The sequence below is a fragment of the Kribbella sp. NPDC020701 genome, from assembly GCF_055562215.1.
In genome coordinates, this window is the sequence record NZ_JBVHFT010000004.1 from 458,207 (window position 1) to 512,546 (window position 54,340).

The following is a 54,340-nucleotide window of genomic DNA, read 5'->3' on the forward strand; positions in this document are numbered from 1 at the left end:
CTCGATCACGTGCGGAATCACCCAGCGGAACACTTTCATCGCACCGATCCATCCAGGCACGTGCACGGTGCGAGAGCGCTTGCTGATGCCCGTGACGAACTTGTCCACGGCGAAGTCGAGTGGGTACACCTTGCTCGCGAACGGGATGCCGGTGCGGACCTTGCCGAACACCGGGTGGCTGTCCACTCCGCGCACCATGTCGGTGTCGACGAAGGTCATGTGCGCGACTCCGACCCGGACGCCGAGGTGCTTCAGTTCCGGCCGCAGCGTGTCGCCCATCGCCTCGACACCGGCCTTGGCCACGTTGTACGACGCGAGTCCGGGGATGTGCACGATGGCCGCGAGCGACGAGACCAGGAGCAGGTAGCCCTTGCTCTCGAGCAGGTGCGGCAGGGTGAGGTGGACAGTACGCCAGACGCCGTACAGGTCAACGTCGAGGACGCGCTCCCAGACCGCCGGGTCCATGCTCCGGCTGAACCCTGGCGCCGCGATCCCGGCGTTCGCCATCACCACGTCGATCCGGCCGTACCGCTCGGCCACCGCCTCGACCGCCGTACGCAGCGACTCGGTGTCGGTGACGTCGGCCTCCCACCAGCCGGCGTCCGGGCCACAGTCCTCCGCGACCTTCTTCAGCTCGGCCGGCTCCAGGCCGATCAGCGCGAGCTTGGCGCCGTCACCTGCCAGCTTCCGGGCCACCGCGGCGCCGATCCCCCGGGACGCACCGGTGATGAGGACGACTTGACCGGCCAACGGACGCATCTGGACCTCCTGCTTGTTGAGTAGGTACTCAACAGTAAGTGCTTATTGACCGAATACTCAATAGACTAGGTCCTATGACGGTGCTCTTGGCCTCGCCTCCGGCTCGGCGGGTCATGGGGCCTGGCTCCCGGCCTTCCCTCGTCGCTCCAGTCGCTTCGCTCCCTCCACTCCTCAGTCCAGGCCGGGAGGCCCCATGACTGTGCTCTTGGCCTCGCCTCCGGCTCGGCGGGTCATGGGGCTTTACTCCCGGCCTTCCCTCGTCGCTCCAGTCGCTTCGCTCCCTCCACTCCTCAGTCCAGGCCGGGAGGCCCCATGACCCAGACCTCGTCCGCCCGGCTGCGCCCTGACGAACGGCGTGCGCAGATCCTGGGGGCGGCGCGGCGCGTGCTGCTCGCGGATCCGCACCGCGAGCTGACGGTCGAGCTGGTCGCCGCCGAGGCCGGCGTCTCCCCCGCGCTGCTCTTCCACTACTTCGGCTCGAAGAAGAAGTTCCAGTACGCCGTGATCGAGGAGGCCGCCGCCGAGGTCATCCTGCGGACGGCCCCCGACCCGGCGCTGCCCCCGGACGAGCGGCTCCGGTCCGGCATCCGCGCGTTCGTCCGGGCGGTCCTGGAGGCGCCACAGCTCTACCGGGCCACGCTGCTGATGTCAGCCGCCGGCGATCCCGCCGTACGAGCGTTGCACTCCGAGATCCGCCAGGTGTTCAGCCAGTGGGTGATCAGCGCGGTCGCCGAGCGCGGGATCGAGATCACCCCGACCGTGGAGCTCGCCTGTCACGGCTGGCAGGGGTACGTCGAACAGACGCTGATGACGTGGATCGACAATCCCTCGGTGTCCGCCGACGCGCTCGAGCATCTCTGCGAGCAGTCCCTCGACGCCATCCTCACGACGACAGCCGATCGGGTCTGAACGGTAGGGTTCTCGGGTGCTGACGGTTGCCACGGTGAATGTGAATGGGATCAGGGCCGCGTTCCGGCGCGGGATGGGGCCGTGGCTGGAGGAGACCGATCCGGACCTGTTGCTGATGCAGGAAGTTCGCGCGACGGACGACGTACTGCGCGAGCACCTCGGCGGGGACTGGAGCATCGCGCATGCCGAGCCGTGGATCGACGGGCACAAGGGACGCGCGGGTGTCGCGGTGGCCAGTCGGCGGCCGATCAAGGACGAGCGCGGCGAGATCGGGCCGGAGCGGTTCGCCGGGTGCGGGCGGTGGGTGGAGGCGGACGTCGTACTCGACGACGGTACGACGCTGACGGCGGTGAGCACGTATGTGTTCACGGGCGAGTTCGAGACCCCGCCGCGGCAGGAGGAGAAGTACGCGTTCCTGGATGCGATGACCGCCCGGCTGACCGAGCTGCGCGCGGACGGACGGCACGTGCTGCTCTGCGGCGACCTCAACATCGCCCACCGCGAGGTCGACCTGAAAGCCTGGAAGGCGAACCGCAAGAAGAGCGGCTTCCTCCCCGAGGAGCGCGCCTGGATGGATCGTTTGTTCGAGTCCGGCTGGGTCGACCTCGGCCGCCACTTCGGCGGCGCAGGCCCCGGCCCCTACTCCTGGTGGTCCTGGCGCGGCAAGGCGTTCGACAACGACGCCGGCTGGCGCATCGACTACCAAATCGCCTCCCCCGCCCTAGCCACCACAGCCACCACCTGCACCATCCACCGAGCCCCCACCTACGCCGAACGCTGGAGCGACCACGCCCCCGTCGTCGCGACGTACGACGCCTGAACCTGGAGTCCGGGAAACCGGCCGACGCTGCCGGCGACAGGCGGGTAGTCTCGCGGCATGTCCGAGTTGAAGTCTTTTGGTGAGCCCCCGGTTGCGGCCCGGAAGCCGGTTGAGCGGCGGCATCATGGTGATGTTTTCGTTGATGAGTACGAGTGGTTGCGGGACAAGACCGACGACGAGGTGCTGGGGTATCTGCGGGCCGAGAACTCCTACACCCAGGCTCGTACCGCACAGCTGGAATCGTTGCGTGAGGCAATCTTCAAGGAGATCTCGGATCGCACGCTGCAGACCGACCTGAGCGTGCCGGCCCGGCGCGGCGGGTACTGGTACTACTCGCGCACGATCGAGGGCAAGCAGTACTCGCTGCACTGCCGCGTCAAGGTGGATGGCGACCAGCCGCCGGCGACCGACGGCGACATCCCCGGCGAGGAGCTGATGCTCGACGGCAACGAGGTGGCCGGCGACTCGGAGTTCTTCTCGCTCGGCACCGTCGACGTCTCCCCCGACGGCCGCCTGCTCGCGTACTCCGTCGACCTCAAGGGCGACGAGCGGTTCACCCTGCGGATCAAGGACCTGAACACGGGCGACCTCCTGCCCGACGAGCTCCCCGAGGTGCACTACGGCTCGGCCTGGTCCGCCGACAGCTCCACGATCTTCTACACCAAGGTCGACGACGCCTGGCGCCCGTACCAGGTCTGGCGGCACGCCCTGGGTACGACGGACGACGTCCTGGTGATGGAAGAGCCGGATGAGCGGTTCTGGATCGGCGTCGACCTGACCCGCAACGAAAAGGCGATCCTGATCGCGCTCGGCAGCAAGCTCACCAGCGAGGTTTGGATGCTGGACGCCAACGACCCCGCCGGGCAGCCGGTCGTGGTGGCCCCGCGCCGTGAAGGCGTGGAGTACGACGTCGAGCACGACGGCGACCTGCTCCTGATCACCCACAACGCGGACGCGTCCAACTTCTCGCTGGCCACTGCACCACTCGACTCCCCCGGCGACTGGACGACGCTGATCCAGGGCGACACGTCGAGCCGCCTGCTCGGCACGGACGCCTTCGCCGACCACGTCATCCTGTATCGCCGCCGCGACGCACTCACCGAGCTCGCGATCATGCGCCGTACCTCCGAAGGCTTCGGCACCCCGGAGGTGCTCGAGTTCGACGAGCCGATCCACACCGTCTCCCCCGGACGCAACGACGAGTGGCACGAAACCAGGTACCGGTTCGGCTACACGTCCCTGGTCACGCCGGGTTCGACGTACGACGTGGATATCGCGACCGGAGAGCGACGGCTGCTGAAGCAGCAGCCGGTGCTGGGTGGCGTGGACCTCGGCGCGTACACGCAGTACCGGGAGTGGGCGACCGCAGCGGACGGGACCAAGGTGCCGATCTCGATGGTCGCGCGCAAGGACGTCGCGAAGGACGGCAACGCGCCGGTCGTGCTGTACGGATATGGCTCGTACGAGAGCTCGATGGATCCGTGGTTCTCGATCCCGCGGTTGTCGCTGCTCGATCGCGGCGTGGTGTTCGCGATCGCCCACATCCGCGGCGGAGGTGAGCTCGGCCGGCACTGGTACGACAACGGGAAGACGCTGACCAAGCGGAACACCTTCACCGACTTCATCGCATGCGCCGAGCACCTGGTCACCGCGGGCTGGACCCGGCCGGAACGGATCGTCGCGCAAGGTGGCAGCGCCGGTGGCCTGCTGATGGGCGCGGTGGCGAACCTGGCGCCGAAGGCGTTCGGCGGGATCGTCGCGGAGGTTCCGTTCGTCGACCCGCTGACCACGATCCTCGACCCGTCCCTGCCGCTGACCGTCATCGAGTGGGAGGAGTGGGGCAATCCGCTCGAGGACCCGGCGGTGTACGAGTACATGAAGTCCTACTCGCCGTACGAAAACGTCAGCGCGCAGGACTATCCGCGGATCCTGGCGATCACCAGCCTGAACGACACCCGGGTCTTCTTCGTCGAGCCCGCCAAGTGGGTGGCGAAACTCCGGGAGACCGCCACCGGTGACGTCGACGTCCTGCTGAAAACGGAAATGGACGCGGGTCACGGCGGCCGCAGCGGCCGGTACGACGCCTGGCGCGAGGTGGCGTTCTCACTGGCCTGGGAGCTGGACACCCTCGGCCTGGCCTGACGTCGCGGCGACGCCGCCGGCCTGCTGGTTCACGCCTCGTTTCGGGCGGGAACACGGCGGGTACCGGCGGCGTTGCTGCTGGCTGGAGGCAGAACGTATTTCGAGTCCCCGATCAGGTGTGTCGTGCAACACATTCAGGGCCCAGACGGGTGCTGATTCTGGACAGATTCTCAGGTTTCCTTCCCGGTGCGCCGCTGGACAACGGTGCCGAATTCCCTTGGTTTTGGCGTGAATTCGGTTCCGGACGGTCAAGGGCGTCCGGGCAGCGGTCGTCACGGGCGGTGGGACACCGGTTTCCGGCGCGGATCGCTGCCAGGAACTCTCAGGGAACGTTCAGGGTGTTTACACACTCGTCCTGGAATCTTGAACCGTACTCGAGCGTTGCTCTCCATGTAACGACGAAGGGAGTTTCGGTGGCTCGCATGACTCGGGTCCGCACCGCGGACGACGGTATCGACGGCAAGGACAGCGTCGGTCTCTACCTCGAAGAGATCGCGCGCACGCCCCTGCTCACCGCTGAGGAAGAAGTCGAGCTCGCTGAGACGGTCGAGGCAGGTCTCCTCGCGGAGCAACTGCTGGCCGAGGGGCGGGTTGGACGGAAGAAGGGCGGAGCGCCCAAATATGCGACGGAGGACGAGCTGGAGTGGCTGGCCGAAGAGGGCCAGCGCGCACAGCAGCGATTCGTGACCGCGAACCTCCGCTTGGTGGTGTCGATCGCCCGCCGGTACGGACGTTCCCAGATGCCGCTGCTGGACCTGGTCCAGGAGGGCAACACGGGGCTGATCCGGGCGGTGGAGAAGTTCGACTACCGGAAGGGATTCAAGTTCTCGACGTACGCGACCTGGTGGGTGCGGCAGGCCATCACCCGCGGTATCGCGCAGCAGGCCCGAGTGGTCCGGCTGCCGGTGCACGTGGTGGAGCAGCTGAACCAGATCGGGTCGGCGCGGCGGACGCTGGAGCGCAAGCTCGGGCGTGAGCCGGAGATCGACGAGATCGCGGCGGAGCTGGACCTGGACGTGGATCGGGTCACTGAACTGATCCGGATCGGCCGGGACCACATCAGCCTGGACAACCCGATCGACGACGAGGGCGAGACCTCGCTGGGCGACCTGATCGCGGCCGAGACCGCGCCGGGCCCGGACCAGCTGGTCGCCGACGCGTCGGACCGCTCGGGCCTGTTCAGCCTGGTCGACAAGCTCGACCCGCGGTCGGCGGACGTCATCCGGCGCCGCTACGGACTGCACGACGGCCGCCAGGCCAAGCTCGCCGACATCGGCGCGGTGCACGGCATCTCCGCCGAGCGAGTGCGCCAGATCGAGCGCGAGGCCCTGGGCCGGCTCCGCCTCCTGGCGGATCCGACACTGGCAGCCTGACCCACCTCCGAAACCCCCAAAGGACCCCCGAGCCTCCCGGCTCGGGGGTCCTACTTTGTCCAGAGGTGGATCCAGGACGTGGTCGCTAGCCGTAGCGAGTCGGCGACGTGACGTCAGGCGGCGGCCTCGTTCCAGGTGCTGATCAGGCCAGGAAGCTCGGCCAGGCGCTGGATCGTGGCATCCGGCGTGCCCTCGGTGTGGCCGATCTGCTCGCCCGGGATCGCGCTGTGCGGGACGTGCGCTGCGCGCATACCGACGTTCTGAGCGCCCCAGACGTCGTCGAAGAGCCGATCCCCGACGAACAGGCACTTCGACGGCTCCGACACCTCGACCGCCCGCATCGCCGCCAGGAAGGCCTCCGGGTGCGGCTTCGTGTAAGGGATCTCGCTGGTGTAGACAGCCCCGTCGATCAGCTCGAGTACGCCGTCGCGCGCGAAGATGTCCTCATGCCGCCGGCGCGGCCAGAGCGTGTTCGACAGGACGCCGACCTTCAGCCCCTGAGCCCGGATCGCGTGCAGGGTGTCGAGCGCGTCCGGCTCGAGCAGGGTGTGCGGGTCCCACTGCCGCTCGTACTCCGCGAGAGCCGCCGGGGTCATCACCGTCTCCGCCAGCAGGCACACCTCCTCGAAGGTGCTGCTCAGATGCTCGTCCCGGGAGCGGCGCCAGACCGACCTCTCCGCGGTGACCAGCCGGGTGGCCAGCTCCTCCGCCCTGGCCTCGTCGATCAGCGTGGCCACCGACCGCCAGGCGTCGTACAGGTCGATGTCGTGCCAGGTTGCCAGCGTGCCACCCCAGTCGAACAGGACGGCTTCGATCTTCGCGTTCGTCACGCGATCACCCTGCCAGAGCCCACCGACAGTCCGCGCCCGATTTTCCTCAGCTGACCCGCGCGATCTGCTGACGCCGGGCCAGCCAGACCACGGCCGCGGCGTAGAACACCAGGCACGGGATGTCCGAGACCAGCAGCGTCCACGGCGCACCGCCCTGATCGTCCCAGCCGTCCAGCCGACCAGTTGCCGCTGGCAACAAGAACGCGAAGAGGTTGTTCATCGCGTGCAGCGCGATCCCGGCCTCCAGTCCCCCGGTCCGCACGGTCAGACAACCGAGCATGACCGCGAACAGGAAGATGTCGGCCATCGCCCAGCCCGTGTACCCGTGCGCCGACACGAACGCCGCGCTCGCGATCACGATCCCGGGCCACGGCGAGCGGAACAGCGTCCGGATCCACTGCCGCGGGCCGTCCTTCTGGTCCGGTCCGTAGGCGCCGACCGCCTGGATCAGCCATCCCCGGAACAGGAACTCCTCCGCCGCCGACTGGAACGGCACCAGGAGAATGATCACCAGGGCCGGAACGGCGAACGCTCCGAAGCCGACCCAGGACCCGCCGTCGTCGGTCGGTCCCGCGTCCTGGTTCGGGAAGATCGCGTCGACCAGCACGCCCAGGCCGAGCGACAGCGCCAGGTAGCCGAGGCCGGGCAGGCAGCACATCAGCAACCATCGCCAGCGGATCCGGTTCAGGACCGAGGCGACGCTCCAGAACGGCCGGCGCTGGACCAGCCAGGCGGTGAACGCCACGAACGGTGTGAGGGCGCCGAGCATCACCAGCGTGAGCGCGAGGTTCTCGGTGGCGCTCGGGAAGATGTCGTTGCCCTGCGGCTGGGAGATCTCGCCGGTGATCAGGCCGTGCACGATCTCCCAGGCGACCGCCACGCCCGCGGTGATGAAGAGGATGCCGGCGCCGAGGAACAGGGTGCCGACGATCGGCCGCCACCACGCGTGCTTCGCGGTGCGGGCCAGGCGGTGGTACGGCGTACCCGCCGGGGCCGGGATGGTCCGGGGCTCGCGGGGGGCGAACTGCGCCGGGTACTGCGGCGCGCCCCATTGCTGGGGGTACGGCGGCGGCGCGCCCCACTGCTGCGGGTGCGGCCCCGGAGGCGGGTAGGCAGCCGGTGGTGGGTAGCTGCCTGGTGGTGGGCCTTGCGGGTGGGGCGGGGGCGGCGGGTACTGCCCCGGCTGGGAGTATGGGCCCGGTTGTGAGGGCGGCCTGGGTTCTTGCGGGTCCATGACTGGACTCTAGAAGATCGGGCCAAGCTTCAGTGGAGGGAGACCACGGTGGTAACTGATCCGACACCTGGGCCGGCCGCAGCGACGCGCGCGCTGCCGCAGTCGGTGCTGATGCCGTTGACGGGTTCGGCGATCTTTCTGGTCGTCCGGATCGAACCGGGCGGCGAGGAGACGGCCCGGGATCTGCTGGAACGGATGAGCGGTCTGACCAGGTCGGTCGGCTTCCGCGTCCCCGCCGGCAATCTGTCCTGCGTCACCAGCATCGGGTCGGACGTGTGGGACCGCTTGTTCAGCGGCCCGCGACCGGCCGAGCTGCACCCGTTCGTCGAGCTCCAGGGCGCCACCCACCGCGCGGTCTCCACGCCCGGCGACCTGCTCTTCCACATCCGCGCCGCCCACATGGATCAGTGCTTCGAGCTCGCCGGCCAGATCATGAACGTCCTCGACGGCGCCGCCACGGTCGTCGACGAGGTCCAGGGCTTCAAGTACTTCGAGATGCGCGACCTGCTCGGCTTCGTCGACGGCACCGAGAACCCGGCCGGCGTCACAGCCCAGAACGCCGTACTGATCGGCGCCGAGGATCCGGACTTCGCCGGTGGCAGCTACGTCATCGTGCAGAAGTACCTGCACGACCTGAAGGCGTGGAACGCGCTCACCGTCGAGCAGCAGGAGCAGGCGGTCGGCCGGACGAAGCTCGACGACATCGAGATGGGCGACGACGTCAAGCCGGCCAACGCCCACATCGCGCTGAACGTGGTGGAGGACGAGGACGGCAACGAGCTGAAGATCCTGCGCGACAACATGCCGTTCGGCAGCATCGCGGAGCAGGAGTTCGGCACCTACTTCATCGGGTACGCCAAGACGCCCTCGATCACCGAGCTGATGCTCCGCCGGATGTTCATCGGCGAGCCCGAGGGCAACCACGACCGCCTCCTCGACTTCTCCACCGCGGTCACCGGCACCCTCTTCTTCACCCCCACCACCGGCTTCCTCGACGACCTCCCGCCCGCCCCCTGAGGCGTTCACCGACCCGAGGCTCAGGTCGCGCGCGGCGGGAAAGTTGCTGCGCGAAAGTGTCGGTGGGATGGGTGAGACTTGGGTCATGTTGCTCAGCGAGGTGGTCCAGACGTCGGCCGCGCTGGCCGGGACCCGGTCGCGGCTGAAGAAGGCCGAGTTCATCGCGGGGTTGTTGTCGAAAGCCACCGAGCCGGCCGAGATCGAGATCGTGGTGACGTACCTGTCCGGTGAGCTGCGGCAGCGCCGGACCGGGGTCGGCTGGCGGACGTTGGTGGACGCACCGGAGCCGGCCGCGGAGCCGTCGTTGACGGTCGAGGAGGTCGATCAGGCGTTCGCGGACCTGGCCGAGATGGGTGGTGCGGGCGTGCAGGCACGCCGGCGGACGGCGGTCGACGCGTTGTTCGGGCGGGCGACCGCTGATGAGCAGCAGTTCTTGCGGCAGCTCGTCGGTGGCGAGTTGCGGCAGGGTGCGCTCGACGGGGTGATGGCCGACGCGGTCGCGCGCGCCACTGGGATCCCGCTCACCAAGATCCGGGCGGCGACGATGCTGCGTGGCGCGGCGGCTCCGGTGGCGGTCGCCGTACTGACCGAGGGCGAGGCGGGGCTGGCGCAGTTCGGGCTGGAGGTCGGGCGCGGTGTGCAGCCGATGCTCGCTCAGTCCGCGACCAGCGTGGCTGAGGCGTTGACCAAGACGGGCACGCCGGCGGCCCTCGAGTGGAAGCTGGACGGGATCCGGATCCAGGTGCACCGGAACGGCTCTGACGTGGTCGTCTACACGCGGACGTTGGACGACATCACTGCTCGGGTCCCTGAGGTGGTGAGCGCCGTACTCGCGCTGGACGCACAGCAGGTCGTGCTCGACGGCGAGCTGATCGCGCTGCGGCGCGACGGACGACCCGAGGCGTTTCAGGTGACAGGGTCGCGGACGGCGACTCGCGCGGCGACCGGACCGGAGTCCGTGCCGCTGACGCCGTACTTCTTCGACATCCTGCATCAGGACGGCCAGGACTTGCTCGGACTCGACGGCGCGGCGCGTCAGGAGTGGCTGTCGAAGCTTGTGCCGGAGGAGCGGCGGATCCCGCGGCTGGTGACCGATGCTGCGGAGGCCGGGCAGGCCTTCTTCGTGGATGCGGTGAAGCGTGGCCACGAAGGGGTGATGGTGAAGTCGTTGACCGTGCCGTATGAGGCGGGTCGGCGTGGGTCCGGATGGGTAAAGGTCAAGCAGACGCACACGCTCGACCTGCTCGTCCTGGCGGCGGAGTGGGGACACGGGCGCCGGACCGGGTGGCTTTCCAACCTGCATCTGGGGGCGCGGGACGAGGAGACCGGCGAGTTCGTGATGCTCGGGAAGACGTTCAAGGGGCTGACGGACGAGTTGCTGCGGTGGCAGACCGACCGTTTCCAGGAGTTGGCGGTACGACGGGACGACTGGGTCGTGTATCTGAAGCCGGAGGTGGTGGTGGAGATCGCGTTCGACGGGGTGCAGACCTCGCCGCGGTATCCGGCCGGGATGGCGCTGCGGTTCGCCCGGGTGCTGCGGTATCGCGACGACAAATCACCTGACGACGTTGATACGGTGCAAAGCGTGCGGGAGATTCACTCGGGACCCGGCGGCGAGCAGGAGGATGAAGCGGATGGCTGAGGACCCCGATGTCGTGTCCCGGCGGATCGCCCGCGAGTCGCTGGACCGCGACGATCCGACCGGGTGGTTCGAGCACCTCTACTCCGCAGCCTCGGAAGGTGCCGCGGTCGTGCCGTGGGATCGCGGTGCGGCGCATCCGCTGCTGAGCGAATGGGTCGACGAGGCGCAGCCCGACGGGACCGACAAGACCGCGCTGATCGTCGGGGCCGGGACTGGCTGGGACGCTGAGCTGATCGTCGACTGCGGCTATGACACGACCGCCTTCGACATCTCCCCCACCGCGATCGCGACCGCGCGCCGGAACCACCCGGACTCGAAGGCGCACTACAGGACCGCCGACCTCCTCGCGCCGCCGGCCGAGTGGCACCGCGCGTTCGATCTGGTCGTCGAGATCTACACGGTCCAGGCCCTCCCGATTCCCGTGCAGGCATCCGCGATCAACCAGGTCGGTGAGCTGGTTGCCCCCGGTGGCACCCTGCTCGTCATCGCCGCCGCCCGCCCCGACGACCAACCCGACGCCGACACCGAAGGCCCGCCCTGGCCACTCACCCGGGCCGCCATCGACTCCTTCACCACCCCGGACCTACGCCTCATCCAGCTCACCCAATCCCCCAGCCCAGTCGACCCGACCGTCCTCCGCTGGCGCGCCGAATACCTCCGCGACTAAGTGGCCGTGCGGACCCGGTCAGGGGCGGCGGGCGGCGAGGACGCAGAACTCGTTCCCCTCGGGGTCGGCCAGGGTGACCCAGCTTTCCTCGCCGGTTTGGCCGACCCCAGTCAAAGAGCGGGTCCGCCCGGCCACACCTTAACCGCCGCGTTCCACGGCGGGTTCAGGTATGTGCCGCGCTTCAATCGGTTGCGTACTGCGGGCGCCCGGCCGGCCGGTACACCTGGATCGTCACGCCCTTCGAGTCGGCTCGCGAGTCGATCAGCTCGAGCGCCAGGTCCGGGCCGGTGTCCGGGAAGAGCCGTGCGCCTTGGCCGAGGATCACGGGGATGACGAGCAGGGTGAGCTCGTCGACGAGGTCGTTGTCGAGCAGCCAGCGGATCAGGGTGGCGCTGCCGTGCACCTGCAACTCACCGCCCGGCTTGGCTTTCAGCTCGCGGATGGCCGCCGCGACGTCGCCGGTGAGGAGGGTTGTCTCCGCCCATTGCGGGTCGCTGAGTGTGGTCGATACGACGTACTTGGGCCGCGAGTTCAACGGCCCTGCGATGGGGTTGGCCGGATCTTCGATGGCTCCCCACTAGCCGGCGAAGAGCTCGTACGTGCGCCGGCCGAACAGGAACGCGTCGGCGCGCTGGTAAGTCTGGTTGATGAGCGTCCTGGTCGCGTCGTCGCCGGCGCCCCTGGCCCATCCGCCGCGCACGGCATTTCCGGCGGTCCTCGTCCGACGCGCCACCGTTGCCCTGCACCACTCCATCGATGGTGACTTGCGTGATCGTCGTCAGCTTCATGATCGCGGTTCCCCTTCCTTGGGCGCCCCTCGTGGGCAGCCGCTCACCCCTGCTACGAACACCTCGGTCCCGATCCGACATCGCCTCCTCGGCCTCGTTCGAACTCCACTGCAGAGCCAGGAACGCAGGGGAACATATGTTCGATAATGATGTAGACTGGCTCAATGGCGGGGCAGGGCGTGGTGGGGCCGACGGCGTTGCGGATGATGCTGGGCAGTCATCTGCGGCGGTTGCGCGAGCGCGCCGGAGTCAGCCGCACCGACGCCGGCTGGGCGATCCGGGGGTCGGAGTCGAAGATCAGCCGGCTGGAGCTCGGGCGGGTCGGCTTCAAGGAGCGTGACGTCGAGGACCTGCTGAGCCTGTACGGCGTGACCGACGCGCGGGAGCGGGACCGGCTGCTGGAGCTGGCTCGTGAGGCGAACGATCGCGGCTGGTGGCATCGGTACGGCGATGTCACGCCGGACTGGTTCGATGCCTATCTCGGGCTCGAGGCGGCGGCGGAGCTGATCCGGACGTATGAGATCCAGTTCGTGCCGGGGCTGTTGCAGACGGCCGACTACGCGCGGGCGGTGGCGCGGCTGACGCCGGGCAATGCGCGGGCCGACGATGAGGTCGAGCGCATCGTCGCGCTCCGGACCCGGCGGCAGCGCGTGCTCGACCGCGAGCCACCCCTCAAGCTGTGGGCAGTGATCGAGGAGTCCGTCCTGCACCGCCCGATCGGCGGTCCCGAGGTCCTTCGCAACCAGCTCGACGCTCTCCGCGAGGCGATCACGCGCCCCAACATCACCCTGCAGATCATCCCGCTGAACAGCTCAGGTCACGCCGCCACGGGTGGAGCCTTCACGCTCCTCCGCTTCCCCCAGCGCGACCTCCCCGACATCGTCTATCTCGAGCACCTCACCAGCGCCCTCTACCTCGACAAACGCGACGACGTGGAGACCTACACCGAAGCCCTGGACGTCCTCTCCACCACGAGCACCCCACCCCAAGAGACCCCAACCCTCCTAACCACCCTCCGCAACCAACTCCCCTAACCCGACCACCAAGCCAGCCTCGCTGATGCCAACCCACCCGCTCCCACGGCGGCGGTGGCGGAAGAGCTGGAGCTACTCGTCCCCCACCCCATCTGCGCCCACGGGCGAGGCGTTCCCGGTCGAGGTTGGGCTATTCGTCAGGAGTCAGGAGGTTTTGGGCTGGGGTGGTGGTGGAGAGTTCTTGGTGGTGGTAGTCGAAGGCGGGGCTGTCGGAGCGGATTCTCGGGAGTTGGTCGAAGTTGTGCCGTGGGGGTGGGCAACTGGTGGCCCACTCCAGCGACCGGCCCCAGCCCCACGGGTCGTCCACCTCTACGCGCGGGTTCCGGCGGGACTTGTACACGTTGTAGAGGAACGGGAGGGTGGAGATGCCCAGGACGAAGGCGCCGACGCTGGACACCTGGTGCAGGGTCCTGAAGCCGTCGTTGAAGCTGTAGTCGGCGTAGCGGCGGGGCATGCCCTCGACACCCAGCCAGTGCTGCACCAGGAACGTGGTGTGGAAGCCGAAGAACAGCAACCAGAAGTGCAGCTTCCCGAGCCGCTCGTCGAGCATCCGCCCGGTCATCTTCGGCCACCAGAAGTAGAACCCGGCGAACATCGCGAACACCACGGTCCCGAAGACCACGTAATGGAAGTGCGCGACCACGAAGTAGGTATCGGACAGCTGGTAGTCCAGGGCCGGCGAGGCCAGGATGATCCCGGTCAGACCGCCGAACAGGAACGTCACCAGGAAGCCGATCGACCACAGCATCGGCGTCTCGAACGACACCGATCCGCCCCAGATCGTGCCGATCCAGTTGAAGAACTTCACCCCGGTCGGGACCGCGATCAAGAACGTCATGAACGAGAAGAACGGCAGATTCACCGCGCCGGTGACGAACATGTGGTGTGCCCAGACCGCGATCGACAGCAGTCCGATACCCAGTGTCGCGCTGACCAGGCCGATGTAGCCGAAGACCGGCTTGCGGCTGAACACCGGCAGGATCTCGGTGATGATGCCGAAGAACGGCAAGGCGATGATGTACACCTCGGGATGCCCGAAGAACCAGAACAGGTGCTGCCACAAGATCGGCCCGCCGTTGCCCGCGTCGAAGACGTGAGCCCCTAGGGCTCGATCCGCCTCCAGCATCAGCAGCGCACCGGCCAGGATCGGGAACGCGATCAGCACCAGGATCGACGTCACCAGGATGTTCCAGCAGAAGATGGGCATCCGGAACATCGTCATACCGGGTGCACGCATGGTGATGATCGTGGTGACGAAGTTGACCGCACCGAGGATCGTGCCCAGACCGGCCATCCACAGACCCATGACCCACAGGTCACCGCCCACACCGGGTGAGCGCTCTCCGTTCGAGAGCGGCGAGTACGCCGTCCAGCCGAAGTCAGCCGCACCGCCAGGCGTACCGAACGCCGCCAGCGTGATCAGGCCACCGAACAGGAACAGCCAGTAACTGAACATGTTCAGCCGCGGGAACGCCACGTCGGGAGCACCGATCTGCACCGGCATGATGACGTTCGCGAACCCGACGAACAGTGGTGTCGCGAACAGCAGCAGCATGATCGTGCCGTGCATCGTGAACAGCTGGTTGTAGACCTCTTCGTTCACGATCTGCATACCGGGCTCGATGAGCTCGGCGCGGATGACCAGCGCCATCACGCCGGCGATCAGGAAGAACACGAACGATGTGACCAGGTACAGCTGACCGATCACCTTGTGGTCGGTCGTCGACAGCAACCGTCCGATCACCTGCCCGAGCGGCCGCCGTACTGGTCCGACGGCTACCGGACCGGTACGTTCAGCTATCCCGGTGCGTTCGCTGACACTGGCCATGCGCCCTCCCGTGGACCGTTCCCGCGTGCGGGGGTACCCACAATCCCTTCGATTAGACACCCGCCCGCGCCCACAGCAACAGCCTTGGCGGTCACCCGGCCGGTCCGGCCGCGATCACTGCCTGTACGTCGGCCAGCCGGAGAGTCGCCGGATCGAAGTCGGTCAGGCACCAGGCGGCCCCGGCCGACGAGTACGGCCGTACGTCGGTCGACGGCGACACGGCGACCGCGATGTCGAAGCCGCTCAGCGATCCTCGGAGAGACTCCAGCGTGGCCACCACGTCGGCCAGTTGGTCCGGTGACGTCAGGTTGACCGGGAAGAACCCGTCGTAGCGAACGGCCCGGCGGATCGGCTTCTGGTTGCCGGGAAACCCGGCTATCCAGATCGGGATCCGGCCGGACTCGGGGCGCGGCAGGAAGCGGACCGAGTCGACCGTGTAGTGCTTGCCATGATGCGAGACCGACTCACCTGTCCACCCGGCCGTCAGGATCTGCAGGGACTCGTCGAGTTGCTCGGCCCGGACGCGATCGTCGACCTCCTCCCCCGACCGGGAGAATTCACCCGCGAACCGATCGCTCCCGAGGCCGGCACCGAGCGTGAGACGCCCACCGGACAGCAGGTCGAGTGTTGTTGCCTCACGCAACAGCTTCACCGGCCGCCGGCGGGCGACCGGCGTCACCATCGGCCCGATCCGCAACTGTTCGGTCGCAGTGGCCATCGCGGCCAGCGTGATCCACGGATCGGCGACGGCCGCGATCGGCTCCCGCCACCACAGCTGATCCCAGACGAACATCCCGTCCCACCCGGCCTCCTCCGCGGCGGCCGCCAGCCGTGCCACGGTCAGCGGATCCGCGAGTTCGTCGAACAACGGCACCCACACCGCGGATCGCATCACCGGCTCCCGGTGTGATCGGCGACCGCGTCGATCAACACGTCCCACAGCTCAGCCGGAATCCCGTGCCCCGCCCCTTCGACGACGACCAGTCGGCCGTCGCGTACGGCGTCGCGGATCGCCTCGCCGTGCGGCAACGGGAAGACCGGATCCGACGAGCCGTGCACCACCAGCACCGGCATCGACAAGTCACCGAACCCACCGTTGACCGGCCCGTCGAACGTCATCGCATAGTGGTTCGTCAACGAGGCCTCGTAGTCCCGAGCCCGGGCCATGTCCCGTCGTACCAGGTCGCGGGCCGCGTCCTCGTCGAAGTGCCCGGCGGCCTCCGCCTCGATCGCCCGTACGACGTACTCCTCCACCGCGGCCGGGTCAGCGAAGTCGGGCGGCTCAATCTGCGCCACCGACGGCGCCGGCAGGTCGTCGGCGCCCGTACTCGTGGAGACGAAGGTCAGCGACGCGACGCGCGACGGGTAATCCGCGCCGAGTATGAGGGCCGTGCCGCCGGACATCGACTGCCCGACCACATGCGCGCGGTCGATGCCCAAGGCATCCAACAGACCCACCGCGTCCGCGGCCAGATCCCGCATCGAGTACGGCGGCTTCCCCACCGGGTACGACGTCGATCGGCCGGTGTCGCGCTGGTCGTAGCGGATCACATACCGCCCGCGGCCGGCGAGCCGCGTGCACAGCGGGGTCTCCCACCACAGCATCGAGGCGGAACCTCCGTGGATCAGCAGCACCGCCGGGTCGGCGGGATCACCGAACGTCTCGGCACAGATCTCGGCTCCGTTGACCGGGTAAAGCTTCTCAGTAGTCATGTCCTTGACCGTAGAAGCGGAACGCCATCACGAAAAGCGATTGTTTCTGATGATTTAGATCGCCACCGGCGATAGTCTGCGAACTATGTACGAGCTGCGTCATCTCGCGACCCTGGTTGCCGTCGCCGACGAGGGATCGTTCGGCCGCGCCGCGACCAAGCTCGGCTACACCCAGTCGAGCGTCAGCCAGCAGATCGCCGTCCTCGAGAAGGCCGCCGGCGGAGCGGTGTTCGACCGGCCGGGCGGCCCCAAGCCGGTCCGCATCACGCGATTGGGCGCCGTCCTCCTGGACCACGGACGCGAGCTGCTCCGCCGGGCCGACGCGATGTCGGACGCCGTGGAGCGCTTCCGCGCCGGCGACGGCCGGATCGACATCGGCACGTTCCAGACCGTCTCCAACGTGCTGCTGCCGACCGTGATCCGCGAGCTGCACGAGGCACATCCCGGCTGCGAGATCAGGTTGTTCGAGGAAGAGACCGACGTACCGGACCTCACCGGCCTCGACCTGATGTTCTTCGACGGGCCGGCCGACGGCCCGGGCGACGTCGACATCGACCACCTCAAACTGCTCGACGACCCGCACGTCCTGGTCGCCCGCCCGGGTGACTTTCCACCCGGGCCGGTCGCGCCGAAGCAGCTCGACCGGCTGCCGATCGTCGCGCATCCGGCGATCTGCGATCAGGCCAACGTCGAGCGCTTCCTCGCCCAGCAGGGCATCCGCCCCGAGTTCGTGTTCCGCACGGCCGGAAACGAGGCCCTGCTCGCGATGGTGCGAGCGGGTCTCGCCCCGGCCGTGATGCCGCTCCTCGCCGTCTACCCGAACGAGGCCGGCCTGGCTCTCCACGAGTTCGAACCGGCACTGCCCGCCAGAGAGATCTACCTGCTCTGGCAGGCCGGCCGCACACACTCGCCGCTGGCGGCGCACGCGATCGAGATCGCGCAGCGTGTGGCGGCCGACCTGGACCAGGTCAGCTGACCGTCAGCACCTTGGACGGCGTCTGCGTTCCAGCGTGGTCTGCGTCAGCGAACCACACCACGCGATACGTGTAGGTACCGCGTGCGGTCGGCTTGATGCTGAAGCCGTACTTGCCGTTGGTCGTGAGCTTGACCGACGTCACCGCGACCCAGCTCGTGCCCGACCGGCGCTGCAGGTAAGCCGTCGTACCGGCGTGCGGCGGGTTGAGATAGCCGTACAGCAGCACGGATTCGCCGAGCTTGATCGCCGGAGTGAGGTACCCCGACATCGCCGGCTTGACCTCGACCAGCGCGGCCGAGCTCCGCGTCCCCAGCAGACCGGCGGCGCCGTTGTAGCCCCACATGTAGTACGTCGAGACCGCCGGCTTCTGCACCGACGTGACGACGCCGTTCGCGTCCGACGTCAGCACCGCGGCCGTCGTCCACTTCGTCGCGTTCTTCGCCTTCGAAAACAGCACCACCGGTACGCCGCTCAGCCTGGTCGCATCGTTGAGCCGCGTGATAACCGACGTCAGCGTGACCGACCCGGTGTACATGATCGAGGCCGCGCTGGCCGCGATCGTCGTCTTCGTCCCGATCAGCCGGACATCGACCCCGGGCCCGATCTTGCCCTTGCTGTCCTTCACCCAGACCCGGTACGCGTAGCTCCCCGAGTTCACCAGACCGGTCAGCGCGAACGAACTCGCCGTACCGTTGTAGATCGCCGCACCGGCGGTCGGTAGCTGCGGCGCGGTCGAACCGGACGCGCCGCGGATGATGATCTGGCCGAGCGTGGTGTTGGCGGGAATGCCCCACTGCAACGTTGCGACCGTGACACCACCCGTGACCTTGAAGCTGGTGACCGGTGGCGGTGGCGCGGTGAGGTTCAGGTAGTCCCGGTCGATCGACATCGTCACGCCGCCATGTGTCTCCGACGTGTTGCCGACGAACTGGTGCACCCGCTGGTGGTTGTTCCAGTACGTCGCCGGGATGAACGGGCTGGTCCCGACCGGAATCGTCGTGTTCCAGTGCGCGAACCACAGGTTGTCCGGTCGCGTGTACGCCGTACTCGCGTAAGCGCTGGACAGGTCCACGCCACCCGAGGACGCACCGACGTACGCGCCGCCGAGGTAGCCGCGGGAGTTCAGCTCCTGCGTCCAGCCGCTCAGGTAGGACAGGACGGCGGCCTTGCACGCTGCGGTCGAGGTGTACGCCTCGATGTCGCTGTAGATCGCGCTCCGCTGCGCGAACCCGAGCGCCTGCGCGGCGGCGACCGCGTTGATCGCGGCGTTCCGGCCTTGGGTCAACGCGGTCGACGCGACCGACGACATCCGGCTGGAGTACGTCGTGCAGGGCGCCTGCAGACCGACGTCGATCAGCAGGAACTGCCAGCCCTTGCTCGCGTTGGCCGCTACCCAGTCGGCCGTCAGGTTGGGCTGGCCACACGCGCGCAGACCGCCGCTGATGTAGATGCCGACGCCCTGATAGCTCGGCCGCCACGCGTCCATCGTCGCCTGCGAAGGCGCCGTGCACGCGTCGAATCCGTACCCAGCGAAGTTGCCAGTGGCAACGACCGACGGTGTGACCGCGGCGGGCTGGGCGACCCGCGCGGACTGCGACTTCGAAACGACGCGACCAGTCGCCAGTACGGCGTTCGCCGTCTGCTCGGAACCCGGTGCGTAGTACGCGGTCGCGAGTACGCCGGCATCCGTGATCGCGCGACGCAGCAGGCCGTCGCTGGACGGCTGCTCGGTGGTCAGCGGCTCGAGGACGAGCCCCGAGCTCCGGCCGACCAGATGCGCCGGGCAGTCGGCCTGCGCCGTACTGCGGCCGAGGTAGACGGCTTGACGGTCGAACCGGACACAGGCGGTCGGGTCGGTGGACAGATCGATGACCGGCCAACTGGCCGGAACAGTGACTTCATAGCCGTGGTACGAGACGGTCTGCGTCTCGTCGGCGTCGGCCGGGCCGGTGGTGATCAGTCCGGCCACGAGTCCAAGGGCAAGTGCTAGCACCCCAGGTCTGAACAGCCTCACAATGCTCCTCACTTTCAGACGGACGGTGTGGTCCGGCGGAAAGTGCGGCCCCCCAGACCCAACCCTTCAATCCCCCAAGTCAAAGCCAGCGCCCACTCCTTGTCGAAGAGGTTCCGGCACTCGCTTCGATACCCGGATGCTATCGACCCTGATTCTCTGCCTGACGGCGGGATCAGCCGACGTACGCAAGCGCGACCTCGATCACGGGTTCGTAGACCGCACGGCGATCCGTCGTCCAGACCGCGGCGCCACCGAGCGCCTCGTCGGTTGCGATGCGGTAGATGAGCGCTCGGACCAGCATCTGGCCCCACTGTGGGAGGTCTGACCAACGCGCTGCCAGGTCAGGCTTGGCGTCGTACCAGCAGAGGGCGTCGGCGACCGCGACGGCCGACGCCCACGCGGGCGGCCGCCAGTACACCGGCCAGTCGATGATCGCCGGCGGCAACCCGTCGGCGAACATCACGTTCCCCGGCAGATCGCCGTGTACCACCTGCGCCGCCAGGTCGACCGGCCGACGAGCCTTCACCAGCCCCGAAACCAAGTCCTGGTACGCCGGACTCCCGCCGGCCGGCTCCTCGTCCCACGCGACCCGATCGCCGTACGACCAAGCGTCATCACGTTCGTCGAGAAAGCCTGGCCGTGGCAGCCCGGCAACGGCCGCATGGAAAGCGGACCCAGCTGTCAGTACGTCGTCCTGCCTCCGGACATCCGTGGCACCGGCCAGCAACTGTGATGCCTCCCAGCCGTGCGCGATCCACTCGCCACCTCGGCTGCGCACCGGTCGTGCCACCCGAAACTCGGTGGACTCCGGCAGCCCATCCAGCACGTCAGCGCGCCACAGACTCTCCGCCATCAATCCCGCCCGCTTCAGCACGACCGCGCCGGATCGCCACGTCTCACCCTGCCCGCCCGGCAGGAGGACGGGGTGTTCGGACAGCCCGAAGGCATCCAGGACAGCTTCCGAGGGAGCGCTCACCCGGCCGATCGTAGGTGCGCTCCCGGCACATCCGCCAAGAGTTTAGTTGCGGACCTGACGCGAGTCGGGTGCGGGTCCGCGGGCTTGGGCGCTCTAGGATTTCGCGGTGACTGATCTCGATCTGTTCGGCGACCTCGACACCGGCGCGCTCCCGGACCGGCAGCAGCGGATCCTGGTGGTGATCCGGGACTGGGTGACGCGGTACGGCTATCCGCCGAGCAGCCGGCAGATCGGTGATGCGGTCGGACTGCGCTCCTCGTCCTCGGTGTCCAAGCACCTGGCCAGCCTGGAGGACAAGGGCTTCCTGCGGCGCAGCCCGTCGGTGTCGCGGCCGATCGACGTACGGATGTTCCTCCAGGAGTCGCCGGCGCGGGACTCCGACGATTCGGTGCCGGTGCCCGTGGTCGGTGACATCGCGGCCGGTACGCCGATCGCCGCGGTCGAGCACGTGGACGACGTACTGCAGCTCCCGCGCGGGCTGACCGGGCGCGGCAATGTGTTCGGCCTGCGGGTCCGCGGCGAGTCGATGATCGACGCCGCGATCTGCGACGGCGACATCGTCGTGATCCGGCAGCAGTCCGAGGCCCACTCGGGTCAGATCGTCGCCGCGATGATCGACGAGGAGGCGACCGTCAAGGTGTACCGCCGCCGCAACGGCCACGTGTACCTCGAGCCGCGAAACCCGGCGTACGACGTCATCGACGGCGACGACGCGGTCATCCTCGGCGTTGTGGTGTCGGTACTGCGGAGCGTTTGACGCCGAGGAGCGTCGACGCTCCGGCCAGGTTGGACAGGAGTAGCGCCAGGGCGGCCGAGATCGCGCAAGCGCTCGGCAGCAATACGGCGTATTTCACCCAGAGGCCCGCGTCCCAGCGGACGACGAAGAAGGCGATCGCGAGGATGATCGGCTGGTGCACGATGAAGTACGGCATCGCGGCGCGGGCGACTGGTACGGGTAGCGGCCGCTGGAACGCGGCGAGCCGCATGCCGCCGCCGAGGACCGCCACCAGCCAGCCCCAGACGGCGACGGTGATCAGGGGCGAGTACCAGAGGTAGGCCCAGGAGTAGCCCGGATCCGGCCACCAGCCGTCGAGGAAGTCGATGATTCCGGTGACAATGCCGAGGACGAAGGCGCCGATCCCGAGCATAGGCGACGACGAACGGAACCAGGAGCCGAAGGGATCGCTCGCGGAGGAAGCCGGCTGCGGTCCGCCAGCGGAGGGCGAGCCAGGCACCGGCACCCGACAGCATGAAGAAGAACGCCAGGCCCCACAGTCCGAGGAAGGCGATCGCGATCGAGATGCCCTCGCTGCGGTCCGCGTTCTTCACATGCCAGTCGGCGTCGTCGAACGGGCGCAGGGAGTGGAACACGAACACTCCGAACACCGCCAGCACGCGCAGCCAGTCCAGAAACCACAGCCGTTCGCCCCGCCCCTGAGTACCCATGGATCAAGGATCCTGGCTCACTGGGCCGAGCGCTCCTGGAGGAGGCCGAGCTGGGCGGGATTGGAGGTCAGGTCCGCGGCTCGCTGGTTGGCGGCGTCAGCCTCGGCGTCGCGACCGAGATCGCGGAGGAACTGTGCTCGGGTCGCGTGGAACAACGGATATAGCTGCAAATCCGTCGACAACTCGTCGAGTTGGGTGAGTGCGGCCTGCGGGCCGTTGACGTAGGCGAACGCGATGGCGCGATGCAAGCGGGTCACCGGCGTCGGCTGCAGGGCCAGCAGCATGTCGTAGAGGACGAGGATCTGCTCCCAGTCCGTCGCCGCCCAGATCGGGGCCTCGCTGTGGCAGGCAGCAATGGCTGCTTGCAGTTGGTACGGACCGGGCGCCCGATGGCGTCGGGCGGTGCGGGTCAGCAAAGTGGTCGCGTCGGCGATGGCGGCGTGGTCCCAGCGGCCGCGGTCCTGGCCCTCGAGCAGGATCAGCTCGCCGGTGGTCGTGAAGCGGGACGCCGTACGGGCGCGGTGCAGGCGGATCAGCGCGAGCAGGCCGGCGATCTCGGGCTCGTTCGGCAGCAGGCCATGGAGGAGGGCCGTGAGCCACTCGGCGTCGTCGACCAGATCGCGCGAGTGAACGCGGTCGGCGGAGCTGGACAGGTAGCCCTCGTTGAAGAGCAGGTAGATGACCGTGAGTACCTCGGTGAGGCGGTCGGGAAGTTCGTCGTCGCGCGGTATGCGGTACGGAATTCCGGCCTCGGTGATCTTCCGCTTCGCCCGGGTGATCCGCTGCGCGACGGCCGACTCGGACGCCAGGAACGCGGCCGCGATCTGCGCGGTGGTCAGTCCGCAGACCACTCGTAACGTGAGGGCGACCTGCGCCTCGCGAGCAAGCGCCGGGTGGCAGCAGGTGAAGATCAGCCGCAGCCGGTCTTCGGCCGCGGGCTGCACGGGAAGCTGCAGCTGGGCCAGCTTGGCGCGGTAGTTCTGCTGTCGGCGCAGTACGTCGAGACCGCGGCGGCGGGCGACCGTGAACAGCCAGGCGTCGGGCCGCTCCGGAATCCCCTCGACCGGCCAGCGCCGCAGGGCGATCTCGACGGCGTCCTGGACCAGGTCCTCGGCGGCGGAGAAGTCGCCGAGCAAGGAAACCAGCGCTCCGGCCAGCTGGCTCGCGTGGTCCCGGACCACGCGAGCCAGTTCGTCTTCAGTTCTCACGAAGCCCCGGTGGTGTTCATGAACGCGACCGGCCGGATCTCGACGACCGGGCAGGCCGGCCAGGTCTTCACCATCCGCAGCGCCTCGTCCAGGTCGTCGACCTCGATCTCGCTGAACCCGGAGATCACCTCCTTGCCCTCCATGAACGGCCCGTCGGTCGTCATCGGTACGCCGCCGTCGAACCGGACCGTGGTCGCCGACCCGGCCCCTTGCAGCTTGCTGCCACCGCGCAGCTTGTCCCGGTGATCGTCGAACCACTGCGTCACCCGCGCCAAGGCCAGCTCCCGCTCGTCCGGCGTCATCGCCTCGAACTCCTTCGCGTACGCCTCGGTCTCGACGAACATCAACACATACCTCACCCGCACACCTGCTTCCGGTCGGTCTGGTGGAACAACTCTCATCCTGCAGACGATCGGCGTACCCCTCGACCCGACACTTCGGGCCTTCGGTCCTTCCCGCTGAGGACATCTGGCTCTGTCGGAGCCCGGCGTGGCGGCGGTTGGATTGGCGGCAGACGGCAGGAAAGGGAGTGTTCGATGACAGCGTCCGGCCGATCCCGGTCTCCGCAGGGGAGGGACCAGTCGGAGCCGGGGGTGTCGCTCGGGCTCGCGCGGCAGGAGGGGTCCGCATGGACCGAGCCGCAGGTCGACGCGTCGCAGGAGGCGGAACAGCTGACAGCGGGCGCGCTGATCCGGCTGGCCGGTGCACTGGACGCAACCGTTTCCGACCGTCTCGGTCCACGGACCTCGCCCGTCCGTGGACTCGCCGCCCGCCACCCTGTGCTGGATCACCTGCGTGAGGACGAGTGCCTCCAGCTGCTCGCCCCCGGCGGCACCGGCCGGCTGGCTTTCGAGCTGGCCGGCCGATTGTCGGTGCGATCGGTCACCTACACGGTGCACGGCCGGCAGTTCGTCTTCCGGACCGGGGCCGCCACTGCGATCGCGCGGTACGGCGATGGTCCGGTGGCATTCGAGGTGGATCGGCTGGACGGGGCCGCGCGGGACGGCTGGAGCGTGCTGGTCTCGGGCCGCTGCCGGCACGGCTCACTGCAGGAGACGGTGACGTGGCGCTCAGGCACGGATCCGTGGGCGGGCGACGACCAGGAGATCCTCGTAGTCATCGAACCGGAGCACATCAGTGGACGCCGCATCCGTACTTGCTAACCGACCGGCCGGGGCCTGCAGACAGCGTGGGTCAGGTCTTCGGGCGCCGCTTCGCGCGTTCGACGGCGTACACGGCTGCCTCCGTCCGGCGCTCCATGTCGAGCTTGCGGAGCAGCCCGGAGACGTAGTTCTTCACCGTCTTCTCGGCCAGGAACATGCTCTCCGCGATCTGCCGGTTGGTCTTGCCGGCCGCGATCTCGTCGAGGATCCGGCGTTCCTGCTCGGTCAGGGACTCGTAGCGCGGGTCGTCGTCCACGTCGACCGGGTTCCGCAGCCGCTCCAGGACCAGAGCCGTCATCGCCGGGTCGAGCAGCGACTCCCCCGCGGCCAAGCGCCGTACCGCTCCGACCAGGTCCGTGCCGCTGACCTGCTTGAGCAGGTAGCCGGCCGCCCCGGCCATGATCGCGGTGAACAGGGCTTCCTCGTCGGAGAACGAGGTCAGCATCAGGCAGGCCGGCGGCTTGTCCATCGCCGACCGGATCTCCCGGCACACGGTGATCCCGTCGCCGTCGCCGAGGCGGACATCGAGGACGGCGACATCAGGCTGCAGCGCCGGGATCCGGGTGGTCGCCTGCGCCGCGGTCGACGCCTCGCCGACCACCTCGATGTCCGGCTCGCCCTCCAGCAGCTGCCGCAAGCCGAGCCGCACCACCTCGTGGTCATCGAGCAGGAACACCGTGATGGCCATAGCTTGTCGCTCCCCCCTGAAGCAGCTGTATCGCTCAGCGTAGACCGGCAATGGAGGATCTGATGCACACCTACGACGATGCCGGCCTGGAGATCCTCGACGGGCCGGAGTGCCTCCGGCTGCTGTCCTCGGTCCCGGTCGGGCGGCTCGTGTTCACCCAAGGCGGTCTGCCGGTGCTCCGGCTGGTCGCGTTCTGTGTCGACGGCGACACGATCGTGTTCGCGTCCGACGACTGCGAATGGCTCCGGGCGGCGCACCGGGGCGACGTGGTCGCGTTCGAGGTGGACGACATCGACCTGGAGCGGCGGCACGGCTGGACCGTGACCGCGATCGGCCATCTGTCCGCCGTCCCCGAGGGCGAGGCGGCCGAGCTCGCGGGGACCGCGCCGTCGTGGCTGCGGCTTCGCGACCGGCAGCTGATCCGGCTCGGTACCGAGTCCGTCAGCGGGCGCCGCGCCCATTGATGCCCGAAGCAACAGCTTCGAAGGGAAAGAAGGGGAAGAAGGGGAAGGAGGGGGAAGAGGCGTTCCAAAGCCGCAGGGGCTTCCGTACCGTGACATCGTGAGCGATCAGGAGTCGGGCGAGCGGACACAGCGCCTGCGCGAGGTGACCGCGGAGATCACCCAGCTCCTGCTCGGCGACTTCGATCAGCGCGACGCCCTCCGGCTGATCGCCCGCCGGGCTCGCGAACTCACCGGCGCGCGCGTCGGCGCCGTCCTGCTGACCGACGGCCACGACCTGGTGATCGAGGCCCTCGACGGACCTCCGGAACTGACCAAGTACGTCGGCAAGCAGATCCCCGGACTGGATCACGCGGTGCCTGGCGACCGAGTCACCATTGCCGACATCCCGGAGATCGGACCGGCCGCCGTCGCTCCGCTCTCACCGTCGTCGGCCTCGGTAGGCGGCCTGCTGGTCGTCGGAGCCACTGCGCTCGACGGGAACAGCGACCTGGTCAAGATGTTCGCGGCACAGGCGACCTTGGTACTGGATCGTGGCCAGGCGCTCCGCGACCACGCGATGGTCGCCGTCCTGGAGGAACGCGACCGGATCGCCCGGGACCTGCACGATCTGGTGATCCAGCGCTTGTTCGCGACCGGCCTGCAATTGCAGGCCATCCGCAGGATGGTGGACGCCGAGGTCCACGAACGCCTCGGCCGGGCCATCGAGGACATCGACACCACCATCCGTGATCTGCGCGCTGCGATCTTCGAGCTGCATCACCGCCCCAGCCGCCGATCGCTTCGCTCCGACATCCAGGCCCTGGTCGCCGAGTATGCCGAACCGCTCGGGTTCCGCCCCGGACTGACCTTCACCGGCCCGCTCGACGCCGTCGTACCCGTGACCGTCCGTCCGCAGATCCTCGCCGCGATCCGGGAGGCGCTGTCGAACGTCGTACGCCACGCAGAAGCCACCGAGGTCAGCGTCGAGGTCACCGCGACCCCGACCGAGGTCATCACGCGCGTCAGCGACAACGGTGTCGGTGTGGCCGCCACCGATCACCAGAGCGGCCTGCGCAACCTGCGGGACCGGGCCGAAGCGTTAGGCGGTGCCGTGCGGCTGCAGAGGAAACAGCCGCAAGGCACCGTCCTCGAACTGCGCGCGCCACTCGCCGAGCCGCGCAGTTGAGCTCATCCGCTGAGCGGGCCGGATCAGGGTCGGAAGTCCCTACCCGTGATGCCAGAGGACCTGATCTGTGGAGCTGCGTGCGACGCTGAAGGTATGCGGATGGTGATCGCGCTCGGGGGGAATGCGTTGTTGCGGCGCGGGGAGCGGCCGGACGCCGACGTGCAGGTCGCGCATCTGGCCGTGGCGGCGCCGGCGTTGGCGGCGGTGGCGGCTGAGCACGAGGTGGTGATCGTGCACGGCAACGGACCGCAGGTGGGGCTGCTCGCGCTGGAGAGTACGGCGGACCCCGCGCTGTCGAAGCCGTATCCGCTGAGTGACCTGGTCGCGGAGACCCAGGGCGTGATCGGGTACTGGATCCAGCAGGCACTCGGCAACGCCGGCCTGGCTCGCCGAGCGGTCACGCTGGTCACGCAGACGGTGGTCGCCGCGACGGATCCGGCTTTCGGTGCGCCGACGAAGTACGTCGGGACCGGCTATCCCGAGGACCACGCGCAGTTGCTGGAGTCGACCTCGGAGTGGACCTTCCGGCAGGACGGCTCACAGTGGCGCCGGGTGGTCGCGTCCCCGGAACCACGTCGGGTTGTGGAGCTCGATGCCGCCGACGTACTCCTCCGCAACGGCATGACTGTGATCCTGGCCGGAGGCGGGGGCATCCCCGTGGTGGAGAGAAATTCGGGACTCGCCGGAGTCGAGGCCGTCGTCGACAAGGATCTGACCGCGGCGCTGGTCGCGACCGAGCTCCGGGCCGACCTGTTCGTGATGCTGACCGACGTCCCGGCCGTCTATCTGGACTACGGGACCCCGAGGCAGCGGCCGTTGCATGAGATCACCGTCGCGGATCTCGCGGCCCTCACTTTCCCCGAAGGGTCGATGGGGCCGAAGGTGCGCGCCGCCGCACGGTTCGTGGAAGCGACCAAGGGACGGGCCGCGGTCGGATCCCTCGATGAGACGGCTGCGGTGATCACGGGAACCGCGGGTACTCAGATCGTCGCAGAGCTGAGCTGAGGTCAGTGGTGGCCGGACTTGTCGTCGGACGACCCGGATTTACCCGAACCAGACTTCCCGGAAGTCGACTCCCCGGAAGTCGACTCCCCTGAGGTCGACTTACCTGGGGTCGACGTTCCTGGGGTGGGCTGTTTCCGATCCCCACCCTTGTCGTCACCAGGTTCGATGGTCTTCGGCGTGATGGTCGGTGTGACCTTCGAGCTTTGGGGCGTGATGGTTTCCGGGGGCGCGAACCACAGTGGTGCCGGCGATTGGCCCGGCGTACCCGGGTCGAAGGCGGACCAGACCGCCGTACCCCCGGCGACCAGGCCGGCCGCCGCCACCAGGCCGAGCAGCCCGGTGCCGGCCCACGCGAGGTATCGCACCGGCCTTCGCGTCGGCTCGGCATCGTCGCCGCCGGTTCGCAGCACGACCGGTCGGCGGCGTAGGTCTTCCAAGTCCATGCGTCGATCCTGTCGCAGGCGGGCGGCGGGCACCATCGGACCTTGGTACTAGTACCTACTCCTCGCGGCGCTGCCGCTGGGCCCAGAGCGCGGCTTGGGTGCGGTCGGTCACGCCGAGGCGCTGGTACACGTTCGTCAGATGTGCCTTGACCGTCCGCTCGCTGATGCCGAGCCGACGGGCGATCGTCTTGTTCGGCAGGCCGGCGCCGACCATGTCGAGGACCTCCTGCTCGCGGTCGGTCAGCTTGGTCTCCGGGCCCGGGCTGCGCCGGTTGGTCAGCACCACCCGAGCCGCCTTCGGGTCCAGCGGCGACCCGCCGGCCACGATCTCTCGCACTCCGGCCAGGATCACCTCAGGCTCACTGTGCTTCAGGAGGTATCCCTCGGCTCCGGCCTGCAACGCGTCGAGGATGCGCGCCTGATCGCTGAACGACGTCAGCACCAGCACATGCACCCCTGGATCGGCCGCCACGATCTGCCCCGTCGCCGCGATCCCGTCCGTGCCGGGCATCGACAGATCCATCAGTACGACGTCCGGCCGCAGCTCGGCCGCCATCGCCACGGCCTCGGCACCATCCCCCGCGGCCCCGACGAGTTCGATGTCGTCCGCCGTACCGAGCAGCTGGGACAGGCCGGTCCGGACGATCGCATGATCGTCGACAATCAACACCCGGATCACACCGGCACCTCGGCTTCCACCCGTGTCCCCTGACCGGGCGCGGCCCGGACCGTCAGCATGCCACCCGACTCGGCGAGCAGGTCGCCGATCGAGCGTAGCCCGAGGTGCCCGTTGCTGTTCCGCTCATCAAGTCGCGACTCGTCGAACCCGCGGCCGTCGTCGTCGATGATCAGCACCCCACGCCCGTCCACCCGCTGCGCCTTGATCAGCACCTCCCGCGCCCCACTGTGCGCGGCCACGTTCCGGACGACTTCCTGCGCCGCCCGGAACAACAGCGCCGCGGCCGCCGGCGGCAACTCCTCGGTGCCGTCGGTCTCGAGCCGTACGTCGATCCCGGTCCGCTCGAGTCCGCCCGCCAACTCGGCCAGCGCCGACGCGAGGCCTTCTTCGGCGAGGTTCGGCGGATAGATGTCCACGAGCAGCGACCGAAGCGAGCCGATACTCGCCCGCAACCGTCCTGCACTGTCCGCGATCACCTCAGCCCGCTGACCCTCCGTCGGGGTACCCAACCGCATCGCGTCGAGCGCATAGTTCAGCCCGGTCAGCTCCTGTACGACGCCGTCGTGCAACTCCCCCGCGATCCGGCGGCGCTCGGCGTCGGACGCGTCGACCGCGTGCTGGAGCAACCGTTCCCGGTCCCGCTGCTGTCGCTGCACCCGGCGGGCCAGCGACCAGGCGAACGAATTTGCACCAGCTCGAGCACCAGCAATGCCCCCAGCGCGGGTGGCGCGAACCGCTTCCAGGCCGCCTGTCCGGCCTCGGTCACCGCCCGGTACTCGAAGTACGCCTCGAACAACATCGGCTCCCCGTTGGTTCCGCGGACCCCGACGTACACCTCGAGCAGCTTCTTGTACGGGATCTCGAACTTGTTCTCCGGCCGGCTCAGGTCGCTGACCTCGGACGCACTGCTGCCCTGCCGCTGGAGCGCCTCCTGCTCCTCGGCCCCGAGCGGGAACTGTTGCCCGATCAGCCTTGGCTCGTCGGAGTAGACGATCCGGCCGTCGGCATTCCACAGCTTCACCCGCACCAGCGAGCCCTGCAGCACGTACTTCCGCATCGCGGTGTCGAACGACCGCAAGGCGGCGGGCTGACCCGCGATCACGGCCGCGTCCAAGCGCGGCTCGACCACCCCACGAGCGGTCACGTAGGTCACCTGCCGAGCCGAATCCGTCGCCTGATCCACGCCGGCCTGACGCGCGACGAACGCGATCAGCGCGGCCAAGGACAGCAGCACGATCAGCCCGGCCGCGGTGAAGCGCACCAGCAGCCCGACCGTCGAGATCGGCCCAGGGTCCACGCGCGAGCGTCGCAGTCTCACCATGACTGGGATCGTAGGTGGCCCGGCGCGGTCGGGCAGCCCCGACGACAGTCGTAGTACCAAGGTGCACTACCGAGGCCGACCAGCCGGCGACGACCGTTGTCGGCATGAAGCTTCCGCTCTCACTCGCCGTCGCCGGGCCTGCCGCCCGAGTGCAGTTCCCTGCACTCGCCGCCGCGGCCGGGCTCGTCGTACTGCGAGTCGGTGCGGTTCTCCTCCGCCCGTGGCCGCTGGCTCTCGCCGTCGATCACGCGCTCGGTCCGAACCCGGCGGCGGATCCGATCGTCGTCCTGGCGCTGGCCGCCACCGGCAGCGTCTTGTTGTCGACAATCATCGGGCTCCTCGACATGGCGAGTCTGCGGACGGTCGAGGGCGCGGCCGAGCGGATCGGCGCGTCGCTGCGCGCAACGATGTTCCAGCGCGCGATGACGCGGTCCCTACGGTGGCACGACCGGATGCGCAGCGGCGAGCTGGTGTCCCGCCTGACCACGGACGTCGGCCGGATGCTCGACGCGGTGGTCGCGGTGACCACGTCGTTCCTGCCCGATGCGGTGATGCTCGCCGGCGTCCTGGTGCTGCTGTTCGCCTTCGACCCCGAGCTCGCTCTGATCGGCTTGGGGGTCGTGCCGGTACTGGCCGCGTTGGCAGTCCGGCAGCGCCGCCTGATCCGAACCGCCCAACAGGATGCGCGGACCGAGTCGGGACGGTTGGCGGGGGCAACGACCGACCTTTTGCGGAACGTCCGCGCCGTCCAGGCCTTCGGGCGGATCGATCGAGCCGCCGCGATCTTCGGCACGCGGAATCGCGCCGTCCTGGATGTCGAGCTGCGAGCGATCGACGTGGACGCGCGCTGGACCCCGATGGCCGATGTCGTCCTGGCGCTCGGCGCCGCGCTGGTGCTGGTGGTCGGCGGGTGGCACGTGCTGTCCGGAGTCCTCACAGTGGGCCAGTTGCTGGTCGTGCTCGCCTACCTGCGAGACCTGTACTCACCCGTGCGCGGCCTGACCCGGTTGTCCGTCGTACTCGCGAAGGCCGGTGCCAGCGCCGTACGAGTTCGCGAGGTCCTGGACTGCGACGAGGCCGTCGAGAATCGGTACGACGCTCGCCCGGCTCCGGCGCTGCGGTCCGGCGTACGGTTCGAGCGGGTGTCCTTCGGCTACGAGCCCGGGCGACCGGTGCTCGACCGGTTCGACCTCGACATCGCGGCCGGCGAGACCGTGTGCCTACTCGGGCCTAGCGGGATCGGCAAGAGCACCGCGCTGCATCTCCTCCTGCGTCTGTACGACGTCGACGCCGGACGGATCCTGATCGACGGCGTGGACGTGCACGACTGCGACCAGCGCAGCCTGCGGGACCGGTTCGCGTTCGTCCCGCAGGACCCGTGGCTGCTGGACGCGACCGTGGCCGAGAACATTGCCTTTGGCAACCAGAACGCGACTCGCGCCGGCGTGATCGCGGCCGGGCGGGCAGCGCTGGTCGACGAGTTCGCCGGCCGGTTGCCGTTCGGGTACGACACGCCTCTCGGCGAAAGCGGCGTACGGCTGTCCGGCGGTCAGCGGCGCCGCGTCGCCTTGGCCCGCGCCGCGGTGTCATCCGCGCCGATGGTCCTGCTGGACGAGCCGACCGCGTCCCTCGACCCGGTCTCGGCCGCCGCGGTGATCGAGGCGATCCGGACCACGACCGCGCAGCGCACGGTCCTGCTCGTCACCCACGATCGCGACCTGGCGGCCATCGCCGACCGGGTCGTCTCCCTCGACCAACACCAACTCAGTGGAAGGAGGTGAGCACCATGCTCCGCATCAAGCCGGTCATGCACCACGGCCACGGACGGTCCCGTAGCCGCTCCCGTTCCCGCAGCCGCAGCCGTTCCCGCAGCCGCTCGCGCGGCTGACCCACAGCCTGCCGCCGGCGCTCAGCCGGCGGCAGGCATCACCGCTTGGAGACCTGCAGATGATTGTCGACACCGAGGACGGACTCGCCGTCTGGGATTGGGCCGAGGGGTGCGAACTGCCGGGCGGGACGTTCGCCCTGGAGCGTCTCGGTGTCGGCCACCGCTGCGAGACCTGGCTGGTCTGGTCGGTCGCGCTCTGGTCCCCCGCCGTACTCAAGGCCGCCCGTCCCCACCAGATCCACCACCCGCGCGCCCTGAAGTCGCTCCGTCGAGAGACGGCTGCCCTCGACGGCAACAACCACCCCGCCCTTCCGCGCCTGCTGGCCGACGGCACCGACGAGGCCATCCCGCACATCCTGCTCGAGTACGTCGACGGCCCGACGCTCACCGACGAGCTCGAGGAGAACGGCGTACTGACCGTCGAGGAGACCGCACTGCTCGGTGCGCAGTTACTCCCCGCGCTGATGGCCCTGCACCACCGCGGCCTCGCGCACCTGGATGTGAAGCCGGACAACGTCGTGCTCCGCGATGCTCGTCCGGTCCTGATCGACTTCGGCAGCGCTCGCCGGATCGGCAGCGAGCGACCATCCGGTCACCCGGTCGGAACCGTCGGATACGCCTCCCCCGAGCAGGAAGCGTGCGCGCCCGTCTCCGCCGCGATGGATCTCTACAGCCTCGGCCAGACGCTCGCCGAGGCGGGCGCCGAACTGCCCGAGAGCCTGCAAAGGCTGATCGCGCCCCAGCCGAGCCGGCGGCTCACCACGTCCGAAGCGCTGACAGCCCTGGCCGACGCCGCCGGCGATCTGCGTCCCTGGCCGGAGTGGCTCAGGGCGTGAGGTCCAGCGCGGCCCGGCCCTCGGGGAAGTAGGTCGGCACCGAAACCTGGTCGTGGACGACCATCCACTGACCATCGATCCGCTGCCAGGCCGCTGTCCATCGGACCCACTGGCCGGTCTTGGGGCCGTTCACCAGCGTGCCGCTGATCCGGTTCACGGCGAACACGACCGCGAGGTCCCCGTCCACGAGCACCGTGAGGTCGCGGACCTCGTAGTCGATCGGCAGCTCATAGATCGTGAAGACCTTCTCCCAGTTCTTCCACTTCGTCTCCGCGCCCAGGTGCCGCAGCGGCGCCTCGATGTCGAACGAGACCACGTTCGGCGCGAAGATCGTCTTGACCGCCCCCATATCGCCGGTCCGGATCGCGCCGACCAGGGTTTCGACGCGCTCCCGGATTTCTGCTTCGTCTGTTGCTTGTTGTGTAGTCATGATCAGTACGACGGGACAGTCGCCCGGACTGTGATGACCTCACACTTCGGTACGGCGTTTCGTCGTAGGGGGAAAGGTGGACCCGACGAAGGGAAGCACGATGACCGGGGACGACCAGGTCGATCCGGGCCTGAGCGCGATCATGAGCGAGCGGCGTCAGCTGATCAACCTCGCCTACCGGCTGCTCGGCTCACTCGCCGACGCGGAGGACGTGGTCCAGGAGACGTACGCCCGGTGGTACGCCATGTCGAGCCGCGAGCAGGCGGCGATCGACGTACCTGGCGCCTGGCTGACCAAGGTCGCGAGCCGGATCTGCCTCGACCTGCTGCGGTCGGCCCGGGTCCGGCGCGAGCGCTACGTCGGCGAGTGGATCCCGGAGCCGCTCCCCGAGAACATCGACGGACTGGCCGGCGCCGACCCCGCGGATCGGGTCACGCTGGACGAGTCGGTGAACATGGCGTTCCTGGTCGTCCTGGACTCGATGACGCCGGCCGAGCGGGTCGCGTTCATCCTGCACGACGTCTTCCGGTACCCGTTCCCGGAGGTGGCCGAGATCGTCGGCCGGACCCCGGCGGCCTGCCGTCAGCTGGCATCATCGGCCCGGCGCCGGATCAGCGACGCGCAGGTTCCCGCACCGCCGACGGCCCGGCGTGCCGAGCTCATTCGTGAGTTCAAACAGGCGTGGGAGGCCACCGACATCGCGACCCTCGTCAATCTCCTGGACCCCGACGTCACCGCGGTCGCCGATGGTGGCGGCGTCGTGATCGCCGCGCTCGAGCCGGTCCACGGTGGCGCGAACGTCGCCGAGTACTTCACCGGCCTGCCCATCCTGGACTTCGGCCGCACGCTGGTGGAGCGGACCGTCAACGGCCAGCCGGGTCTGGTCATCCAGTACGAAGGCGTGACCGAGACCGTGATCGCGTTCGACATCGCCGAGGACCGGATCACGAACATCTGGGCGATCCGCAACCCGGAGAAGCTCCGCCCCTGGACGAACTAGACCAGAGCCAGCACGGCCTGATCGGCGGCAAGCAGGGTCTGCACCGTCTCCTGAGCGCAGGCCTTGTTGACTCCGATACCACCGCGAGCGCCGCGCTTGATCCAGCCCGCGACGTAGTGCCCGGGCCGGCCGACGACGGCGCCCCGGACGTTCGGCACGATGCCGCGGTCGGAGTCGAACGGCAGCCCGTCGACCGGCCGGCCCTCGAACCCGATCGCGGTGAAGAGGTTGCCCGCAGCAATGGTCTCCCCCGTGTCCAGCTCCAGCCCCGCCGCGCTCCACCGGACCGGACGGGCCTCGAACCGCAGCTCAGCGCCCGGGAATGCCGACATCTCCTGCAACGCGGAGGCGCTGTACGCCGCGTCGTCGCGACCCCGTCGACCGAGCAGCAGCACCTCACGGATCCCGCTTCTCGCGAGCGTACGGCGTACGACGTCCGGGAGATCCATGCCGGCCAGGCGGCGTTCGTCGCTGAGCAGGATCCGGGCCAGGTCGAGCGCGACGTTACCGGTGCCGACGACGACCGCCCGCGGACCGGTCAGCTCGATCGGCAGCATGGCACCCGGCCGACCGTTGTACCAGGCAACGAAGTCCTCCGCGGTGCAGGCGGTCTCTGCACCGGGGATCGCCAGCCGGCGGCTCTGATACGCACCGACCGCGTGGACCACCGCGTCGTACTCGCCTCCGGCGTCGGCTGCGTCCGTACCCGGGCGCCAGCGGACCCGTGGATGCTCGGCGATCCGCTCGAAGGTGGAGATGATCTGCTTGGTCCGCGGATGATCCGGGGCGACCCCGAACCGCACCAGCCCGCCGACGCGATCGAGCCGATCTACCAAGGTGACCTCGGCCGAACTCCGCAACAGCAGCTCACGCGTCGCGTACATCCCGGCCGGCCCGGCGCCGGCCACGAGAACGCGCCGCGGCCCACCGCCCCAGGTCTGGTACGCCGGCGGTTGCCAGGCGTCGAGGTCCGTCCCGTCGAGCGGCTCCCGATCGGCGAAGTACGCCGCGTTCCGCTCGACGTCCGCGGCCGTGACGCGGTCCGCGGGTTGCGCCGCGTCGACCGGGCAGATGTCGGCGCACGCGCCACAGTCGATACAGGTCCGCGGATCGATGAACAGCCCCGCGCCGGTCCCGAACCCGGGCTCTCCCGGCGACGGATGAATGCAGTTCATCGGGCACACCGCGACGCAACTGGCCTCCGAGCAGCACTCGCCCGAGATCGCGTAGCTCACAGCAGTCCGGTACGCCGGTAGACCCGGGACGCCGCCGGGGTCAGCAGGCCGAGCGAGCCCAGGAAGTCCATCAGGTTCGCGCAACTCGTCCGCAGCAGCGACCGGTGATGCTCGTTGTGCCGCGCCTCGCGGACCGCCCGATCGACGTCGAGACCCACGTTCGCGTAAACCTCCCGCCCGACCATGCTCGACACGATCATGTCGGCCGCGATCGCGATCACCAGCGCGCTGACCCACCGCCGGCCGCGGCCCGCACCGGCCAGCCGTTCACGGGTCTCCTCGCGGGCGAACACCATGTGCCGCGACTCCTCCACCACGTGAAGGTGGTTCACCTGCCGCACCAGCGGTTCCACCCGCCGATCCCGCATCCAGTCGCGCTGCATGACGTCGAGGACTTCCTCGGCCACCAGGATCGCGGCGTACGCCGACTCGCCGGCGGCGACCGCCTTGAACACCCGGCCCAGCTCACGCGCCAGCCACCGCGGCCGGTACGACGGCTCGACCATCCGGGCGGACGCCCGGGCGAACATGATCGAGTGCCGGCACTCGTCGGCGATCTCGGTCAGCGCCCACTGGAACTCGGCACTGGCGGCCGGCTTGTCGTAGACGTCGCGCAGGATCAGCTGCTGCAGGATCAGCTCGAACCAGATCCCGGTCGTCGCCACCGACGCCGCCTCGTGCCGCGTCAGCTCCCGGCGCTGCGCCTCGCCCAGCTCGTCCCAGTACGGCGTGCTGTAGAGCGTGCTCCACTCCGGACTCAGGCCGTACCCGTCACCGATCGGAGCGTCCCAGTCGATCTCGGTCTCCGGGTCCCGGGACAGCCGCGCCGAGGACCCGAGCAACCGTTGCGCCGTCTCGTCCATGCCGCCCACCTCCACGCGATATGACATCTCCTATGTAACATAGGCGATGTCGTCTATGGAGGCAAGCAGTCTCAGACCCCGCCGCGCACGAAGCTGAACAAGGTGCGGCCCGGGACCAGCGCGTGCGGTTCGCCGGCGTACCGGTGGACGCCGACCCCGAAACCCGCATCCGGATCCGATACCCACACACGCTCGAAGCCACGGGCTTCGAACCACTCGCAGATGACCGGCACCAGGTCGGGCTCGCCGCGATGGCGGGTCCAGATGACGGTGGCGCCAGGACGGCACAGCTGCGGGCAGGTGTCGATCGTGCGCTCGATGTCCTCGTCGGAGATGTTGCCGAACACACCGCACACCAGGACCACATCGGCCGGCACCAGGCCGTCGTACTGATCGACCTGCGCGGCGTCCGCGGTCACGATCTCCACCTGCGGCAGGCCGCGCGCCCTCTCCTGGGCAAACGCGGTGTTCCGCGGATCCAGCTCGACCAGCCTCGCCCGGACGTCGTCGCGGCGCGGATGATCCGGCAGCACGTCGAGCACGTCACGCCCTTGCCCGGCACACAGGCTGATCAGTCGCACCTGACCAGGCGGACAGCTATCCAGGCCCGCGCGCACCTGGTCCTGCACCGCGGCCAGCCGGCGCGCCAGCCCCGATCCGGCCTCGTCGTACTCGTCATGCCATCGTCGCCAGTCCATAGCCAGAACCTAACCATCGGCGCCGACACTCCGCGCCCATCTGTAATCTCTCGGTGACGGAAAGGCAGGAACTTCCGGGCCCGATCAACAGTTGTCCCTGATGGGTGCCGAGCACGTTCGGCATGCCTGAGAATGTGCGAGGGAGAGTCATGAGTAGGCGTGTCGAGCAGAAGGCCCAGGCCCGCGAGCGGATCGCGGCGCAGCTTGCTGCCCAGCAGCGAGCCGAGCGACGCCGACGGCTTCTGCTTGCGGTCGGTGCCGTGGTGCTGGTCATCGTCATCGTCGGCGGCCTGATCACCATCCGGCTGGTCGGTGGCGGCAAGAAGGACACGACCGCGGCGTCAGGTTCGGCCGATGCCCAGATCATGACCGCGCTGACGTCGATCCCGGACTCGACGTTCGCCGCCGTCGGCTCCGAGAGCGTGCAGGCCGCGCCGTCCGCGATCGACGCCCCGGCGCTGACCGCCGGCGGCAAGCCGAAGGTGCTCTACATCGGCGCCGAGTTCTGCCCGTACTGCGCGGCCGAGCGGTGGCCGGTATCGGTCGCCCTGTCCCGGTTCGGGACGTTCAGCAACCTCGGTACGACGCACTCGTCGGCGAACGACGTGTTCCCGAACACGCCGACCCTGTCGTTCCACGGCGCCACCTACACCAGTCAGTACCTGAGCTTCACCGGTGTCGAGACCACCACGAACCAAGAGGTCAACGGCCAGTACGAGCCGCTCGACACCCCGACGGCCGAGGACCAGAAGACCTTCGACACCTACAACCAGCCGCCGTACGTGAAGACCGGTGGCTCGATCCCGTTCATCGCGCTCGGCGGGAAGTTCGTCTCGTCGGGTGCGACGTACAGCCCGGAGGTGCTGGCCGGGAAGACCCAGGCCGAGGTCGCCGACGCGCTCAAGGACCCGTCGAGCCCGATCGCGAAGGCCGTCATCGCCTCCGCGAACGTCTACACCGCCGCGATCTGCAAGCTCACCAACAACCAGCCGGCGAACGTGTGCTCGAGCGCCCCCGTGACCGCCGCGGCCGCGAAGCTCGGGAAGAGCTGAGCGTGAGCGACACCGCACAACGATCCGACCAGAAGTCGACCGGGCTGGGGTGGATCCCGTGGACCACGCTGGCCCTGTCGATCGCCGGTCTCGCGGTCGCGTCGTACCTGACCTATGAGCACTTCACCGCCGGGTCGACGCTGGCCTGCCCAGACACCGGCGTCGTCAACTGTGTGAAGGTGACGACGAGCGAGTACTCCAAGCTCGCCGGCATCCCGGTCGCGCTGCTCGGCCTGGGCTTCTTCGCCGCCATGACGGTGCTCTCGCTGCCACCGATGTGGCGCACGCCCTCCCCCTGGCCCGGTCGGCTCCGCCTGGCCGCCGTACTGGGCGGCGTCGTCTTCGTCTGCTACCTGATCTGGGCCGAGCTGTTCCAGATCGACGCCATCTGCCTGTGGTGCACCGTCGTCCACGCCCTCACGCTCCTGCTGTTCGCCCTCGTCCTCATCCGGCAGGCACTCATCCCACCAACCCCCTGATTTCACAGTCCCCGAACCGGGGTACCGGTGCAGCATGCGATGGCTTCGGCTCCGATCCCTGCTCCTGGCCAACCTGGCCCTGTTCCTCCTGTTCCTGGTGGGACTGGTGTTCACCGGGCACGCTCAGCAGAACGCGGAACTCGCCGATCACGGTCAGCCGTCGGAGAGCCTGTCGCAGTACGTCTCCTCGTCGTCGTTCGGCGAGGCCGTGTTCGAGAACTGGGAGTCCGAGTTCCTGCAGATGGGCATGTACGTCCTGCTCACGGCCTACCTCGTGCAGAAGGGCTCGGCGGAGTCCCGGCCGCTCGAGGGGTCGGCGCCGCAGGACGCGGATCCCCGTGAGCACCGCAACGATCGCAACGCGCCCTGGCCGGTACGGCGGGGGTCCGAGCTCGTCCTGGGCATGTACGAGAACTCGCTCGCGATCGCGTTCGGACTCGTGTTCCTCCTGTCCTTCTGGTTGCACGCGGCAACGGGTGCGGCGTCGTACAGCGCGGAGCAGGAGCTACACGGCGCTGCGGCGGTCACGACCTGGCAATACTTGGGTACGTCGCAGTTCTGGTACGAGTCCTTCCAGAACTGGCAGAGTGAGTTCCTCGCCGTGGCGGCGATTGTCGGTGGATCGGTCTACCTCCGCCAGCGCCGCTCGGCACAGTCCAAGCCGGTGCACGCGCCGCACGCCGAGACGGGTGATTGAGGTATGAGCTTCGACGGAGCGACGCGGTGGGTGCCGGCGGACGGCGGGATGCGGAAGGTGCGGTCGGCTTTGCCCGATTGCCGTGGGTGCGACTTGTATCAGGACGCCGAGCAGGTGGTGGCCGGCGAGGGGCCGGTGCGCGCTCGGATGATGCTGGTCGGTGAGACTCCCGGTGACCATGAGGACAAGGAAGGCCATGTGTTCGTCGGTCCGGCCGGGCGGCTTCTCGACAAGGCGCTGGCCGAAGCCGGGATCGATCGGTCGCAGGTGTACCTCACCAACGCGGTGAAGCACTTCCGCTTCGAACGGCAAGGCAAGCGCCGGATCCACAAGACGCCGGCCGTCGGCCACATCGTTGCCTGCCACCCCTGGCTCGATCGCGAGCTCGCGATCGTGAAACCCAAGCTGGTGGTGATCCTCGGCGCTGTCGCCGCCAGGTCCCTCCTCGGTACCGGCTTCAAGGTCACCGAGCATCGTGGTGAAGCTGTCGCGCTCCCCGGCGGCCGGACAGCGGTCGCCACCGTGCATCCCTCAGCGGTGGTCCGCTCGCAGGAGTTCCGCCGCGACTTCGATCACTTCGTCAAGGACCTGCGCGCGGCAGCCGACCTGCTCCCCTGACGACGGGCGTCGCCCCCACGCGGACGCGACGTGGGGGCGAATCGAACCGGTAGAGAGATCAGGTGAAGATGCTGACGCCTCCAGGGCCGACCAGCAGTCCGATCACGATCAGGGCAGCGCCCCACAGCAACTGACCGCGGACGAGCGAAACGATCCCGGCAATCACGAGGATCGCCGCGATGATCCACAGAATGAGACCCATGGTCCTTCCCATCTGACGAGCCGGGCGAACACCCGGCGGCTGTTTTCCCCGTGCGCCGCCTCCGGTGCCCGCCCGGAAACGCCGACAAACCATCGCGGTGTGAGGGGTGCTGTGAGGGGTGCATGGACGGAGGCGGGATGGGCACTCGGGAGGGGAAGCGAGTGATCGGAGAAATCGTGAAGATCGGGTACTTTCTGTCCAGTGAGGAGTACACGCCGGCGGAGTTGATCGAGCAGGCGCGGCTGGCTGAGGATGCCGGATTCGACGGACTCTGGATCAGTGACCACTTCCATCCGTGGAACCACGAGCAAGGCCAGAGCGCCTTCGTCTGGTCCTCGATCGGGGCGATCTCGCAGGTCTGCGAGCTCCCGGTGACGACCGCGGTCACCTGCCCGACGGTGCGGATCCATCCCGCGATCATCGCGCAGGCCGCGGCGACCAGCGCCGTACTGCTGAACGGGCGGTTCCGGCTCGGGATCGGCACCGGCGAGGCGCTCAACGAGCACGTGCTCGGATCGGTCTGGCCGACGATCGACGTACGGCTGGAGATGGTCGAGGAAGCGGTGGAGATCATGCGCCGGTTGTGGACTGAGGAGGGGTTCGTCTCGCACCACGGCAAGCACTACACGGTCGACACCGCACGCATCTACACGCGGCCGGACCAGCCGCTGCCGATCTACATGTCCGGATTCGGGCCAGAGGCAATCGATGTCGCGGCCAGGATCGCGGACGGGTACATCACCACCACCCCCGACGCCGACCTGTTGCAGCGATACCGGGACAACGGCGGCGGCAGTAAACCGGCCCAGGCCGGCTTCAAGGTCAGCTATGCACCGACCGAAGCGGAAGGTGTCGAGCAGGCCCACCGGATCTGGGGCAACTCCGGCCTGCCTGGGGAGCTGTCGCAGGTCCTCCCCTCACCACGGCACTTCGAGCAGGCCAGCCGGCTCGTCACCAAGGAGTCGACCGCCCAGTCCGTCACCTGCGGCCCCAAGGCCGATGCCCACGTCGACGCCTTCACGCCGTACGTCGAAGCCGGCTTCGACGAGATCTACGTCGCTAACCTGGGACCGCACTCGATCGACATGATGAACCTCTACCGCACCGAGGTCCTCCCCGAACTCCGCCGCAAGATCCCCAGCTAGGAAAAGAAGTTCTGCCATGGGTCAGTACGAAGCCTGGACCACAGTCGACGTCGACCCGAACGTCCTCTTCGACCGTTTGTCCGACCTGGATCGCCTCCCCGATCTCCTGCCCTGGATGACCGAGCTCCACCGCCTCGGGCCACGACCGGTGGAAGCTCAGGGTCCCGAAGTACGGCGTCCCCACCAGGCCGTGCACGAGGTGGTCGACGTCGCCGCGGGCGACCTCGGTCACCGGGACGCGTGGATCGACGTACTCGACGAGGATCGGGTGCTGAGGTGGGGGGCGCCGGGACCGCACGAGTACCACGGTGAGCTGTTGGTCGACTTCGTCGCGGACGAGACGTCCAAGCTGACCGTCCGGGTGCACACCAACCAGGCCGCCGACGTCGACGAAGAGCTCGAGCAGGCACTCGCCCGCATCAAGTCGCTCATCGAGCAGGAGACCCACCACCCCGCCGGCGAACCCGAGGCGTGAGCCGGCGGGATCAGTCCGCGGTGATCTCCACGCAGCACTCGCCGCCCTCCGGGTCCAGCACGGCGTGGACGGTGGTCGCCCGCAGACCCGACAGCATGCCGGTGAGGAAGGCGTGGTTGAGTCCGCAGCCGAGCGTCACTTCCCGGTCGCGGTTGTCGGGGGCCATGGCCTGTTCGCTGTCGTCACCGTGGTCCTGGTCCTGCTGACGGCCCTAGAGGTCGGCGGGAGCTGAGGTCAGTTCGCCGACCGGCAAGCCTGCCTTGACGGTGTTGCCCGCCGGCGCGAGCGGGCAGGTCCAGTCCGGGCTGTAGGCGCACGAAGGGTTGTAGGTGAAGTTGAGGTCGACCACCAGCCAGCCGGCCCGCAGATCGCCGCCGAGGTCAGCACCCTTCACCGTGTCCAGGAGATACCGACCACCGCCGTACGTGCGTTCGCCGGCCAGCGAATCCTTGACCGGCACGAACAGACCGCCGCCGTAGGACTCGAGCCACCACACGTCCAGATCGCCCACCGCGGGAAGATGCAGGACTCCGACGCGGGTGAACGGGATCACGCCGTCCGTCGCCGACGGAACCTCCCACAGCACCTTCTCGACATCCGGATCAACAGCGACCTCGAACCGCAGTCCGGGCTGATAGACCCCGATCTCGGCTCCCCCGTAGCTCGAGCGGTCCTCCGCAGGCACGGGCGACGCCGGATGGGTCGTGAGCAACTCATCGCGTCCGACCCGCCACAGCTCATGTGCCTGCGCCGGGTCGCTCTCTGTCCGCACGGACTGATAGAGCGCGAACACCCGCCGCCGCCAGTCGGCTACCGCCAGCTCAGACACTCCGCCGAACTCAGTCACGCTCTCTCCTTATTCATCAGCGGATCGCCTGGCCGGACTTCGCCCAGTTGTCGTGCAAGCGATCGACGTAGGACTGGGCTTGAGCGCCGGCCTTCGTTCCCTTGGCAAAGATCCGCATGTTTCCCGCGCCCGCGTTGTAGCCCAGGGCCAGCAACTCGTCCTTGCTGTACCGGTCACTTCGCTTGTCCGGCAGCCGCTTGGCCAGGTCATGCAGGTGCCACGCCGCGGCCTGGATGGCCAGCCCCGGATCGTCCGGGAGTTGCTCCCACTTCCGCTTGGCGAAATCGCGTCCGCGCTTCGTGTCGTCGAAGGCGGCCCGATGCATGTTCGCGATTCCGAACGCCGGGTTCGAGTCGATCCGCGCCCACGAGCGCTCGAACTCCGGGTCGTGCGGCTTGTACGACTCGTTGTACAAGATTGCCATCAGCAACTGTGGACTGACCCCGGCCTGTTGCGCGTACCGGCGTACCTGCGGGGCGAAGTGGGCCGGGTCGTAGGCGTCGTACCACGGCTTCGGGGTGGTCGACGTACTCGGCCGAGGGGTAGGCGTCGGCGTCGGCTTCGCGGTCGCCGTGGACTGTGATGCGTCCACGGCCTTGGGGTGGTCGTCGGTGCGCGCGGCCCATACGCCTACGACCACCACTCCCAGCGCGACCCACCACCAGCGCTTCGCCACCCGCACCTCTCCAACGTACTCACCCGCGCTCCGAGACCAAGTCATTCTCGTCCAGCACGACCCGCTCAGCGGTCCAGACACGTCGAAGGATCGTGAGCGCAATGACAACTGCAACGAGCACCAGTGCAGCACAGAGAGTGATGGTCGCCGCCACCGTCGAGACCAGTCCTGAGGTGGGTTGACCTGATCCAGCCGGGGTAATGGGCTGTCCGGCCAGCGGACTGACGCTAGTATGGGAGGGCACCGACCTGGGCAGCGTCGATTCGCCGCGGATTTCGCCGGCCACTCTTCCGACGATCCGCCGGACATCCCGGACGGCGTCTCGTCGACGGCATCACGCCGTACGGTGCGCGTTTCACCCATGGCCGCCGTGTCATGTCCGTTCACAGGAGGATTCCTTGGCCCGACGAGGCCAGCGCCAGCCCGGCGCTACCCGACAGGCTGCCCGCCGCCGGCGGCCGGCCGATGATGCCGACGGCCTCATCCAGGTGCTCGCGCGCGCCGTGCGGGAGGTCGAGTCCGCTGTCGAGCGCGGCGCCGTCCGGCCCTCGGTGCGGACGAAGTTCCAGGTGGTCGCGCTGCTGGTGCGCGAGGAGCGTTCCCGGGTGAACCGCGACGCGTCCGCCAGTGACACCTATCGGTCCGAGCAACTGCGGCGGCTCGACGGCATCGCGACGATTCTGGCGAAGACCGCTGCTCGCGACACCTCGTTGCTCGGCCTGCTGGCCGAGGACGCGGTGATCTCCGAGGCGGCCACGTCGCTCAAGCGCGAGATGCTGCTCGCCGCCGGCATGGAGCCACCCCGCGAGGAGGCCGCGCCCCGCCAGCCGGCCACTCCGGCCGACCCGCCGGCCCGCCGAGTCGTGCCGCAGACCGTGGTCTCGCGACAGCTGGCCAACCCCTTCCTCGCGCCAGACTTCAGCGCCGCTCCGTCACGTCCGCCCCGCCCGGGGCGGCTCGCCGGCTGGGAGCTGATCGGGCCGCTGCTCCGGTCGTTCGAGCGTGCCTCCGCCTCGGCCAGCAAGTCCCTGCCCGAGCCGATCTCCCTGCACGCGGCCAACGGCCTGGAGCTGATGCCACACCAGGCGCGGCTCATCGCCTCCGCTGCGGCCGGCCACCGGACGTTCCTGCTGGCCGACGAGCCCGGCCTCGGAAAGACGGCTCAGGCCCTGCTGGCCGCACGGGCCGCGAACGCCTACCCGCTGCTCGTCGTCGTACCGAACGTCGTGAAGACCAACTGGGCTCGCGAGTCCGGCCTGTGGACGCCGAAGAAGGTCGCCACCGTGGTCCAGGGCGACGGCGAGACGGTGGACGGGTTCGCCGACATCGTCATCGTCAACTACGAGGTGCTCGACCGGCACGTCGGCTGGCTCGGCGACCTCGGCTTCCGCGGCATGGTGGTCGACGAGGCGCACTTCATCAAGAACAAGAAGTCCCAGCGCTCGCGGAACGTCCTGCAGTTGTCCGAGCGGATCCGGACCCGAACCCCGCGTCCGCTGCTGATGGCCCTCACCGGTACGCCGCTGATCAACGACATCGAGGACTTCACGGCGATCTGGGAGTTCCTCGGCTGGATCGACGAGGCCGGCCCGCGGGCCGAGCTGATGGAGTCGCTCGAGGAGACCGACCTGACGCCGGCCGATCCCGCCTTCTCGGCGGCCGCCCGAGCCTGCGTGATCGACCTCGGCATCGTCCGGCGCCGCAAGGTCGACGTGGCCGCCGACATCCCCGCCCGCCGGATCGCCGACCTGCCCGTCGAGCTCGACGGCGCCGTCGGCCGCTCGATCCGCGACGCCGAGCGCGAGCTCGCCGAACGTCTCGTCTCCCGGTACCACAGCGCGCTCGAGACGCGGACCGCCGGCAGCGTCGTGGACGGCATCGACCACGACCTCGTACGCCGGGTCGCCGGGTGGGAGCGCGCGGATCAGGACAACGCCAAGACCGGCGAGAACGTGTTCACGCTGGTCCGCCGGATCGGCCGGGCGAAGGCCGGTCTGGCCGCCGACTACGCCGCCCAACTCGTGCACAGCGTCGGCAAGGTCGTCTTCTTCGCCCGGCACATCGAGGTGATGGACACCGCCGAGGAGCTCTTCACCGAGCGCGGCATCCGCTTCTCCTCGATCCGCGGTGACCAGACCGCCCGGAAGCGTCAGCAGAACATCGACGCGTTCATGAACGACCCGGACGTCTCCATCGCGGTCTGCTCGCTGCTGACCGCCGGTGTGGGCCTCAATCTCCAGGTCGCGAGCAACGTCGTCCTGGCCGAGCTCTCCTGGACCAACGCCGAACAGACCCAGGCCATCGACCGGGTGCACCGGATCGGCCAGGACGACCCGGTCACCGCCTGGCGCATCATCGCGGCCCAGACCATCGACACGAAGATCGCCGAACTGATCGACGCCAAGGCCGGGCTGGCAGCCCGCGCCCTGGACGGGTCCGACGACGAGCTCTCCGCGTCCGCCGACATGCAACTCGAGGCTCTGGTCGCACTCCTGACCAACGCTCTCTCGGCGTAGCTTCGGTAGTCGTCGTACGGCGGCGACTACCGGAGCTCTCGCACGACGATCTCGACCAGTGCGTCCACGTCTGCGTCGGCCATCGGCTCACCCGTCATGCCCATCCGGTGCAGCAGCGTTCCGACCACGACGTCGATGACGAACAGGACCCGGTTCTCCGGCTCGCCCAGCGCCTCCTGGAACGCGATCCGGTAGGGATCCTGCAACTGCGTCGACAGGACCTCGCGCAGGGCGGGATCGCCGACGGCATCGGTGAACACACCGGCGAACGCCGCGCCGATGCCCGGTTCGCCGATCTTCGCCGCAATCCAGCGGACGGCTGCGGCCAGCTTCTCCTTCGGGTCCGTGCCCTCCAGCGGCGCCGGACCGAACGCGTCGATCAGGCACGCGGTGATCAGCTCGCCCTTGGACGGCCACCGACGGTAGATCGTCGTCTTCGCGATCCCGGCCGCGGCGGCGATCCGGTCGACGGTCGCCCGCGCGTACCCGAGCTCGTCGACTGTCCGCAGCGTCGCCGCGAAGACCTCGGCGTCGACGCCGGCACGCGGGCGTCCGGGCGGTCTGGTCGGTGTCGTTGCTCGGGCCATCATCACACCATAGCGAGTTATGCTACTTTTAGTATCGATACTTCTAGTAGCGAAACCAAAGCCGAGGAGCACGATGAGCACCACGACGACCGGACTGCAGCAACCGCCACTGGGCATCCAGCTGATGCACGCCCTGCGCAAAGAACCGGACTGGCTGGCGATGCCGGCCGAGGCGCTGGCTGCCTTCCGCGAGGCCGAGAACCGCAAGCGCGGCTCCAGGCTGGCGCGAGTGATCACCGGGTTCCCAGACCGCGGGGCCACCATGACCTGGCAGGAGTTGGACCTCCCCAACCGTGCTCTCCGCGTCCGCGTCTACCGACCATCTGGCAACGCTGCGGCCAGGCTGCCGCTCGTACTGCACGTGCACGGCGGCGGGTTCGTCGGTACGGCGGTGCAGTGCGACTGGGTCAACAGTCATCTCGCCGCTCGACTGCCCGCTGTCGTGGTCTCCGTCGAGCACCGGCTCGTCGACCCGGAGACTCCCCTGTCCGCGGCGATCGACGACGGCCGGGACGCGCTGGACCACGTGCTGAACCACGCCGCGGAGTGGGGCATCGACCCGGACCGGACCGCGGTCTTCGGGGAGAGCGCCGGTTCGATGGTCACCGCGCTGGCCGCGATCCGGGCCAGGAACTCCGGGCTCCGCCTGCGTGCGCAGGTGCTGGTCAACCCCTGCGTCGACTTGACCTCGACCGCCTTCGACTACCCGTCGATGACCGAGTACGCCGACAGCCCGACCCTCACCGTCAAGCAGATGGAATTCTTCCGCCGGTTGGCCGTTCCCGAAGGAACGGATCCGCGCACAGTGTCACCGCTGTACGCCGACGACCTGAGCGGACTCGCTCCCGCGCTCGTCGTGGTGCCGACGCTGGACCCGGTGGCCGACCACGGACGTGCGTACGCCGCCCGGCTCCGCGACGCGGGCACACCGGTCGAGTTGGTCGAACACCCCGGCGCCGGCCACGCCTTCCTCAGCATGCCAGGCGTCGTACCGCAGGCCCGGGCCGCCCGGACGCAGATCGCCGACTTCCTCCAGGAGCGGCTCGCGCAGTGACCAGGCGGCGGCGGAAAGCGCTTGCTATCGTGATGACGTGATCTACGAGCTGAACCATGTCGGTGGCCGCGTCCGAGATCTTGAAGCCAGCCTGGAGTTCTACTCCGGGCTTGGTGCCGAAGTGGTCGATCGGCTGTTCATGCCGAACAGCCGCGTCCATCGGGTGCACATCCAGCTCGGCACCGGCCTGGTCGAGCTCCTGTACCACGAGGATCCCGACCTGGACGCGACGTACGGCCTGAACCATGTCGGCTTCATGACCGACGACCTCGACGCGGACTACGCCCGGCTGATCGCGCTCGGGTACGCCGAGCTCTCAGCGCCGAAGGTCGCCGGCAGCGGCCAGGGCAGGCTCGCGTTCCTCGCCGACCCCAGCGGCACCCGCATCGAACTCCTGCAGCGCTCGGAGGAGTTCCGCATCCCGCCGATCACGGCCGGCCCTGTCCGCCAGCTCAGCTCCATCGGGCTGGACTCACCCGATCTCGACGCCGCCGTCGAGTTCTACGGCACCCACTTGGGCATGCCCAGCGACCCTTCGGCGGACTCCCCCACCTTCCGGATCGGCCCCGACGCGGTCAAGCTGTCCCGCTCCTTGCCCCCAGCAACGACCCCGATCAACCACCTCGTCCTCACCACCACCAGTCCGCAGCCGGACACCCACGACCCCGACGGCCTCCGCGTGACCTTCGTCAAGGCTTGATGCGGCCTGTCTCGTAGGCCCACATCGCGATCTCGACGCGGTTCCGGGCGCCGACTTTGCCCATCACGCTGGTCAGGTGAGTCTTCACGGTGCTCAGGCTGATGTGGAGGTCTCCCGCGATCTCGGCGTTGGTCCGGCCGGTGGCCGCAGCGATCAGGACCTGCTCCTCGCGGGTGGTGAGCGGGTCGATCGGCTGGACCGGCGTACGCCCGGCGGGTTGGTCGGAGAAGGCGGCCAGCAGGCGGGCCGTGATCCGGGGTGCGATCAATGCGTCACCGTTGGCGGCCGCGTGGATCGCCTGGATCAGGAGGTCCGGACCGGCATCCTTCAGCAGGAATCCACGAGCGCCCGCCTTCAGCGCGCCGTACACGTACTCGTCGAGATCGAACGTGGTGATCACCACGATCGCCGGCGCATCCTCCACCCCCGCGCCGGCGAGCTCGCGGGTTGCCTCGATCCCGTCCATGACGGGCATCCTGATGTCGAACAGACACACCTCGGGCCGAAGCCGGCGGGCGAGCTCGACCGCCTCGCGGCCGTCGGCCGCCTGACCGACCACCTCGATCCCGGGCTGCGCCTCGAGGATCATCGCGAGACCGGTCCGGACGAGATCTTGATCGTCGGCGACGAGAACCCGGATCGTCATCGGCCGGCCGCCGTTCTCGGCAGCACCACGTCGACGGTCCAGCCCCGCTCCGCGCCGGGGCCTGCGGCGAACGAACCGCCGAGCAGCATCGCGCGCTCGGTCATCCCCACCAATCCGTAGCCGAGTGAGTTCCGTGGCGCCGACGTGGCTTCCCCGTCGTCGCGGATGGTCAGCCGTACGGCGTCGCCGTCCGAGGTCACGCGGACATCGATCCGCGTGACCTGGCGGGCATGGCGTACGGCGTTCGTGATCGACTCCTGCGCGATGCGATAGATCGCCGCGCCGACCGCCGGCCCGAAGTCCTCGATCTCCCCCGACACCTCGACCTCGACCCGCGGGCGGTCACCGACGCTCCGGGCGAGCCGCTCCAGGTCCGCGACTCCCGGTTGCGGGACGAGCGCCGCCGAGTCGTCGCGCAGGACGCCGACCATGGTCCGCATCTCGGCGAGAGTACGGGTGCCCTCCGCCTCGATGACGGCGAGGGCCTCCACCGCGGCCTCCGGGCGGGTGGCGGCGACGGCTCGGCCGGCTTGCGCCCGGATGACGATGGCCGACACGTGATGAGCAACCGTGTCATGCAGCTCACGGGCCAGCTGCTCACGCTCGCGGAGCCGCACCTGGTCCAGCTCGCGGATCCGGGCCGTCGAGCGATAGCGGACCGCGGCGGCCAGGGTCGCCGGGAAGAGCAGGAACATGCTGCCGAAGACAGCTTCGACGTACCCGGTGAAATCGCTGATATTGCCCAGCACCAGCGCAACGCAGATGATCGCGAGCCCGATGCCGATTTCACGGCCGGATCCCCAGCGCACCAGCGAGTACGGCAGCAACACCACGCAGATCATCGTGTTCAGACCGAAGGTTCCGCTGCCGGTGACCAGGACTCCGATGTCGACCACGATCAGTGCACCGAACACGGCGGCCACCACGGCGAGCGGATACGTACGCCGCCACAGGAGTGCGAACGCGACAGCTATCGCCAGCACCACTGCGGCTGGTCTCCACAGCAGGTCATCGCGCAGCACGCCTTCGAGGACGCTCGCCGTCAGCAGGCCGGCGACGAGCACCCAGTCGCGCCACACCCGCCGGGGCGGATGCGGCGCGCGCGGCTCGGCCAGCAGCGACCGTACGGCGTTTCTCACCATGCCCACAGCGTAGGGACTCCGGACGGCCGGCGGATCGGCTCAAAGTACGGGGCGCGACTCGGCTGATCGGTCGACGAAAGTCCGGCTCTTCGTCCGAGGTGCGAGGCGGTCCCGCGCGGCCACGATGAACGGAACTCTCGCCTGAAGGAGATCAATCATGAGATCGAAGCTGGACCGGTTGGGCCGGTACGCCGCGCGCCGGCCGTGGGTGGTGATCGGGGCCTGGCTCGTGGTGGCCGCACTCGTGGTCGCGGCGTCCGGCGCCTTCGGCAAGAAACTCGAGGAGTCGTTCGGTGCACCCGGCGTCGACTCGCAGTCCGCGACTGATCTCCTGTCCGCTGCCGGAGCGGATCAGGCCGGCCTGACAGCGCAGATCGTCGTCACTCCGCTCGACGACGCGGCGACGTTCGCCTCGCCCGAGCTGCGAGCTGAGCTGACCCGGGTTCGGTCGACGGCCGCCGAGCTGCCGCACGTGCTCGGCGCCGGCGAACCGGTCATTTCGCCCGACGGCGGGGTCGGTCTCATCCGCCTGCAGTACCCGGTGCTCGACGACCTGGATCCGGGCGATCTGGACCAGCTCAAGTCATTCGGTGCCCAGGCCGCAGCGGGATCCCCACTGCGGGTCGAGCTGGGCGGTGACCTGTTCAACGCGTTCGAAGAGGGCCAGGCCGGCCTGGGCGAGGCGATCGGCCTGATCGCCGCGATGATCGTCCTGCTGGTCGCCTTCGGGTCGGTCATCGCGATGGGCCTGCCGATCGGAATCGCGGTGTTCGGACTCGCACTGAGTATCAGTTCGCTGTCCCTGGTCACCTATCTGATCGAGCTGCCCAGCTGGGCACCGGTGCTCGGCAGCATGATCGGCCTCGGGGTGGGCATCGACTACGCGCTGATCATCGTCACCCGGCATCGCGAGTTCCTGGCCCGCGGGCTGAGCGTCGAGGAGTCGGCCGGGCAGGCCGTCGCCACCGCGGGGCAGGCTGTGCTCTTCGCTGGTGGCACTGTGGTGATCGCGATCCTCGGTCTGGTCGTGGCCGGCGTACCGTTCATGACCGCCGGCGGCATTGCGATCTCGATCATCGTGCTCACGATGGTGCTCGCGTCACTCACCTTGCTACCGGCCTTCCTGGGCCTGGCCGGCCACTGGATCAACCGCCTCCGGGTACGGCGGGTGCGGTCCACACCCGGGCCGGGTTGGCAGCGCTGGGCGGGGCACGTGTCCAGGCATGCCCTCGCGTATGCGGTCGGCGCCACTGTCCTGCTGCTGGCACTCGCCGCACCGGTGCTCGCGCTCCGGGTCGGCACGCCCGACGAAGGTGCGCTCCCTGTGCAGCGAACAGAACGCCGGGCCTACGACCTCGTCGCCGCGGGCTTCGGTCCCGGTACCAACGGTCCGCTGGTGATCGCCGTCGACATCTCGGCGGATCCGAGCGTCGTCCAGCCGCTGGCCGACGCGGTTGCGGCCGACCCGGGGATCGCCTCGGTCGCCCGTCCCGAGGTGAACCTCGCGGCCGGCATCGCCACGCTGATCGCCGTACCGACGACTGGGCCGCAGGACGATGCCACGATGACCACGGTCAAGCGGCTCCGTGCGGAGGTGTTCCCGTCCGTACTGCGACAGAGTCCGGCGAAGGCGCACGTCGGTGGGCAGACGGCGGTCCTGGCGGATGTCGGGGAGAAGGTCAACGATCGGCTCGCGCTGTTCATCGGCGCGGTGATCCTGCTGTCCGTCCTGTTGCTGACGGTGGTCTTCCGCTCGATCGTCGTACCGCTCAAGGCCGCGCTGATGAACCTCCTGAGCATCGGTGCGTCGTTCGGGGTCCTGGTGATGGTCTTCCAGTGGGGCTGGGGTTCCGGCCTGATCGGGCTGGAGTCGACGATCCCGATCCTGCCGTTCATCCCGATGTTCATGTTCGCCGTGCTGTTCGGTCTCTCGATGGACTACGAGGTCTTCCTGCTGTCGCGGATCCGGGAGACCTACGTCCGGACCGGCGACACCGCCGCCTCGACGATCCACGGCATCGCCACCACCGGCCGGGTCATCACCTCGGCGGCCCTGATCATGATCTCGGTCTTCACGAGCTTCGCGCTCACCGACGACCCGACCGCCAAGATGTTCGGCCTGGGGCTGGCCGTCGCCGTCCTGATCGACGCCACCATCGTCCGCCTGGCCCTGGTGCCGGCCTTGATGACCCTCCTGGGTGCGGCGAACTGGTGGCTCCCGGCTTGGCTCAAGCGTGCCGGTCAGACCGAGAGGACCTTGGGCGCGCCCGGTGTGAGCCAGGTCAACGCGTCGCGGACGTCGGCTGAGGCTCGGGAGAAGGCCTCCTCGATGGTGTCGCGGCCCTGGGTGAAGTGACTCCAGCCCTCGTAGTGGACGGGGATCACGGTGCGCGGTTCGAGCAGTTCGCACAGTTCGACGCCATCGGGACCGGACATCGTGTACTTGAGCGGTCCGGTGACGTTGAACCGGACGGCACCGAGGTGCAGCACCACCGTCCCGACGTCTACCCGGCCGGCGACCTCGCGCACACCGTCGTACAGGACAGTGTCGCCGGAGATCCACAAGGCGCCGTGTTGCTGGCCCGGCCACCGCAACGCGAAACCCGCGACCTCGCCGGTGATCGGGCGACTCAGTGGCGGACCGTGGCGGCAAGGCGTCGCGGTGATCTCCACAGTGGGGAGGCCGGGCTGCTCGAGCGAGTGGACCGACCAGGGAGCCAGGCCGACCGCGTCACCACCGAGCCGGCGTGCTCCGGCGACCGTCGTCACGACCGTACGAACGCTCGGCAACAGCGCGCGACCGGCGTCGTCGAGGTTGTCGGCGTGATGGTCGTGGGTGAGGAGTACGGCGTCGATCCGCGGCAGGGCCGAGACCGGAATACTCGGTCCGGCCACCTTGGTCGACGCCGTACCCCAGCCGAACGAGTACCGACGGCCGGGCGGGTCGAAGGTTGGGTCCGTGAGCAGGCACCAACCCTCGACCTCGATCAGCGTCGTCGGACCGCCGATGTGGGTGATCCGGACGTCGGTCACGACTTGCTGATCACCGCGTGGGCCAGCGCCCAGTCGAGGACCTCGTCCGCGATCTTCTCCCAGCCGGCCTGCGCGGGCAGTAGGTGTGCGTATCCGTCGTACAACTTCACCTCGGTGACCGTGTCGGACTTGTAGTGCTTCGCGTTGGAGCGTTGCACCTCCGGCGGCATGATGTGGTCATCCGAGCCGGAGACGAACAGCAGCGGCACCCGGTCGTCGTTGTGGTAGTCGACCCAGGTGTCCTGGTGCCCGGGCTGGAAGTTCGCGAGCACGCTCCCCCACAGGATCCCGCCGTTCGCCGGGATCGCGTACCGCTCGTACAGCGCCTGCGACTCCTCGTCGGTGAAGGTGTTGGTGAACGCGTACTTGAACTCATCCAGCGACAACGGGATCGCCTTGTGCCGGTTCGTCGGGCTCTTCAGCACCGGGAACGTCGACTTCACCTGGGACAGCGGTACCACGCGGACACCCTCCGTCGGCGCCGAGTTCATCGCGACGCCGGCCGCGCCGAATCCGTGGTCGAGCAGGATCTGGGTGAATGCGCCACCGGCGGAGTGGCCGATGATGATCGGCGGCGACGGCAGTTCGCGGATCACCGCCTCGAGGTGCGCGATGATCTGCGGCACGGTCAGCTTGAGGATCGGCGTCGGGTCGGCGTTCAGCGACTCGACCTCCACCTCGAACCCCGGGTACCCGGGCGCGAGCACGCGGAAGCCGCGCTGCTCGTAGTGCGTCACCCAGTGTTCCCAGCTTCGCGGTGTCATCCAGAAGCCGTGCACCAGGACAATCGTGTCGGGAGCAGCCATGATCAGAATCCCCTCCGGTCAAGGATCAGGCACCGTGGCGCAAACGTAGCCAGCCGAATCCGGCCGACATAGGATCTGACTGCACGATCCCGGGCTGCCGGTGCACAGTCCGCCTACCTTGGAGTGGAGGCAGGCGATGGCGGTCATTCTCGACACAGCCGCGCTCCCGCCCCACGATCGCGCCGAGGCGTTCTACACAGCGATGATGTCCGCGAGTGTCCCCGCGCGCGTCGAGCACGAGGACCGGCGCGGTGATGTCCATGCCCGGATGGACTTCTGGCAACTCGGCGTACCGAACCTGTTCCGCAACGAGGGGTCCGGCATCCGGCTGGTCCGCACCACCAAACACGTCCGGCTCGCCGCACCCGAGCGGTTGGCGCTCGCCGTCCAGGTGAGCGGGGTCGGCGCGTT

The 54,340-nt window shown here is 68.8% G+C and carries 59 protein-coding genes and 1 pseudogene (2 of these 60 cut by a window edge); 28 read left to right on the forward strand and 32 right to left on the reverse strand.

What is annotated here, in order from left to right:
- Positions 1–759, reverse strand: partial view of an SDR family oxidoreductase gene (locus ACZ3HV_RS12410; RefSeq protein WP_465683635.1) — the 5' portion only. It extends 75 nt beyond the left edge of the window; 759 of the gene's 834 nt are visible here — the first part of the coding sequence; the start codon lies at positions 757–759; the stop codon falls past the left edge of the window.
- Positions 760–1,071: 312 nt separating this feature from the next.
- Between ACZ3HV_RS12410 and ACZ3HV_RS12415 the strand changes: the two genes are divergently transcribed.
- The 4 genes from ACZ3HV_RS12415 (at position 1,072) to ACZ3HV_RS12430 (ending at position 6,003) form a co-directional block, all read left to right on the forward strand.
- Positions 1,072–1,668 carry a TetR/AcrR family transcriptional regulator gene (locus tag ACZ3HV_RS12415; RefSeq protein ID WP_465683637.1) on the forward strand — a complete coding sequence of 199 codons (597 nt, stop codon included), beginning with the start codon at positions 1,072–1,074 and terminating at the stop codon, positions 1,666–1,668.
- Positions 1,669–1,684: 16 nt separating this feature from the next.
- Positions 1,685–2,488: an exodeoxyribonuclease III gene (xth, locus tag ACZ3HV_RS12420; protein WP_465683639.1), complete on the forward strand. Its 804-nt coding sequence runs from the start codon at positions 1,685–1,687 to the stop codon at positions 2,486–2,488.
- A gap of 57 nt (positions 2,489–2,545) precedes the next feature.
- Positions 2,546–4,630, forward strand: coding sequence for a S9 family peptidase (locus ACZ3HV_RS12425; RefSeq protein ID WP_465683641.1), 2,085 nt, complete (start codon positions 2,546–2,548; stop codon positions 4,628–4,630).
- 413 nt (positions 4,631–5,043) lie between these two features.
- On the forward strand, positions 5,044–6,003 hold the full coding sequence (locus ACZ3HV_RS12430) for a sigma-70 family RNA polymerase sigma factor (RefSeq protein ID WP_465683643.1): 960 nt from the start codon (positions 5,044–5,046) through the stop codon (positions 6,001–6,003).
- A 113-nt stretch (positions 6,004–6,116) separates the two neighbouring features.
- On the opposite strand, the gene ACZ3HV_RS12435 is transcribed toward ACZ3HV_RS12430, so the two are convergent.
- Complete coding sequence (locus ACZ3HV_RS12435) at positions 6,117–6,833, reverse strand: HAD family hydrolase (RefSeq protein ID WP_465683645.1); 717 nt, start codon at positions 6,831–6,833, stop codon at positions 6,117–6,119.
- 46 nt (positions 6,834–6,879) lie between these two features.
- Complete coding sequence (locus ACZ3HV_RS12440; protein ID WP_465683647.1) at positions 6,880–8,067, reverse strand: lysostaphin resistance A-like protein; 1,188 nt, start codon at positions 8,065–8,067, stop codon at positions 6,880–6,882.
- A gap of 48 nt (positions 8,068–8,115) precedes the next feature.
- Between ACZ3HV_RS12440 and ACZ3HV_RS12445 the strand changes: the two genes are divergently transcribed.
- The 3 genes from ACZ3HV_RS12445 to ACZ3HV_RS12455 all read left to right on the forward strand — a co-directional run bounded on the left by ACZ3HV_RS12445 (position 8,116) and on the right by ACZ3HV_RS12455 (position 11,393).
- Positions 8,116–9,084 carry a Dyp-type peroxidase gene (locus ACZ3HV_RS12445; protein ID WP_465683649.1) on the forward strand — a complete coding sequence of 323 codons (969 nt, stop codon included), beginning with the start codon at positions 8,116–8,118 and terminating at the stop codon, positions 9,082–9,084.
- 85 nt (positions 9,085–9,169) lie between these two features.
- Complete coding sequence (locus ACZ3HV_RS12450; protein ID WP_465683651.1) at positions 9,170–10,726, forward strand: ATP-dependent DNA ligase; 1,557 nt, start codon at positions 9,170–9,172, stop codon at positions 10,724–10,726.
- Positions 10,719–11,393 carry a class I SAM-dependent methyltransferase gene (locus ACZ3HV_RS12455; RefSeq protein ID WP_465683653.1) on the forward strand — a complete coding sequence of 225 codons (675 nt, stop codon included), beginning with the start codon at positions 10,719–10,721 and terminating at the stop codon, positions 11,391–11,393. Before ACZ3HV_RS12450 ends, ACZ3HV_RS12455 begins: the two co-directional genes overlap by 8 nt.
- A gap of 181 nt (positions 11,394–11,574) precedes the next feature.
- Here ACZ3HV_RS12455 and ACZ3HV_RS12460 read toward each other — a convergent pair whose 3' ends face one another.
- Both ACZ3HV_RS12460 and ACZ3HV_RS12465 read right to left on the reverse strand, forming a co-directional pair.
- Complete coding sequence (locus ACZ3HV_RS12460; RefSeq protein WP_465683655.1) at positions 11,575–11,928, reverse strand: dihydrofolate reductase family protein; 354 nt, start codon at positions 11,926–11,928, stop codon at positions 11,575–11,577.
- A gap of 42 nt (positions 11,929–11,970) precedes the next feature.
- The gene (locus ACZ3HV_RS12465; RefSeq protein ID WP_465683657.1) at positions 11,971–12,093 is read right to left on the reverse strand and encodes a hypothetical protein; all 123 of its coding nucleotides are present in this window, start codon (positions 12,091–12,093) and stop codon (positions 11,971–11,973) included.
- Between the two features lie 252 nt (positions 12,094–12,345).
- Here ACZ3HV_RS12465 and ACZ3HV_RS12470 point away from each other — a divergent pair, with 252 nt between their 5' ends.
- Positions 12,346–13,215, forward strand: a complete 870-nt coding sequence (locus ACZ3HV_RS12470) for a helix-turn-helix domain-containing protein (protein WP_465683659.1) — start codon at positions 12,346–12,348, stop codon at positions 13,213–13,215.
- Between the two features lie 130 nt (positions 13,216–13,345).
- Here the strand turns inward: ACZ3HV_RS12470 and ctaD are convergent, their stop codons facing one another.
- From ctaD to ACZ3HV_RS12485, 3 genes are all read right to left on the reverse strand, one after another.
- A complete protein-coding gene (gene ctaD, locus ACZ3HV_RS12475) occupies positions 13,346–15,043 on the reverse strand; it encodes an aa3-type cytochrome oxidase subunit I (protein ID WP_465683662.1) in 1,698 nt (565 codons plus the stop codon).
- A 91-nt stretch (positions 15,044–15,134) separates the two neighbouring features.
- Complete coding sequence (locus tag ACZ3HV_RS12480; protein ID WP_465683664.1) at positions 15,135–15,935, reverse strand: LLM class flavin-dependent oxidoreductase; 801 nt, start codon at positions 15,933–15,935, stop codon at positions 15,135–15,137.
- Positions 15,935–16,756: an alpha/beta fold hydrolase gene (locus ACZ3HV_RS12485; protein ID WP_465683666.1), complete on the reverse strand. Its 822-nt coding sequence runs from the start codon at positions 16,754–16,756 to the stop codon at positions 15,935–15,937. Before ACZ3HV_RS12485 ends, ACZ3HV_RS12480 begins: the two co-directional genes overlap by 1 nt.
- 85 nt (positions 16,757–16,841) lie before the next feature.
- On the opposite strand from ACZ3HV_RS12485, the gene ACZ3HV_RS12490 reads away from it, so the two are divergent.
- The gene (locus ACZ3HV_RS12490) at positions 16,842–17,732 is read left to right on the forward strand and encodes a LysR family transcriptional regulator (RefSeq protein ID WP_465683668.1); all 891 of its coding nucleotides are present in this window, start codon (positions 16,842–16,844) and stop codon (positions 17,730–17,732) included.
- On the opposite strand, the gene ACZ3HV_RS12495 is transcribed toward ACZ3HV_RS12490, so the two are convergent.
- Positions 17,725–19,701, reverse strand: a complete 1,977-nt coding sequence (locus tag ACZ3HV_RS12495) for a DUF1906 domain-containing protein (RefSeq protein WP_465683670.1) — start codon at positions 19,699–19,701, stop codon at positions 17,725–17,727. The genes ACZ3HV_RS12490 and ACZ3HV_RS12495 overlap by 8 nt on opposite strands.
- Before the next feature lie 217 nt (positions 19,702–19,918).
- Positions 19,919–20,722, reverse strand: a complete 804-nt coding sequence (locus ACZ3HV_RS12500; protein WP_465683672.1) for a TIGR02569 family protein — start codon at positions 20,720–20,722, stop codon at positions 19,919–19,921.
- Positions 20,723–20,828: 106 nt separating this feature from the next.
- Between ACZ3HV_RS12500 and lexA the strand changes: the two genes are divergently transcribed.
- Positions 20,829–21,479, forward strand: a complete 651-nt coding sequence (gene lexA, locus ACZ3HV_RS12505; protein WP_465683674.1) for a transcriptional repressor LexA — start codon at positions 20,829–20,831, stop codon at positions 21,477–21,479.
- On the opposite strand, the gene ACZ3HV_RS12510 is transcribed toward lexA, so the two are convergent.
- From ACZ3HV_RS12510 to ACZ3HV_RS12525, 4 genes and pseudogenes are all read right to left on the reverse strand, one after another.
- Entirely contained in the window at positions 21,439–21,870 is a 432-nt protein-coding gene (locus tag ACZ3HV_RS12510) for a hypothetical protein (protein ID WP_465683865.1), read from the reverse strand. The two genes, lexA and ACZ3HV_RS12510, sit on opposite strands and share 41 nt — an antisense overlap.
- Positions 21,871–21,883: 13 nt before the next feature.
- Positions 21,884–22,168 (reverse strand): annotated as a pseudogene (locus tag ACZ3HV_RS12515) (acyltransferase family protein); the annotation flags it as partial.
- Between the two features lie 17 nt (positions 22,169–22,185).
- Positions 22,186–23,376, reverse strand: a complete 1,191-nt coding sequence (locus ACZ3HV_RS12520) for an RNA polymerase sigma factor (protein WP_465683676.1) — start codon at positions 23,374–23,376, stop codon at positions 22,186–22,188.
- A complete protein-coding gene (locus tag ACZ3HV_RS12525; protein ID WP_465683678.1) occupies positions 23,373–23,735 on the reverse strand; it encodes a YciI family protein in 363 nt (120 codons plus the stop codon). Before ACZ3HV_RS12525 ends, ACZ3HV_RS12520 begins: the two co-directional genes overlap by 4 nt.
- A 177-nt stretch (positions 23,736–23,912) precedes the next feature.
- On the opposite strand from ACZ3HV_RS12525, the gene ACZ3HV_RS12530 reads away from it, so the two are divergent.
- On the forward strand, positions 23,913–24,539 hold the full coding sequence (locus ACZ3HV_RS12530) for a pyridoxamine 5'-phosphate oxidase family protein (protein ID WP_465683680.1): 627 nt from the start codon (positions 23,913–23,915) through the stop codon (positions 24,537–24,539).
- Positions 24,540–24,570: 31 nt separating this feature from the next.
- Here ACZ3HV_RS12530 and ACZ3HV_RS12535 read toward each other — a convergent pair whose 3' ends face one another.
- A complete protein-coding gene (locus tag ACZ3HV_RS12535; RefSeq protein WP_465683681.1) occupies positions 24,571–25,227 on the reverse strand; it encodes a response regulator in 657 nt (218 codons plus the stop codon).
- 62 nt (positions 25,228–25,289) lie between these two features.
- Here ACZ3HV_RS12535 and ACZ3HV_RS12540 point away from each other — a divergent pair, with 62 nt between their 5' ends.
- From ACZ3HV_RS12540 to ACZ3HV_RS12550, 3 genes are all read left to right on the forward strand, one after another.
- Positions 25,290–25,691, forward strand: a complete 402-nt coding sequence (locus ACZ3HV_RS12540; RefSeq protein WP_465683683.1) for a pyridoxamine 5'-phosphate oxidase family protein — start codon at positions 25,290–25,292, stop codon at positions 25,689–25,691.
- Between the two features lie 97 nt (positions 25,692–25,788).
- Entirely contained in the window at positions 25,789–26,856 is a 1,068-nt protein-coding gene (locus ACZ3HV_RS12545; protein ID WP_465683685.1) for a sensor histidine kinase, read from the forward strand.
- Positions 26,857–26,949: 93 nt separating this feature from the next.
- Positions 26,950–27,861 carry a carbamate kinase gene (locus ACZ3HV_RS12550; RefSeq protein WP_465683687.1) on the forward strand — a complete coding sequence of 304 codons (912 nt, stop codon included), beginning with the start codon at positions 26,950–26,952 and terminating at the stop codon, positions 27,859–27,861.
- Positions 27,862–27,863: 2 nt separating this feature from the next.
- Here ACZ3HV_RS12550 and ACZ3HV_RS12555 read toward each other — a convergent pair whose 3' ends face one another.
- The 4 genes from ACZ3HV_RS12555 to ACZ3HV_RS12570 are packed head-to-tail and all read right to left on the reverse strand — an operon-like array spanning position 27,864 to position 30,304.
- On the reverse strand, positions 27,864–28,304 hold the full coding sequence (locus ACZ3HV_RS12555; protein ID WP_465683689.1) for a hypothetical protein: 441 nt from the start codon (positions 28,302–28,304) through the stop codon (positions 27,864–27,866).
- 55 nt (positions 28,305–28,359) lie between these two features.
- Complete coding sequence (locus tag ACZ3HV_RS12560) at positions 28,360–28,983, reverse strand: response regulator (RefSeq protein WP_465683691.1); 624 nt, start codon at positions 28,981–28,983, stop codon at positions 28,360–28,362.
- Positions 28,980–29,609 carry a sensor histidine kinase gene (locus tag ACZ3HV_RS12565; RefSeq protein WP_465683693.1) on the reverse strand — a complete coding sequence of 210 codons (630 nt, stop codon included), beginning with the start codon at positions 29,607–29,609 and terminating at the stop codon, positions 28,980–28,982. The genes ACZ3HV_RS12560 and ACZ3HV_RS12565 overlap by 4 nt, the downstream gene beginning before the upstream one ends.
- Positions 29,525–30,304, reverse strand: a complete 780-nt coding sequence (locus ACZ3HV_RS12570; RefSeq protein WP_465683696.1) for a hypothetical protein — start codon at positions 30,302–30,304, stop codon at positions 29,525–29,527. The genes ACZ3HV_RS12565 and ACZ3HV_RS12570 overlap by 85 nt, the downstream gene beginning before the upstream one ends.
- Before the next feature lie 104 nt (positions 30,305–30,408).
- Between ACZ3HV_RS12570 and ACZ3HV_RS12575 the strand changes: the two genes are divergently transcribed.
- Together ACZ3HV_RS12575 and ACZ3HV_RS12580 are read left to right on the forward strand one after the other, a co-directional pair.
- Positions 30,409–32,085 (forward strand): ABC transporter ATP-binding protein, encoded by a 1,677-nt coding sequence (locus ACZ3HV_RS12575; RefSeq protein ID WP_465683698.1) that lies wholly within the window; start codon positions 30,409–30,411, stop codon positions 32,083–32,085.
- A gap of 166 nt (positions 32,086–32,251) precedes the next feature.
- A complete protein-coding gene (locus ACZ3HV_RS12580) occupies positions 32,252–33,028 on the forward strand; it encodes a serine/threonine-protein kinase (RefSeq protein WP_465683700.1) in 777 nt (258 codons plus the stop codon).
- Here the strand turns inward: ACZ3HV_RS12580 and ACZ3HV_RS12585 are convergent.
- A complete protein-coding gene (locus ACZ3HV_RS12585; protein WP_465683702.1) occupies positions 33,018–33,458 on the reverse strand; it encodes a YybH family protein in 441 nt (146 codons plus the stop codon). The genes ACZ3HV_RS12580 and ACZ3HV_RS12585 overlap by 11 nt on opposite strands.
- A 100-nt stretch (positions 33,459–33,558) precedes the next feature.
- Between ACZ3HV_RS12585 and sigJ the strand changes: the two genes are divergently transcribed.
- Entirely contained in the window at positions 33,559–34,458 is a 900-nt protein-coding gene (sigJ, locus tag ACZ3HV_RS12590; RefSeq protein WP_465683704.1) for an RNA polymerase sigma factor SigJ, read from the forward strand.
- Here the strand turns inward: sigJ and ACZ3HV_RS12595 are convergent.
- The 3 genes from ACZ3HV_RS12595 to ACZ3HV_RS12605 form a co-directional block, all read right to left on the reverse strand.
- Complete coding sequence (locus ACZ3HV_RS12595) at positions 34,455–35,693, reverse strand: FAD-dependent oxidoreductase (protein ID WP_465683706.1); 1,239 nt, start codon at positions 35,691–35,693, stop codon at positions 34,455–34,457. The two genes, sigJ and ACZ3HV_RS12595, sit on opposite strands and share 4 nt — an antisense overlap.
- Positions 35,690–36,556, reverse strand: a complete 867-nt coding sequence (locus ACZ3HV_RS12600) for an AurF N-oxygenase family protein (RefSeq protein ID WP_465683708.1) — start codon at positions 36,554–36,556, stop codon at positions 35,690–35,692. Before ACZ3HV_RS12600 ends, ACZ3HV_RS12595 begins: the two co-directional genes overlap by 4 nt.
- A gap of 71 nt (positions 36,557–36,627) precedes the next feature.
- Entirely contained in the window at positions 36,628–37,254 is a 627-nt protein-coding gene (locus ACZ3HV_RS12605) for a class I SAM-dependent methyltransferase (RefSeq protein WP_465683710.1), read from the reverse strand.
- A 149-nt stretch (positions 37,255–37,403) separates the two neighbouring features.
- On the opposite strand from ACZ3HV_RS12605, the gene ACZ3HV_RS12610 reads away from it, so the two are divergent.
- The 4 genes from ACZ3HV_RS12610 to ACZ3HV_RS12625 are packed head-to-tail and all read left to right on the forward strand — an operon-like array spanning position 37,404 to position 40,100.
- Complete coding sequence (locus tag ACZ3HV_RS12610; RefSeq protein WP_465683712.1) at positions 37,404–38,306, forward strand: DUF929 family protein; 903 nt, start codon at positions 37,404–37,406, stop codon at positions 38,304–38,306.
- Between the two features lie 2 nt (positions 38,307–38,308).
- Complete coding sequence (locus ACZ3HV_RS12615; protein ID WP_465683714.1) at positions 38,309–38,785, forward strand: vitamin K epoxide reductase family protein; 477 nt, start codon at positions 38,309–38,311, stop codon at positions 38,783–38,785.
- A 34-nt stretch (positions 38,786–38,819) separates the two neighbouring features.
- Positions 38,820–39,482 carry a DUF6766 family protein gene (locus ACZ3HV_RS12620; protein ID WP_465683716.1) on the forward strand — a complete coding sequence of 221 codons (663 nt, stop codon included), beginning with the start codon at positions 38,820–38,822 and terminating at the stop codon, positions 39,480–39,482.
- Positions 39,483–39,485: 3 nt separating this feature from the next.
- Positions 39,486–40,100, forward strand: a complete 615-nt coding sequence (locus ACZ3HV_RS12625) for a UdgX family uracil-DNA binding protein (RefSeq protein WP_465683718.1) — start codon at positions 39,486–39,488, stop codon at positions 40,098–40,100.
- A gap of 58 nt (positions 40,101–40,158) precedes the next feature.
- Here ACZ3HV_RS12625 and ACZ3HV_RS12630 read toward each other — a convergent pair whose 3' ends face one another.
- Complete coding sequence (locus tag ACZ3HV_RS12630) at positions 40,159–40,302, reverse strand: GPGG-motif small membrane protein (RefSeq protein ID WP_165949278.1); 144 nt, start codon at positions 40,300–40,302, stop codon at positions 40,159–40,161.
- A 137-nt stretch (positions 40,303–40,439) separates the two neighbouring features.
- Between ACZ3HV_RS12630 and ACZ3HV_RS12635 the strand changes: the two genes are divergently transcribed.
- Both ACZ3HV_RS12635 and ACZ3HV_RS12640 read left to right on the forward strand, forming a co-directional pair.
- Positions 40,440–41,447 (forward strand): TIGR03557 family F420-dependent LLM class oxidoreductase, encoded by a 1,008-nt coding sequence (locus ACZ3HV_RS12635; RefSeq protein WP_465683720.1) that lies wholly within the window; start codon positions 40,440–40,442, stop codon positions 41,445–41,447.
- 16 nt (positions 41,448–41,463) lie between these two features.
- A complete protein-coding gene (locus ACZ3HV_RS12640; RefSeq protein ID WP_465683722.1) occupies positions 41,464–41,922 on the forward strand; it encodes an SRPBCC family protein in 459 nt (152 codons plus the stop codon).
- A gap of 10 nt (positions 41,923–41,932) precedes the next feature.
- Here ACZ3HV_RS12640 and ACZ3HV_RS12645 read toward each other — a convergent pair whose 3' ends face one another.
- The 3 genes from ACZ3HV_RS12645 to ACZ3HV_RS12655 are packed head-to-tail and all read right to left on the reverse strand — an operon-like array spanning position 41,933 to position 43,451.
- Entirely contained in the window at positions 41,933–42,088 is a 156-nt protein-coding gene (locus ACZ3HV_RS12645; RefSeq protein ID WP_465683724.1) for a hypothetical protein, read from the reverse strand.
- A 45-nt stretch (positions 42,089–42,133) separates the two neighbouring features.
- Positions 42,134–42,769, reverse strand: coding sequence for a DUF1684 domain-containing protein (locus ACZ3HV_RS12650; protein WP_465683726.1), 636 nt, complete (start codon positions 42,767–42,769; stop codon positions 42,134–42,136).
- A gap of 16 nt (positions 42,770–42,785) precedes the next feature.
- Complete coding sequence (locus ACZ3HV_RS12655; RefSeq protein WP_465683728.1) at positions 42,786–43,451, reverse strand: transglycosylase SLT domain-containing protein; 666 nt, start codon at positions 43,449–43,451, stop codon at positions 42,786–42,788.
- 392 nt (positions 43,452–43,843) lie between these two features.
- Between ACZ3HV_RS12655 and ACZ3HV_RS12660 the strand changes: the two genes are divergently transcribed.
- Entirely contained in the window at positions 43,844–45,961 is a 2,118-nt protein-coding gene (locus ACZ3HV_RS12660) for a DEAD/DEAH box helicase (protein ID WP_465683730.1), read from the forward strand.
- Positions 45,962–45,987: 26 nt separating this feature from the next.
- Here ACZ3HV_RS12660 and ACZ3HV_RS12665 read toward each other — a convergent pair whose 3' ends face one another.
- On the reverse strand, positions 45,988–46,548 hold the full coding sequence (locus ACZ3HV_RS12665; RefSeq protein ID WP_465683732.1) for a TetR/AcrR family transcriptional regulator: 561 nt from the start codon (positions 46,546–46,548) through the stop codon (positions 45,988–45,990).
- A 73-nt stretch (positions 46,549–46,621) separates the two neighbouring features.
- Here ACZ3HV_RS12665 and ACZ3HV_RS12670 point away from each other — a divergent pair, with 73 nt between their 5' ends.
- Positions 46,622–47,602, forward strand: a complete 981-nt coding sequence (locus tag ACZ3HV_RS12670; protein ID WP_465683734.1) for an alpha/beta hydrolase — start codon at positions 46,622–46,624, stop codon at positions 47,600–47,602.
- Between the two features lie 37 nt (positions 47,603–47,639).
- Positions 47,640–48,302 carry a VOC family protein gene (locus tag ACZ3HV_RS12675; protein ID WP_465683736.1) on the forward strand — a complete coding sequence of 221 codons (663 nt, stop codon included), beginning with the start codon at positions 47,640–47,642 and terminating at the stop codon, positions 48,300–48,302.
- On the opposite strand, the gene ACZ3HV_RS12680 is transcribed toward ACZ3HV_RS12675, so the two are convergent.
- The gene (locus ACZ3HV_RS12680; protein ID WP_465683738.1) at positions 48,292–48,948 is read right to left on the reverse strand and encodes a response regulator; all 657 of its coding nucleotides are present in this window, start codon (positions 48,946–48,948) and stop codon (positions 48,292–48,294) included. The two genes, ACZ3HV_RS12675 and ACZ3HV_RS12680, sit on opposite strands and share 11 nt — an antisense overlap.
- Complete coding sequence (locus tag ACZ3HV_RS12685; RefSeq protein ID WP_465683740.1) at positions 48,945–50,090, reverse strand: sensor histidine kinase; 1,146 nt, start codon at positions 50,088–50,090, stop codon at positions 48,945–48,947. Before ACZ3HV_RS12685 ends, ACZ3HV_RS12680 begins: the two co-directional genes overlap by 4 nt.
- A gap of 157 nt (positions 50,091–50,247) precedes the next feature.
- On the opposite strand from ACZ3HV_RS12685, the gene ACZ3HV_RS12690 reads away from it, so the two are divergent.
- Positions 50,248–52,446, forward strand: coding sequence for an MMPL family transporter (locus ACZ3HV_RS12690; protein WP_465683742.1), 2,199 nt, complete (start codon positions 50,248–50,250; stop codon positions 52,444–52,446).
- Here ACZ3HV_RS12690 and ACZ3HV_RS12695 read toward each other — a convergent pair.
- Both ACZ3HV_RS12695 and ACZ3HV_RS12700 read right to left on the reverse strand, forming a co-directional pair.
- Entirely contained in the window at positions 52,332–53,123 is a 792-nt protein-coding gene (locus ACZ3HV_RS12695; protein WP_465683744.1) for an MBL fold metallo-hydrolase, read from the reverse strand. The two genes, ACZ3HV_RS12690 and ACZ3HV_RS12695, sit on opposite strands and share 115 nt — an antisense overlap.
- Positions 53,120–53,929 (reverse strand): alpha/beta hydrolase, encoded by an 810-nt coding sequence (locus ACZ3HV_RS12700; RefSeq protein WP_465683745.1) that lies wholly within the window; start codon positions 53,927–53,929, stop codon positions 53,120–53,122. Before ACZ3HV_RS12700 ends, ACZ3HV_RS12695 begins: the two co-directional genes overlap by 4 nt.
- A gap of 136 nt (positions 53,930–54,065) precedes the next feature.
- On the opposite strand from ACZ3HV_RS12700, the gene ACZ3HV_RS12705 reads away from it, so the two are divergent.
- On the forward strand, positions 54,066–54,340 hold the start of the coding sequence (locus ACZ3HV_RS12705) for a helix-turn-helix domain-containing protein (RefSeq protein ID WP_465683747.1). Its footprint extends 679 nt past the window's final position; only the first 275 of its 954 coding nucleotides appear in the window; the start codon lies at positions 54,066–54,068; the stop codon falls past the right edge of the window.

Excerpts from the sequence above, each read along its gene's own strand:
- ACZ3HV_RS12480 (WP_465683664.1), bottom strand. The coding sequence starts at position 15,935 with ATGCGATCCGCGGTGTGGGTGCCGTTGTTCGACGAACTCGCGGATCCG.
- ACZ3HV_RS12700 (WP_465683745.1), bottom strand. The coding sequence starts at position 53,929 with ATGGCTGCTCCCGACACGATTGTCCTGGTGCACGGCTTCTGGATGACA.
- ACZ3HV_RS12580 (WP_465683700.1), top strand. The coding sequence starts at position 32,252 with ATGATTGTCGACACCGAGGACGGACTCGCCGTCTGGGATTGGGCCGAG.
- ACZ3HV_RS12670 (WP_465683734.1), top strand. The coding sequence starts at position 46,622 with ATGAGCACCACGACGACCGGACTGCAGCAACCGCCACTGGGCATCCAG.
- ACZ3HV_RS12610 (WP_465683712.1), top strand. The coding sequence starts at position 37,404 with ATGAGTAGGCGTGTCGAGCAGAAGGCCCAGGCCCGCGAGCGGATCGCG.
- ACZ3HV_RS12575 (WP_465683698.1), top strand. The coding sequence starts at position 30,409 with ATGAAGCTTCCGCTCTCACTCGCCGTCGCCGGGCCTGCCGCCCGAGTG.
- ACZ3HV_RS12585 (WP_465683702.1), bottom strand. The coding sequence starts at position 33,458 with ATGACTACACAACAAGCAACAGACGAAGCAGAAATCCGGGAGCGCGTC.
- ACZ3HV_RS12535 (WP_465683681.1), bottom strand. The coding sequence starts at position 25,227 with ATGGCCATCACGGTGTTCCTGCTCGATGACCACGAGGTGGTGCGGCTC.
- ACZ3HV_RS12490 (WP_465683668.1), top strand. The coding sequence starts at position 16,842 with ATGTACGAGCTGCGTCATCTCGCGACCCTGGTTGCCGTCGCCGACGAG.
- ACZ3HV_RS12625 (WP_465683718.1), top strand. The coding sequence starts at position 39,486 with ATGAGCTTCGACGGAGCGACGCGGTGGGTGCCGGCGGACGGCGGGATG.
- ACZ3HV_RS12605 (WP_465683710.1), bottom strand. The coding sequence starts at position 37,254 with ATGGACTGGCGACGATGGCATGACGAGTACGACGAGGCCGGATCGGGG.
- ACZ3HV_RS12440 (WP_465683647.1), bottom strand. The coding sequence starts at position 8,067 with ATGGACCCGCAAGAACCCAGGCCGCCCTCACAACCGGGCCCATACTCC.
- ACZ3HV_RS12530 (WP_465683680.1), top strand. The coding sequence starts at position 23,913 with ATGACAGCGTCCGGCCGATCCCGGTCTCCGCAGGGGAGGGACCAGTCG.
- ACZ3HV_RS12485 (WP_465683666.1), bottom strand. The coding sequence starts at position 16,756 with ATGACTACTGAGAAGCTTTACCCGGTCAACGGAGCCGAGATCTGTGCC.
- ACZ3HV_RS12620 (WP_465683716.1), top strand. The coding sequence starts at position 38,820 with ATGCGATGGCTTCGGCTCCGATCCCTGCTCCTGGCCAACCTGGCCCTG.
- ctaD (WP_465683662.1), bottom strand. The coding sequence starts at position 15,043 with ATGGCCAGTGTCAGCGAACGCACCGGGATAGCTGAACGTACCGGTCCG.
- ACZ3HV_RS12450 (WP_465683651.1), top strand. The coding sequence starts at position 9,170 with ATGTTGCTCAGCGAGGTGGTCCAGACGTCGGCCGCGCTGGCCGGGACC.
- ACZ3HV_RS12415 (WP_465683637.1), top strand. The coding sequence starts at position 1,072 with ATGACCCAGACCTCGTCCGCCCGGCTGCGCCCTGACGAACGGCGTGCG.
- ACZ3HV_RS12455 (WP_465683653.1), top strand. The coding sequence starts at position 10,719 with ATGGCTGAGGACCCCGATGTCGTGTCCCGGCGGATCGCCCGCGAGTCG.
- ACZ3HV_RS12685 (WP_465683740.1), bottom strand. The coding sequence starts at position 50,090 with ATGGTGAGAAACGCCGTACGGTCGCTGCTGGCCGAGCCGCGCGCGCCG.
- ACZ3HV_RS12645 (WP_465683724.1), bottom strand. The coding sequence starts at position 42,088 with ATGGCCCCCGACAACCGCGACCGGGAAGTGACGCTCGGCTGCGGACTC.
- sigJ (WP_465683704.1), top strand. The coding sequence starts at position 33,559 with ATGACCGGGGACGACCAGGTCGATCCGGGCCTGAGCGCGATCATGAGC.
- ACZ3HV_RS12635 (WP_465683720.1), top strand. The coding sequence starts at position 40,440 with ATGGGCACTCGGGAGGGGAAGCGAGTGATCGGAGAAATCGTGAAGATC.
- ACZ3HV_RS12640 (WP_465683722.1), top strand. The coding sequence starts at position 41,464 with ATGGGTCAGTACGAAGCCTGGACCACAGTCGACGTCGACCCGAACGTC.
- ACZ3HV_RS12540 (WP_465683683.1), top strand. The coding sequence starts at position 25,290 with ATGCACACCTACGACGATGCCGGCCTGGAGATCCTCGACGGGCCGGAG.
- ACZ3HV_RS12555 (WP_465683689.1), bottom strand. The coding sequence starts at position 28,304 with ATGGACTTGGAAGACCTACGCCGCCGACCGGTCGTGCTGCGAACCGGC.
- ACZ3HV_RS12510 (WP_465683865.1), bottom strand. The coding sequence starts at position 21,870 with ATGCTCGGGATCGGCGCCTTCGTCCTCGGCATTGTCACCGGAATCATC.
- ACZ3HV_RS12665 (WP_465683732.1), bottom strand. The coding sequence starts at position 46,548 with ATGGCCCGAGCAACGACACCGACCAGACCGCCCGGACGCCCGCGTGCC.
- ACZ3HV_RS12630 (WP_165949278.1), bottom strand. The coding sequence starts at position 40,302 with ATGGGTCTCATTCTGTGGATCATCGCGGCGATCCTCGTGATTGCCGGG.
- ACZ3HV_RS12680 (WP_465683738.1), bottom strand. The coding sequence starts at position 48,948 with ATGACGATCCGGGTTCTCGTCGCCGACGATCAAGATCTCGTCCGGACC.
- ACZ3HV_RS12690 (WP_465683742.1), top strand. The coding sequence starts at position 50,248 with ATGAGATCGAAGCTGGACCGGTTGGGCCGGTACGCCGCGCGCCGGCCG.
- ACZ3HV_RS12550 (WP_465683687.1), top strand. The coding sequence starts at position 26,950 with ATGCGGATGGTGATCGCGCTCGGGGGGAATGCGTTGTTGCGGCGCGGG.
- ACZ3HV_RS12470 (WP_465683659.1), top strand. The coding sequence starts at position 12,346 with ATGGCGGGGCAGGGCGTGGTGGGGCCGACGGCGTTGCGGATGATGCTG.
- ACZ3HV_RS12425 (WP_465683641.1), top strand. The coding sequence starts at position 2,546 with ATGTCCGAGTTGAAGTCTTTTGGTGAGCCCCCGGTTGCGGCCCGGAAG.
- ACZ3HV_RS12600 (WP_465683708.1), bottom strand. The coding sequence starts at position 36,556 with ATGGACGAGACGGCGCAACGGTTGCTCGGGTCCTCGGCGCGGCTGTCC.
- ACZ3HV_RS12570 (WP_465683696.1), bottom strand. The coding sequence starts at position 30,304 with ATGGTGAGACTGCGACGCTCGCGCGTGGACCCTGGGCCGATCTCGACG.